Source organism: Kitasatospora sp. NPDC008050 (assembly GCF_042957465.1).
GTDB lineage: Bacteria > Actinomycetota > Actinomycetes > Streptomycetales > Streptomycetaceae > Kitasatospora.
This window is the reverse complement of the sequence record NZ_JBIBIJ010000010.1, coordinates 1-57,671: the sequence shown is the minus strand read 5'-3', so window position 1 is coordinate 57,671 and position 57,671 is coordinate 1. Positions and strand designations below refer to the sequence as shown.

The 57,671-nt window shown below is 71.5% G+C and carries 41 protein-coding genes, 1 tRNA gene, 1 pseudogene and 1 riboswitch; of the genes and pseudogenes, 33 read left to right on the top strand and 10 right to left on the bottom strand.

Features of this window, described 5'->3' with window-relative positions; translation table 11 throughout:
- Window positions 1-243 precede the first annotated feature (243 nt).
- Window positions 244-1,179, bottom strand: a complete 936-nt coding sequence (locus ACFZB9_RS20750; protein ID WP_391449522.1) for an HAD family hydrolase — start codon at window positions 1,177-1,179, stop codon at window positions 244-246.
- A 774-nt stretch (window positions 1,180-1,953) separates the two neighbouring features.
- On the opposite strand from ACFZB9_RS20750, the gene ssd reads away from it, so the two are divergent.
- The 7 genes and pseudogenes from ssd to ACFZB9_RS20715 all read left to right on the top strand — a co-directional run.
- Entirely contained in the window at window positions 1,954-3,075 is a 1,122-nt protein-coding gene (gene ssd, locus ACFZB9_RS20745) for a septum site-determining protein Ssd (protein WP_391449127.1), read from the top strand.
- A gap of 83 nt (window positions 3,076-3,158) precedes the next feature.
- Window positions 3,159-4,406, top strand: coding sequence for a TadA family conjugal transfer-associated ATPase (locus tag ACFZB9_RS20740; protein WP_391449125.1), 1,248 nt, complete (start codon window positions 3,159-3,161; stop codon window positions 4,404-4,406).
- Window positions 4,403-5,635: a type II secretion system F family protein gene (locus ACFZB9_RS20735; protein ID WP_391449123.1), complete on the top strand. Its 1,233-nt coding sequence runs from the start codon at window positions 4,403-4,405 to the stop codon at window positions 5,633-5,635. Before ACFZB9_RS20740 ends, ACFZB9_RS20735 begins: the two co-directional genes overlap by 4 nt.
- Window positions 5,636-5,919: 284 nt before the next feature.
- Window positions 5,920-6,513: a type II secretion system F family protein gene (locus ACFZB9_RS20730; protein ID WP_391449121.1), complete on the top strand. Its 594-nt coding sequence runs from the start codon at window positions 5,920-5,922 to the stop codon at window positions 6,511-6,513.
- 83 nt (window positions 6,514-6,596) lie between these two features.
- Window positions 6,597-7,103, top strand: coding sequence for a DUF4244 domain-containing protein (locus ACFZB9_RS20725; protein WP_391449119.1), 507 nt, complete (start codon window positions 6,597-6,599; stop codon window positions 7,101-7,103).
- Window positions 7,104-7,206: 103 nt separating this feature from the next.
- Window positions 7,207-7,545, top strand: coding sequence for a TadE family type IV pilus minor pilin (locus tag ACFZB9_RS20720; protein WP_391449117.1), 339 nt, complete (start codon window positions 7,207-7,209; stop codon window positions 7,543-7,545).
- A pseudogene (locus ACFZB9_RS20715) lies at window positions 7,545-7,952 on the top strand (Rv3654c family TadE-like protein); the annotation flags it as partial. The gene ACFZB9_RS20720 and the pseudogene ACFZB9_RS20715, both read left to right, overlap by 1 nt.
- A gap of 174 nt (window positions 7,953-8,126) precedes the next feature.
- Here ACFZB9_RS20715 and ACFZB9_RS20710 read toward each other — a convergent pair.
- Window positions 8,127-10,559 carry a DEAD/DEAH box helicase gene (locus ACFZB9_RS20710; RefSeq protein WP_391449115.1) on the bottom strand — a complete coding sequence of 811 codons (2,433 nt, stop codon included), beginning with the start codon at window positions 10,557-10,559 and terminating at the stop codon, window positions 8,127-8,129.
- A gap of 273 nt (window positions 10,560-10,832) precedes the next feature.
- On the opposite strand from ACFZB9_RS20710, the gene bldG reads away from it, so the two are divergent.
- From bldG to ACFZB9_RS20685, 5 genes are all read left to right on the top strand, one after another.
- The gene (gene bldG, locus ACFZB9_RS20705) at window positions 10,833-11,174 is read left to right on the top strand and encodes an anti-sigma factor antagonist BldG (RefSeq protein WP_266296198.1); all 342 of its coding nucleotides are present in this window, start codon (window positions 10,833-10,835) and stop codon (window positions 11,172-11,174) included.
- A gap of 265 nt (window positions 11,175-11,439) precedes the next feature.
- Window positions 11,440-11,850, top strand: a complete 411-nt coding sequence (locus ACFZB9_RS20700; RefSeq protein WP_391449113.1) for an ATP-binding protein — start codon at window positions 11,440-11,442, stop codon at window positions 11,848-11,850.
- Between the two features lie 449 nt (window positions 11,851-12,299).
- Window positions 12,300-14,687 carry a sodium-translocating pyrophosphatase gene (locus tag ACFZB9_RS20695; protein ID WP_391449111.1) on the top strand — a complete coding sequence of 796 codons (2,388 nt, stop codon included), beginning with the start codon at window positions 12,300-12,302 and terminating at the stop codon, window positions 14,685-14,687.
- A gap of 179 nt (window positions 14,688-14,866) precedes the next feature.
- The gene (locus ACFZB9_RS20690; protein WP_391449109.1) at window positions 14,867-15,766 is read left to right on the top strand and encodes a hypothetical protein; all 900 of its coding nucleotides are present in this window, start codon (window positions 14,867-14,869) and stop codon (window positions 15,764-15,766) included.
- 232 nt (window positions 15,767-15,998) lie between these two features.
- Entirely contained in the window at window positions 15,999-17,549 is a 1,551-nt protein-coding gene (locus tag ACFZB9_RS20685; protein WP_391449107.1) for a methyltransferase, read from the top strand.
- Window positions 17,550-17,580: 31 nt separating this feature from the next.
- On the opposite strand, the gene ACFZB9_RS20680 is transcribed toward ACFZB9_RS20685, so the two are convergent.
- Window positions 17,581-18,216: a hypothetical protein gene (locus ACFZB9_RS20680; protein ID WP_391449105.1), complete on the bottom strand. Its 636-nt coding sequence runs from the start codon at window positions 18,214-18,216 to the stop codon at window positions 17,581-17,583.
- A 270-nt stretch (window positions 18,217-18,486) separates the two neighbouring features.
- Here ACFZB9_RS20680 and ACFZB9_RS20675 point away from each other — a divergent pair, with 270 nt between their 5' ends.
- The 6 genes from ACFZB9_RS20675 to ACFZB9_RS20650 all read left to right on the top strand — a co-directional run bounded on the left by ACFZB9_RS20675 (window position 18,487) and on the right by ACFZB9_RS20650 (window position 30,189).
- Window positions 18,487-18,954, top strand: coding sequence for a hypothetical protein (locus tag ACFZB9_RS20675; protein WP_391449104.1), 468 nt, complete (start codon window positions 18,487-18,489; stop codon window positions 18,952-18,954).
- Between the two features lie 375 nt (window positions 18,955-19,329).
- Entirely contained in the window at window positions 19,330-22,221 is a 2,892-nt protein-coding gene (gene topA, locus ACFZB9_RS20670) for a type I DNA topoisomerase (protein WP_391449103.1), read from the top strand.
- Between the two features lie 170 nt (window positions 22,222-22,391).
- Window positions 22,392-25,682, top strand: a complete 3,291-nt coding sequence (gene tmk, locus ACFZB9_RS20665) for a dTMP kinase (protein ID WP_391449101.1) — start codon at window positions 22,392-22,394, stop codon at window positions 25,680-25,682.
- Between the two features lie 146 nt (window positions 25,683-25,828).
- On the top strand, window positions 25,829-27,052 hold the full coding sequence (locus ACFZB9_RS20660; protein WP_391449098.1) for a DNA polymerase III subunit delta': 1,224 nt from the start codon (window positions 25,829-25,831) through the stop codon (window positions 27,050-27,052).
- Between the two features lie 212 nt (window positions 27,053-27,264).
- On the top strand, window positions 27,265-28,440 hold the full coding sequence (locus ACFZB9_RS20655) for a hypothetical protein (RefSeq protein ID WP_391449094.1): 1,176 nt from the start codon (window positions 27,265-27,267) through the stop codon (window positions 28,438-28,440).
- Window positions 28,441-28,587: 147 nt separating this feature from the next.
- Window positions 28,588-30,189 carry an alpha/beta hydrolase gene (locus ACFZB9_RS20650; RefSeq protein WP_391449092.1) on the top strand — a complete coding sequence of 534 codons (1,602 nt, stop codon included), beginning with the start codon at window positions 28,588-28,590 and terminating at the stop codon, window positions 30,187-30,189.
- Here the strand turns inward: ACFZB9_RS20650 and ACFZB9_RS20645 are convergent.
- Window positions 30,131-30,787, bottom strand: a complete 657-nt coding sequence (locus tag ACFZB9_RS20645; protein WP_391449090.1) for a TetR/AcrR family transcriptional regulator — start codon at window positions 30,785-30,787, stop codon at window positions 30,131-30,133. The two genes, ACFZB9_RS20650 and ACFZB9_RS20645, sit on opposite strands and share 59 nt — an antisense overlap.
- Before the next feature lie 77 nt (window positions 30,788-30,864).
- Between ACFZB9_RS20645 and ACFZB9_RS20640 the strand changes: the two genes are divergently transcribed.
- Window positions 30,865-31,434: a GNAT family N-acetyltransferase gene (locus ACFZB9_RS20640; RefSeq protein ID WP_391449088.1), complete on the top strand. Its 570-nt coding sequence runs from the start codon at window positions 30,865-30,867 to the stop codon at window positions 31,432-31,434.
- Window positions 31,435-31,559: 125 nt separating this feature from the next.
- Window positions 31,560-31,633, top strand: a tRNA-Thr gene (locus tag ACFZB9_RS20635).
- Between the two features lie 622 nt (window positions 31,634-32,255).
- Here ACFZB9_RS20635 and ACFZB9_RS20630 read toward each other — a convergent pair.
- Window positions 32,256-34,733: a WD40 repeat domain-containing protein gene (locus tag ACFZB9_RS20630; RefSeq protein WP_391449086.1), complete on the bottom strand. Its 2,478-nt coding sequence runs from the start codon at window positions 34,731-34,733 to the stop codon at window positions 32,256-32,258.
- Between the two features lie 264 nt (window positions 34,734-34,997).
- On the opposite strand from ACFZB9_RS20630, the gene ACFZB9_RS20625 reads away from it, so the two are divergent.
- The 6 genes from ACFZB9_RS20625 (at window position 34,998) to ACFZB9_RS20600 (ending at window position 42,704) form a co-directional block, all read left to right on the top strand.
- A complete protein-coding gene (locus ACFZB9_RS20625) occupies window positions 34,998-35,168 on the top strand; it encodes a hypothetical protein (RefSeq protein WP_391449084.1) in 171 nt (56 codons plus the stop codon).
- 338 nt (window positions 35,169-35,506) lie between these two features.
- On the top strand, window positions 35,507-36,811 hold the full coding sequence (locus ACFZB9_RS20620; protein WP_391449082.1) for a DNA cytosine methyltransferase: 1,305 nt from the start codon (window positions 35,507-35,509) through the stop codon (window positions 36,809-36,811).
- A gap of 269 nt (window positions 36,812-37,080) precedes the next feature.
- Window positions 37,081-37,599 carry a very short patch repair endonuclease gene (locus ACFZB9_RS20615; protein WP_391449081.1) on the top strand — a complete coding sequence of 173 codons (519 nt, stop codon included), beginning with the start codon at window positions 37,081-37,083 and terminating at the stop codon, window positions 37,597-37,599.
- Window positions 37,600-38,024: 425 nt separating this feature from the next.
- Window positions 38,025-40,361 carry an ATP-binding protein gene (locus tag ACFZB9_RS20610; protein WP_391449079.1) on the top strand — a complete coding sequence of 779 codons (2,337 nt, stop codon included), beginning with the start codon at window positions 38,025-38,027 and terminating at the stop codon, window positions 40,359-40,361.
- 10 nt (window positions 40,362-40,371) lie between these two features.
- A complete protein-coding gene (locus tag ACFZB9_RS20605) occupies window positions 40,372-42,030 on the top strand; it encodes a DEAD/DEAH box helicase family protein (protein ID WP_391449077.1) in 1,659 nt (552 codons plus the stop codon).
- Window positions 42,031-42,035: 5 nt separating this feature from the next.
- Window positions 42,036-42,704 (top strand): hypothetical protein, encoded by a 669-nt coding sequence (locus ACFZB9_RS20600; RefSeq protein ID WP_391449075.1) that lies wholly within the window; start codon window positions 42,036-42,038, stop codon window positions 42,702-42,704.
- A 319-nt stretch (window positions 42,705-43,023) separates the two neighbouring features.
- Here ACFZB9_RS20600 and ACFZB9_RS20595 read toward each other — a convergent pair whose 3' ends face one another.
- Window positions 43,024-45,252, bottom strand: a complete 2,229-nt coding sequence (locus tag ACFZB9_RS20595) for an MMPL family transporter (RefSeq protein WP_391449073.1) — start codon at window positions 45,250-45,252, stop codon at window positions 43,024-43,026.
- Window positions 45,253-45,768: 516 nt separating this feature from the next.
- Window positions 45,769-45,944: riboswitch (M-box (ykoK) riboswitch) on the top strand.
- Window positions 45,945-46,238: 294 nt separating this feature from the next.
- Here ACFZB9_RS20595 and ACFZB9_RS20590 point away from each other — a divergent pair.
- From ACFZB9_RS20590 to ACFZB9_RS20565, 6 genes are all read left to right on the top strand, one after another.
- Window positions 46,239-47,885 (top strand): NRAMP family divalent metal transporter, encoded by a 1,647-nt coding sequence (locus ACFZB9_RS20590; protein WP_391449072.1) that lies wholly within the window; start codon window positions 46,239-46,241, stop codon window positions 47,883-47,885.
- 296 nt (window positions 47,886-48,181) lie between these two features.
- Window positions 48,182-48,592 carry a winged helix-turn-helix domain-containing protein gene (locus ACFZB9_RS20585; RefSeq protein WP_391449070.1) on the top strand — a complete coding sequence of 137 codons (411 nt, stop codon included), beginning with the start codon at window positions 48,182-48,184 and terminating at the stop codon, window positions 48,590-48,592.
- A gap of 95 nt (window positions 48,593-48,687) precedes the next feature.
- Entirely contained in the window at window positions 48,688-49,413 is a 726-nt protein-coding gene (locus ACFZB9_RS20580) for an MgtC/SapB family protein (RefSeq protein WP_391449069.1), read from the top strand.
- Between the two features lie 40 nt (window positions 49,414-49,453).
- Window positions 49,454-49,900, top strand: coding sequence for a hypothetical protein (locus ACFZB9_RS20575; protein WP_391449067.1), 447 nt, complete (start codon window positions 49,454-49,456; stop codon window positions 49,898-49,900).
- Window positions 49,901-49,975: 75 nt separating this feature from the next.
- Window positions 49,976-51,028 carry an ATP-binding cassette domain-containing protein gene (locus ACFZB9_RS20570; RefSeq protein ID WP_391449065.1) on the top strand — a complete coding sequence of 351 codons (1,053 nt, stop codon included), beginning with the start codon at window positions 49,976-49,978 and terminating at the stop codon, window positions 51,026-51,028.
- Entirely contained in the window at window positions 51,025-51,810 is a 786-nt protein-coding gene (locus ACFZB9_RS20565; protein ID WP_391449063.1) for an ABC transporter permease, read from the top strand. The genes ACFZB9_RS20570 and ACFZB9_RS20565 overlap by 4 nt, the downstream gene beginning before the upstream one ends.
- On the opposite strand, the gene ACFZB9_RS20560 is transcribed toward ACFZB9_RS20565, so the two are convergent.
- The 4 genes from ACFZB9_RS20560 to ACFZB9_RS20545 all read right to left on the bottom strand — a co-directional run bounded on the left by ACFZB9_RS20560 (window position 51,791) and on the right by ACFZB9_RS20545 (window position 57,014).
- Window positions 51,791-54,937 (bottom strand): ATP-binding protein, encoded by a 3,147-nt coding sequence (locus ACFZB9_RS20560; protein WP_391449061.1) that lies wholly within the window; start codon window positions 54,935-54,937, stop codon window positions 51,791-51,793. The two genes, ACFZB9_RS20565 and ACFZB9_RS20560, sit on opposite strands and share 20 nt — an antisense overlap.
- A gap of 26 nt (window positions 54,938-54,963) precedes the next feature.
- The gene (locus ACFZB9_RS20555; RefSeq protein ID WP_391449059.1) at window positions 54,964-55,770 is read right to left on the bottom strand and encodes a hypothetical protein; all 807 of its coding nucleotides are present in this window, start codon (window positions 55,768-55,770) and stop codon (window positions 54,964-54,966) included.
- Between the two features lie 243 nt (window positions 55,771-56,013).
- A complete protein-coding gene (locus ACFZB9_RS20550) occupies window positions 56,014-56,205 on the bottom strand; it encodes a DUF397 domain-containing protein (RefSeq protein ID WP_391449057.1) in 192 nt (63 codons plus the stop codon).
- Window positions 56,202-57,014: a Scr1 family TA system antitoxin-like transcriptional regulator gene (locus ACFZB9_RS20545; protein ID WP_391449055.1), complete on the bottom strand. Its 813-nt coding sequence runs from the start codon at window positions 57,012-57,014 to the stop codon at window positions 56,202-56,204. The genes ACFZB9_RS20550 and ACFZB9_RS20545 overlap by 4 nt, the downstream gene beginning before the upstream one ends.
- 167 nt (window positions 57,015-57,181) lie before the next feature.
- Here ACFZB9_RS20545 and ACFZB9_RS20540 point away from each other — a divergent pair.
- A partial coding sequence (locus ACFZB9_RS20540) for an ATP-binding protein (RefSeq protein WP_391449053.1) occupies window positions 57,182-57,671 on the top strand: 490 nt, incomplete at its 3' end.

Genomic DNA, 57,671 nt, shown 5'->3' with positions numbered 1-57,671 from the left:
GCCCGATCGCGGGTCGGCTGCACGTGGGTGCTCGAAGGCTGTACGCGGTCCGTGGGCCTGAACTGCGGTGTCGGTCTGACCTCTTCGGGTCCTTCCGGGTCTCGCGGGCCGTGAGTCCTTTGTATCTCGGAATCAGGGCAAAGGGAACTCGAAGGGCGAATTCTTTACCTTTGGCCCGATTTGGCATGCGCTGACCGCTTGGTGCACCAGCCCCCGGTCGGCGGCGGTCGGACACCCCGCCGCTCAGACACCGGGGCGCTGCCGCTTGGCGAGTTGCCAGACCAGGCCGGCACTCAGGCAGGCGGCGCCGACCGCGGCGGCGGCCAGTACGCCGCGGCTGGGTGCCTTGAACTCGGGCAGCCGGCGGTGCAGTTCGATGGGGCGGTCGAAGACCAGGATCGGCCACTCGCGGGCCACGGCCTCCTTGCGCAGGCCTCGGTCCGGGTTGACGGCGGAGGGGCGGCCGACGGCTTCGAGCAGCGGCAGGTCGGTGATGGAGTCGCTGTACGCGTAGCTGTCGGCCAGGTTGTAGCCCTTGCACTCGGCCAACTCGCGGATCGCGGCGGCCTTGTTCTCGGCATACGCGTAGTACTCGATCTCGCCGGTGTAGCAGCCGTCCTCGATCGCCAGCCGGGTGGCGATCACGTGATCGGCGCCGAGCAGGGTGCCGATCGGCTCGACCACCTCGGCCCCGGAGCTGCTGACGATCACCACATCCCGTCCCGCGGCGTGGTGTTGCTCGATCAGAGCCGCCGCCTCCTCGTAGATGAGCGGGTCGATCATGCCGTGCAGGGTCTCCGCGACGATCTCGCGGACCTGCTGGACGTTCCACCCACGGGTCAGCGCGGAGAGATATTGCCGCATCTTCTCCATCTGGTCGTGGTCCGCCCCGCCGACCAGGAAGACGAACTGGGCGTAGGCGCTCTTGAGGACGGCCCGACGGTTGATCAGGCCGCCTTGGTAGAAGGGCCTGCTGAACGCCAGCGCGCTCGATTTGGCGATGATCGTCTTGTCGAGGTCGAAGAAGGCGGCGGTGCGGACAGGGCCGAGGGGCCGCTCTCCGGCGTTGCTCCGGGACGCGCCGGCGGGCTCGGGGTCGGCGGCGTCGGCCTGATCGACGGCGCTTGCCGAGGTGCCCGGGGCGGCCTCGGCGGGCTGCCCGGGTGTGTGCGGGACAATCGGGCTACCGCTCGGTGCGCGATTCGGCGCGACCTCCGGTCCGGAGTTCTCGGCACCGTTGGCGATGTCGGCGTTCTCGGTGGTGTCCACAAGAACCGAGGATAGATGGCGGTCCCAGGAGCGCCGCCATTCGGTGGACCCAAGGGCGTGCTGGTTTGTGTTTCTGGCCGGTCGGGTACACCATGGAAGTCACGGATCGTTCGCGACCGTGCTAACCCGGTCCGGCTCCTCCCCCCCGAGTCGGGCTGTGGATAGACGACCCCCGCTCTCCCCCCCGGCGGGGGTCGTCGCATGTCCAGGGCCATTTTTCAGGCTTCTGTCGGGGGTCGGTGGCGTGCAGGAGAGGTGAGCGTTCCCTCTCGTGGCCTAGTCGGCTTGCGCATGTCAGGCCATTCTTCGTCACTCTATGTAGTTATCCGAGTGATACCCGCTTACTTGTTCAGAAGAGCGTCAATTTCACCGTCGAGGACTCCTCTCAAGGGTGAGGTGGGGCCAATCGGGCGAGTCCAGATATCCACATGGCCCGGGTTATCCACAGCGAATGGATGAGTGGCTGACGCAATTGGAACGAGGCGGCACGGTTGGGGCCAAGCCGAAGCCAGGGGCTCGGACCGATGAGGCGCAGACCGCCGATCGGGACGGCAGCACATGGCCGAGGTCCCATCGTCCTCGCCTGCCTCGTCCTTCCCGGACCCGCCGTCCGACGTCTCGCGCGTCGGGCTGAGGGGTCGAGTCGACGGAGCGTCAGCGAGCGTCCCACGCGGGGAGGCAGCCATGCCGGCACTCACCATCGACCAGTACGGATCAGCGTCCGACGATCCCGGCGCCGCCGGGCCCCTCATCCTCACCGAGGACGAGGGGCTCGTGGAGCAGCTGCTCCGGCTCTGCGCGGCCGCTGGTGCTCAACCTCGGCTTCTGGCCGGGACACCACCGCGCCAGCTCTGGGAGACCGCCCCGCTGGTCCTGGTCGGCGACGATCAGTACGAGCGGTGCTCCGGGCTTCCCCGGCGGCCCGCGGTGGTGCTCCTCGGCCTTGATCTCGACGACTGCGAGGTCTGGGTCCGGGGTGTCCAGCTCGGCGCCGAGCAGGTGGTCTTCCTGCCCGACGCGCAGGCCTGGCTGCTGGACCGGATCGCCGACGCGGTGGAGGGCTCCGCCAGTCCGGCGCTGACCGTGGCCGTGCTCGGTGGCCGGGGCGGTTCCGGCGCGTCCACTCTCGCCTGTGCGCTGGCCGTCACAGCAGCCCGAGCGGGCCATCACACGATGCTCATCGACGGCGACCCGCTGGGCGGAGGGCTCGATGTCCTGCTCGGCGGGGAGTGCGCCGACGGGCTGCGCTGGCCCGACCTGGCCAGCGCGCGAGGCCGGGTCAGCGGTGCCGAACTCGTAGCGGCACTGCCGAGGTTGCACCAGATCAGCGCGCTCTCCTGGGACCGGGGCAGCCCGCTGCAGATCTCGCCGATCGCGATGCACAGCGTGCTCGCCGCGGCGCGGCGACGCGGTGGGCTGGTGGTTCTCGATCTGCCACGACATCTCGATCCGGCTGTCGCCCACGCGCTGGAGCAGGCCGACACCGGCCTGTTGGTAGTGCCCGCCGAACTGCGGGCGATGGCCGCCGCGGGCCGGGTCGCGGCCGCGGTCGGCATGCGCCTGGCCGATCTTCGGGCCGTGGTCCGGTGGCCAGGGCCAGTGGGCCTGCGGGGATCAGAGATCGCCCGTGGCCTCGGCCTGCCGCTGGCCGGCGAAATCACCCACGAAGCAGGGCTGACGGTCGACGCGGAGCGCGGCAGACCGCCGGGGGTGAGGTCTCGTGGCCCGCTCGCCCGGTTCTGTTCCGCCTACCTGACCGCGGTTCTGCCGAGCACTCCCATCACCGAAGGAGGAATGGCGTCATGAGCATGCGCACCACGTACATCGGGAACGCCCCGGACCAGCGCGCCGCTCGGGGCCCGCGGCCGGTCCGGCCGCTAACTGCCCCCATGGCGGTCCGGCGGCGCTCCACCAGCACCTCCGCCGGAGCACCGGCCGGTACGACGGCGGCGGGGCGCGCTACGGCCCTGCTCGATGCCGTGCGGCTGCGGCTCGCGGAGGCGGGGGCGGTACCCACCGCCACGGAGGTCACCGCCGCGTTGCGCTCCGAGCGGCCGCCGCTGGGCGGTGACGACCTGCTCGACACCGTCAGCACGCTCCGCTCGGAGCTGGTCGGTGCGGGCCCGTTGGACACCTTGCTGAGCGCTCCGGACGTGACGGATGTGCTGGTCAACGGCCCGAACGAGGTCTGGGTGGATCGCGGCGGCGGGCTGTCCCGGGAGAGCTCCGTCGGCTTTCCCGACGCCGAGGCGGTGCGCCACCTCGCGTACCGGCTGGCCACCGCGGCCGGCCGCCGGCTCGACGACGCCCGGCCCTGGGTCGACGCCCGCCTGCCGGACGGCACCAGGCTGCACGCCGTGCTCCCGCCGATCGTCAGCGACTGCACGCATCTCTCCTTGCGGGTCAGTCGCCAGCAGCCCTTCACCCTCGGTGAGTTGGTGAAGTCCGGGGCGATGCCGCCGGCCGGTGCCGAACTGCTCGGCGGCATCGTCCGGGCCCGCCTCTCGCTGATGATCAGCGGTGGTACCGGCACCGGCAAGACAACCCTCCTCGCGGCGTTGCTGGGCCTGGTCGGGCGGCAGGAGCGGATCGTCATCGCGGAGGATTCCGCGGAGTTGCGGCCCGCCCATCCGCACGTGGTCCGGCTGCAGGGGCGGCCGCCGAACCAGGAGGGGCTCGGTGAACTGACCTTGCGCGACCTGGTGCGGCAGGCGCTGCGGATGCGACCCGACCGCTTGGTGGTCGGGGAGGTGCGTGGCGCGGAGGTGACCGAGCTGCTGGCTGCTCTCAACACCGGCCATGAGGGCGGTTGCAGCACGGTGCACGCGAACACGGCGGCCGATGTGCCGGTTCGCCTCGAGGCGCTGGGGTCGATGGCGGGGCTGGACCGGTTCGCCCTGCACAGCCAGCTCCGTGCCGCGCTGGACGTGGTGATCCATCTCGTCCGCGACCAGCGGACCGGTCGGCGCCGGGTCGCCGAGCTGCACACACTCGTCGGGGACCACGTCGGTCTCGCCGGCACAGTTCCCGCCGTGACCTTCGGCCCGGACGGATCGGTTACCGAGGGGCCCGGCTGGGAGCGACTGGCCCAGCGTTGCGCCGAGCGCGGCGTCGTCCTGGAGCGGGGGCGGCGATGACCGGGCGCCAGGTTGATGTCGGGCCGGCCCTACTGCTCTGCGCGGTCGCGACCGTCGCGTGGGGCCGGCTGAATCGGCGATTGCGGCTGCGGCGGCGCTCCGAGGTGGTGCTGCCGCAGCAGCCGAGCGGTCCCGCGGTACTGATCAGGATCGGTCGGCAACGGCTGCGTTGGCAGCTCGGCTGCGGCTGGCCCCGGCCGCGCTGGATGGTGCCCGAACTCTGGCTGCTGCCAGTGGGGTTGATCGCCGGCTACGGCCTGCGTTCGCCAATCCCCACGGTGGCCGCGGTGCTGCTGGTCTTCCCCAGCTGCCGATGGCGGGAGCAGCGCGGGGCGATCCGGGAGGAGCGGTTGCGGGCGACCGCCGTCGTCGAACTCTGCGCCGCGCTGGCGGGCGAACTGCGCAGTGGCGCCACGCCCGAGCAGGCGCTGGAGACGGTGACCGCTGCGGGCAGGGCGGTGGGGAGCGTCCTCGGACGGCTGGGTGACGAGGCGCTGGCACGCCTGATGGCCGCTCGCTACGGCGCGGACGTGCCGGCGGCACTGCGCTGGCTGGGGACCTTGCCCGGGGGCGCCGGAGCCTGCGCGATCGCGGCCTGCTGGCAGGTGACCGCGGACAGCGGGGCAGGGCTTGCCGCGGCTCTCGACCAGGTGGCCGAGGCCCTGCGGGCCGATCGTGCGCTGCACGAGGAGGTCCGAAGCGAGTTGACCGGGCCGCGGACCACTGCCGGTCTGCTCGCGGCCCTCCCGGCTTTCGGGCTTCTGCTGGGTGCCGCCCTCGGGGCCAGGCCACTGTCGGTCCTGCTGCACACGCCTCTGGGGTGGGGGTGCCTGCTGACAGGCCTGCTCCTGGAGGTCGCCGGGTTGCTGTGGACCGGGCGGATCGTGCGCGGGGCACTGGCCGAGGTGGGCGCTCCGGCCGGGGCCGTGGCACGACCGCCAGGGCGATGGGCGCAGCCGGATCGGCTGGGAACGGCCCGGCAGCGGCAGACGGGGAGGCACGACGGCCATGGCGGTCGGGGCCTGTGGGGGACGGCTGCTGCGCCGCACCGGTCCTGCCGGGCGGGGAGCAGCGGCCCTGGGAATCCCCACCTGTGGCGGCGGCATCGGGCGGGTCCGTCGGCCCGGTGGCGGCCGAACACGACGGTGCGGCGGCGGGGCTGTACGGGGCGGCCGGCGCATCGGGGGTTGCCCCGGGCCGGTGAGGGCGCGCTGGGGGTGTCGTGGTGAACGCGGAGTCGAGTCTGGGCGAGGCGCTGCCGGTGCCGGTGCCGTTGGTGATCCTGGCCGTGGCGTTCACCCCGGCGCTCGTCCTGGTGACAGCTGTCGGCCGGTTGCTACGGCGCCGGGCTCAGCGGCGGCGGGCGGCTCGGGCGGGGCTCCTCGGGGAACGCGGAGGAGATCGGCCGGCCCCGGCCGCCGGCGACCCCGGCACCGGGCGCGGTCAGCCAGGTAGCCGCTGGAGGCTCAGGGCCGGGGCCGGGGCCGGGGCCGGGGCGAGGGCGAGGGCCGGGGTGCCGCTGCTCGTCGGCGCGGTGGTCGCGCTGCTGGTGCCCGGTGCGATGGGTGCGGTGGGGGGAGCGCTGGCGGCGGTGCTGTTGTGGCGAGGGCCGCCGGTGCTGCGCTCGACCCGCCCTGGCCGGGTGTCCGACGAGTCGGGCCTGTTGATGGCCCAACTCCCCTTGACGGCCGATCTGCTGGCCGCCTGCCTCGGGTCATCCGCTTCCCCGGCGCAGGCCGCCGAAGCCGTCGCGCGGACGATCGGCGACCCGATGCGGGCACGGTTGGCCGCCGTGTCGGCGGAGCTGGCCCTGGGAGCGCCACCGGCGGCTTGTTGGGAACGGCTGAGTGAGGACTGCCCGGCGCTGGCTCCGCTGGCCCGGTGCCTGGTGCGCACCACCGTCAGCGGCGCGCCGCCGGCCGCCGCGCTCGCCGGGCTGGCCGTCTCACAACGGGCGGCGGCGGCTCGCGCCGCACACGCCCGGGTGCGTCGCGCGGGAGTGCTGGCGACCGCGCCGCTGGGGCTCTGCTTCCTGCCGGCGTTCGTGCTGATCGGCATCGTGCCGGTGGTCACGGGTCTGGCGGCGGCGTTCGGCCGGCGCCTGTGATCGGCAACCGGCTCGGCGGCCGGCACGCATGACGTGACGTCAACTACCTGATCAAGAACTCTTCACGGAAGGCAGTGAGAACGATGAGTGGAACGAATTCAGCACGCGGAGGGCGCAGGGCGGGCGCGAGGGGCCGGGACGCCGGCCGGGGCAGGCTGGTGGTGACCTTCATCGCTTCCCCGGCGCACGGGCAGGCAGAAGATGGCCGGCCGGAGTCCGGCGCACTGGCGGCCGTCAGGCGCCTTCCCGTGGTGCCGGTGGCCGACTCGACGGCCGACTTCCCGGATCCGCTTCGAGTCGCCAGGCGGCCGGGGCTGGCCGGGAGGGCGTCGCCGCCCACGCACCGTCGGCCGCGGCACCAGGTGCGGCGTCCGGTCCGCGAGGCCGTTCGCTGCGCCTGGCACCGTCTCCTCCGTCGGGCCCGGCAAAGGTTCGCAGGCGCCGGAGACCAGGGGATGTCGACTGCCGAGTACGCGATCGGAACGGTGGCAGCGTGCGGGTTCGCGGCCTTGCTGTACAAGGTCGTGACGGGCGGGGCGGTGACCACCGCGCTGACCGATCTGCTGGATCGGGCACTCCATGCGGTGTGACGGGCCGGGGCCGCCGGTCGGGCGCCGGCGGCCCCTCGCCCGGTGGGGTCGCGTACTCCTCCGTCTCGTCCGCGCCGGCGGTGCCGGCCGGGAGGCGGGGTACGTGACCGCGGAAACCGCGGTGGTCGTGCCGTCGCTGGTGCTGCTGCTCGCGATGTTCCTCTGGGGTGTCCTGGCCGGGGCCGCGCAGCTGCGATGCATCGACGCCGCGCGGGTGGCGGCCCGGACGGCGGCACGGGGTGACACCGACGCCGTTGCCAAGGCAGCCGCTGTCGCGCCGCCAGGGGCGACGATCCAGGTTCTCGGGAGCGGCGACACGGTCTCGGTCCTGGTGGAAGCGAAGTGTCTTGGGGCCGGACGGCTGGCGTCCGCGCTCTCGGTGACGGTCTCGGCAACGGCGGTCGCCGCACGGGAGGACCGGATCGGAAGGGAGGTGGAGTGATGTTGTCCGGCGAACCGAGGGCGCCTGGGTCGGACGGGTCGGACAGGTCGCCCGGGTCGGGCGGTCAGCGTGGGGAGCGGGATCGGGATCGGGGTTCGGCGACCATCTGGCTGGCCGGGCTGCTGTTCCTCGGGTGCGCGCTCTTCGGGCTCGCTCTCGCGCTCGGGTCGGTGCTCGCCGCCAGGCATCGCGCCGAGTCCGCCGCCGATCTGGCGGCGCTGGCCGCGGCGGACCACCTGCTGTTGGACCCCGACGGCGGGTGCGCCCGGGCGGCGGCGCTGGCGGCGGACCACCGGGCCCAGCTGGTCTCCTGCGTGGTCGACCTCGGCACGGACAGCGTCGAAGTGGCCGTCCAGGTGCCGGTGCGGGGTGTCCGGGTGCCGGTCGGCCCGGCGATCGCACGGGCACGGGCCGGGCCGGTCTGGGCCCCGGGCGGGGTGGACGAGGCGGCTACGCCCCCGGACACGCCGGCCAGGAGCGCGTCGTGGCCGGGGGCCAGGCCCACCCCGTGGATCGCGGGTGCGGCGACCCGCAGGGGCGTGCCCCTTGGAGTGCCTGTCGGTGCTGTCCGGCGTCGGGCGCTACTCCGGGTCGGCCTGGGCGGCCGGGGCCCCCTCGCCCCCGCCCTTGGGACCGCCCCCGCCCTTGGGACCGCCCCCGTCCTTGGGACGGCCCCCGCCCTCGGGATCTCCTGCGGCAGCGGGGGCGCCGGCGAGGAGTGCGTCGAGCAGGCGGACGGCCCCGGCCTTGTCCAGCGGGTCGTTGCCGTTCCCGCACTTGGGCGACTGGACGCAGGAGGGGCAGCCGCGCTCGCACTCGCAGGAGGAGATGGCCTCCCTGGTCGCGGTGAGCCACTGCACCGCTCGTCGGAAGCCGTGCTCGGCGAAGCCGGCCCCGCCGGGGTGGCCGTCGTAGACGAAGACGGTCGGCAGCTGGGTGTCCGGGTGCAGCGGCACCGAGACGCCGCCGATGTCCCACCGGTCGCAGGTCGCGAAGAGCGGCAGCAGGCCGATCGAGGCGTGCTCGGCCGCGTGGGCGGCGCCGGGAAGCTGGTCGTAGGGGATCAGCGCGTCCACCAGTTGCTGCTCGGTGACGGTCCACCAGACCGCCCTGGTCCGCAGCGTCCTGGGCGGCAGGTCGAGCTTGGTCTCGCCGAGGATCTCGCCGGTGGAGATCCGCTTGCGCAGGAACCCGACCACCTGGTTGACGACCTCGGCGGAGCCGAAGTTGAGGCTGCCCTCGCCCCAGGCCACGGTGCGGTCGGTGGCGAGGATCGAGATCGCCGTGGTGTCGCGGGCCGATGTCGTGTACGAGGGGTTGGCGAGCTCGACGAGCGCCGCCGAGGCCTCCAGGTCGAGGTTCCGGACCAGGTACGTGCGCCCCTGGTGGAGGTGGACGGCGCCGGTGTGCACCGTGGTGTGCGCGGCGGCCGCGTCGACGGTGCCGAGCAGCCGCCCGGTGGACGCCTCGACGATCTGGACCGGGTTGCCGCCGCTGCCGCGCAGGTCGACGGCGTCGACCGCCCGTTCACGGCGGGTCCAGTACCAGGAGCCGTCGGTTCGGCGGCGCAGCAGCCCCCGCTGCTCCAGCACCGGCAGCAGCTGGGCGGTCGAGGGGCCGAACAGCTCCAGGTCGTCCGGCCCGAGCGGAAGTTCGGCGGCGGCGGCGCACAGGTGCGGGGCGAGCACGTGCGGGTTGTCGGGATCGAGCACGGTCGCCTCCACCGGGCGGGCGAAGAGCGCCTCGGGGTGGTGCACCAGGTAGGTGTCCAACGGGTCGTCGCGGGCGATCAGTACGGCCAGCGCCCCCTGGGCCTCCCGTCCCGCCCGTCCGGCCTGCTGCCACAGGGAGGCGCGGGTGCCGGGGTAGCCCGCCATCAGCACGGCGTCCAGGCCGGAGACGTCGACGCCCAGCTCCAGGGCCGAGGTGGAGGCCAGACCGAGCAGCCGGCCGGAGTGCAGGTCGCGCTCCAGGGCGCGGCGCTCCTCCGGCAGGTAGCCGCCGCGGTAGGCGGCGATCCGGTTGGCGAGCGGTGCGTCGAGGTTGTCCTGGGCCTGCAGCGCGACCAGTTCGGCGGCGCGCCGCGACCGCACGAACGCCACGGTCCGGGTGCCGGCCGCCACCAGGTCGGTGAGCAGGTAGGCGGCCTCGGTGGTGGCGGTCCGCCGGACCGGCGCGCCGTGCTCGCCGACGTGTTCGGTGAGCGGCGGTTCCCAGAGGGCGAAGACCAGGGGGCCGCGCGGTGAGGCGTCCTCGGTCACCGCGACCGCGGGCAGCCCGGTGAGCCGCTCGGCCGCCGCGGCCGGGTCGGCGGTGGTCGCGGAGGCGAGCAGGAAGACCGGGTCGGCGCCGTACCGGCGGCAGAGCCGGCGCAGTCGGCGCAGCACCTGGGCGACGTGGGAGCCGAACACGCCGCGATAGCTGTGGCACTCGTCCACCACCACATAGCGCAGTGCTTTCAGGAAGGAGGACCAGCGGGCGTGCGCGGGCAGGATGTTCCGGTGCAGCATGTCGGGATTGGTGAGCACGTAGCCCGCGTACTGGCGGACCCACTCGCGTTCCTGCGGCGGGGTGTCACCGTCGTAGAGCGCGGCGCGTACCCGGTCGGGGGCGAGTTCGGCGGCCCGGCGGCGCTGGTCGGCGGCGAGGGCCTTGGTCGGGGCGAGGTAGAGCGCGGTCGCGCCACGGCCGTTCGGGGCCTCGGTGCCGTCCAGTAGGTCGCTCAGTACCGGTGCCAGATAGCCGAGCGACTTGCCCGAGGCGGTCCCTGTGGCGATCACCACAGTTTGGCCCTCTTTTGCCAGATTCATGGCCTCGGCCTGGTGGGCCCAGGGCCGGGGGACACCGAGTTTCGCGGCGGCGGCGCGGATCTCGGGGCGAATCGGGTCGGGCCAAGGGGCGTAGCGCGCCTCGCGCGCGGGGAGATGCTCCGTATGGGTGAGCCGGTCCGAGCGGCCCCGGCTGGCGACCAGGGTGTCGAGCAGGGCCTCGGGCAGGCGATGGCTGGGCGGCATGGAGACCCAGTGTGTCACTGGAGTGACGGACAATCGCGGCAAGCCATCGTGCGGGCATGCTGCCAGGTGGTTGAATGATGCGGTGGCGGCCAGCTGGCCGGACCGGCGGCACCTGGGCCGGTTGCTCGGCCATGCGGTGGAGACCGGTTCAGGCGGCGCAGGCCGACTGACACGGTGGAGATCGCTGGTCGGGAGCGGTGGCCGAACGGCCGATGCCGCCCGACTCGCCGTAGAACGCAATATGACGTAGCAAGGCAAGGTGCTGGAGGTTCCGTGGACCTGTCCCTGTCGACCCGTACAGTCGGCGACCGCACGGTCGTCGAGGTTGGCGGCGAGATCGATGTGTACACCGCTCCTAAGCTTCGCGAGCAGCTGGTCGAGCTCGTCAACGACGGCAGCTACCACCTGGTCGTCGATATGGAGGGCGTCGACTTCCTGGACTCGACCGGTCTGGGCGTGCTGGTGGGCGGCCTGAAGCGGGTTCGCGCTCACGAGGGTTCGCTGCGCCTCGTCTGCACCCAGGAGCGCATCCTGAAGATCTTCCGGATCACCGGTCTGACCAAGGTCTTCCCGATCCACTCCTCGGTTGACGAGGCCGTCGCCTCGACCGACTGATCCGGCGGGCTCCGGGGCCTCCCGTTCTTCGGGGTGCCCCGGCGCCCGGCCGCACGATCTGTCATGGCTGCACAGGTTTCTGTGCCGGCCTCATACGTCCGGTGCGTCCGGTGCGGTGCGTCGGCCGGTGACCGGCGCCCCGTCAGGGTGGTCGGGCCGCAAGAGTGGTGGCGCCGCGTCAGGGTGCCAGAGCGGCGGCCGTTCGCGAGTGCCGAGCCGCGGCCTGGAGCAGTGTGTCCCCTGGAGACGACCCCGAGAGGGAGAGATGGCAACCGTCGAACTGCGATTCAGCCCCCTTCCCGAGCACGTGCGGACGGCACGGCTGGTGGCGGCTGCGGTGGCCAGACGCGCGGGCGTGGACGAGTCGGTGCTGGACGAGCTCCGGCTGGCCGTCGGCGAGGCTTGCTCCCGCGCCGTGGGCCTGCATCAGCGTGGCGGCCTCGGCGGCGCTGTCCGGGTCGCTCTGACCGACCAGGAGAAGCGTTTCGTCATCGAGGTCGGTGACGGGGCCGGCGCGCTGAGCGAGTTGGCCGCGCCCACCGACGACGAGTCGGGGGACGGCTCGGACGACACCCTCGGTCTCGCGGTGATCACCGGACTGGTGGAGGACGTCGAGGTCGGCCGGGACGAGGCCGGCGGGCTGATCCGGATGGGCTGGCCGGTTCACCCGGCATAGCCCGGTCCACCCGGCACAGCGGTGGCTCGGGAGGCCCAGCGCGGTCCCTGATGCTCCCCGAGTGTGAAGTGACACGAAAAAGAATCATGGGCGGCCCCGAAAACCAAGGTTTTTCGGGGCCGCCCATGATTCTTTCTGTTCTCTGCTGCACGCGGTCTATATCAATCCCGCGTTGATTCCTACACTCGCTCCTGGATATCCGGTCGGACCGAGTAATCCGGTCCGGTCGCCTGTGCCACCAGAGCCACGTGCGCGCCGTCCGGACAGTTCGGCGTGCCGGTTTTCGGGGAGGACGCATGGCGGGAATCACGATCATCGCGACTGCTTCAGGCGCTTTCGGCGCACTCACCTCCGCTCCAGCCACTCCAGTTCCAGCTATCTCCGCTCCAGCCTCGCACGCGCTTTCAGCCTCGTCCGCGCCGCTGGCCACGCTTTCCGCAGGGACACCGGTGCGACCACGAATCTTGGACGTTCTGGCCGACGGGTCCACGGGTAACGCGGTACTCACCGGTGGCAATCGGCTGGTGGTGGTGATCATCGGCCTGATCGCCCTGGCCGCCCTCGGTGTCGCCGTCCTGCTGATCCGCCAGGTGCTCGCGGCGGACGCCGGGACGCCGGTCATGCGGCGGATCGCGGGAGCCGTCCAGGAGGGCGCGAACGCCTACCTGGCCCGGCAGTTCCGCACCCTGGCGGTGTTCGCGGCAGGCGCCTTCTTCCTGCTGATGCTGCTGCCCGCGGACAACTGGTCGCAGCGGCTGGGCCGTTCGGTCTTCTTCCTGGTCGGTGCCGTCTTCTCGGCGGCCACCGGCTATCTGGGCATGTGGCTGGCCGTGCGGGCCAACGTCCGAGTGGCCGCGGTGGCCAGGGGCGTGACGGCCGGTCAGGAGCGCCCGGCACAGCACCGGGCGATGCGCATCGCGTTCCGCACCGGCGGCGTGGTCGGCATGTGCACGGTGGGGCTCGGCCTGTTCGGCGCGGCCCTGGTCGTGCTGCTCTACCAGGCCAACGCGGCCCGGGTGCTGGAGGGCTTCGGCTTCGGCGCCGCGCTGCTCGCGATGTTCATGCGGGTCGGTGGCGGGATCTTCACCAAGGCGGCGGATGTCGGCGCGGACCTGGTCGGCAAGGTCGAGCAGGGCATCCCCGAGGACGACCCGCGCAACGCCGCCACCATCGCGGACAACGTCGGCGACAACGTGGGCGACTGCGCGGGCATGGCGGCGGACCTCTTCGAGTCCTACGCGGTGACCCTGGTGGCCGCGCTGATCCTGGGCCGGGCGGTCTTCGGCGACGTCGGCCTGGTGCTGCCGCTGATCGTGCCGGCGATCGGCGTGCTCACCGCGGTGCTCGGCATCGTGGCGGTCGCACCGCGCGAGCGCGACCGCAGCGGGATGTCCGCGATCAACCGGGGTTTCTTCCTCTCCGCGGCGGTCTCGCTGCTGCTGGTGCTGGGCGCGGCCTACCTGGTGCTGCCGTCCAGCTTCGCGGCCCTGCACCACGTGCCGGACGCGATCCGTGGCCACCACGGCGATCCGCGCCTGTTCGCGCTGGCCGCGGTGGTGATCGGGATCGTGCTGGCCGTGCTGATCCAACAGCTGACCGGCTACTTCACCGAGACCAGCCGCCGGCCGGTGCGCGACGTCGGCCGCAGCTCGCTGACCGGTGCGGCCACCGTGGTGCTCTCCGGCGTCTCGCTCGGCCTGGAGTCGGCGGTGTACTCGGCGGTACTGATCGGTGCCGCGGTCTACGGCGCCTACCTGCTGGCGGGCGGCTCGATCGTGCTGGCGCTCTTCGCGGTCGCGCTGGCCGGCACCGGCCTGCTGACCACGGTCGGCGTGATCGTGGCGATGGACACCTTCGGTCCGGTTTCCGACAACGCGCAGGGCATCGCCGAGATGTCCGGCGAGGTCGAGGGCCCGGGCGCCCGGGTGCTGACCGAGCTGGACGCGGTCGGCAACACCACCAAGGCGATCACCAAGGGCATCGCGATCGCCACCGCGGTGCTCGCCGCGACCGCCCTCTTCGGCTCCTTCACCGACGCGATCAACGAGGCCGTCGCCAAGGCCGGCGGCAGCGCGGTGATCGGCAGCCCGGCGGGGCTCAGCCTGGACATCTCGCAGCCCAACAACCTGGTCGGCCTGCTGCTGGGCGCGGCGGTGGTCTTCCTCTTCTCCGGACTGGCCGTCAACGCGGTCTCCCGGTCGGCCGGTTCGGTGGTCTTCGAGGTCCGTCGCCAGTTCCGCGAGCACCCCGGGATCATGGACGGCAGCGAGATCCCGGAGTACGGCAAGGTGGTCGACATCTGCACCAGGGACGCGCTGCGCGAACTGGCCACCCCCGGCCTGCTGGCCGTGCTGGCGCCGATCGCGGTGGGCTTCGGCCTGGGCGTGGGGGCGCTCGGCTCCTACCTGGCGGGTGCGATCGGGTCGGGCACCCTGATGGCGGTCTTCCTGGCCAACTCGGGCGGAGCCTGGGACAACGCCAAGAAGCTGGTGGAGGACGGCGCCCACGGCGGCAAGGGCAGCGAGGCGCACGCGGCGACGGTGATCGGCGACACCGTCGGCGACCCGTTCAAGGACACCGCGGGACCGGCGATCAACCCGCTGCTCAAGGTGATGAACCTGGTGTCGCTGCTGATCGCGCCGGCCGTCGTGCGGTTCAGCTACGGGGCGCACGCCAGCGCGGGCGTTCGCGGGCTGGTCGCGGCGTTCGCGGTGCTGGTGGTGGTCGCCGCGGTGTACGCCTCCAAGCGCCGCACGGTGGACGTGGCGGGCGGCACGGACGCACCGCAGGCGGTCGGGGACGGGGTGGTGGCCCCGGTGGCCCCGGCCGGCGGCTGAGCGGCCCGGCCGGCAGCGAGCGAACCCCGCGTCATTCGGGGCCGGTCCGATCCTTCCAGGCCTTCGGGCGGGAGCGCCCCGAGCGGGGACGGAACCGGGACAGCCGTCCCGACCGTCCCCGCTCGGGTGTCGGGTAGGTTCACCCGGGACGGATCGGGACTTGACTGAAGGGCTCCCAGGTGGACGAGCGAGTGCTGGCGGACGGGCGTGCCCCGGCGGTGGGACGGGGCGGCGGCACGCGGCCGCGCAGGGGCGGACCGGCCCGGCGCCTGCTCGGCCTGCCGCTGCTCGGGGTACTGCTCGCCACCGGCGCGGCGGCCTGCTCCAGCGACAACAGCGGGCAGCTGAACGGCTGGGCGAAGCAGGTCTGCGACGGCATGCGGGACCCGGTGACCCAGTCGCAGACCGCGCTGAAGGACACCGGACAGGTCAAGCAGGGTGAGGCACCGGCCGATCTGCAGAAGCGGCTGGCGGCCGACCTGGGCAACCTGGGCACGGCCAACCAGCAGATCGCCGACGCGATCGACAAGGCCGGCGCTCCCAAGATCGACAACGGTGCCGGCCTGCAGAAGGACGCCGTGAGCGAGCTGCGGCAGGCGGCGCAGGGGTACCAGGACGTCCAGAAGAAGCTGACGGGGCTGTCGACGGACGATCAGGGGAAGTTCGCCGACGGGCTGAAGAGCGTGGGCGACCAGGCGCAGCAGCTGTCCAAGCTCTCCACCGTGGCGCTGGCGAAGGTGCAGACCGGCGACCTGGGGAAGGCCATCGCCAAGCAGCCCGGCTGCAAGAGTCAGGGGGCCTCGACGGCGGGTGCCGACGGGGGTGCGAACCCGAGCGCGGGTGCTTCGGGCAACCCGGGTGCGTCCGGTAGCCCGGCGGCCTCGGGCAGTCCGGCGTCCTCCGGCAGTCCGAACGGGTCGCCGAGCCCGGGCGGGGCGTCGAGCCCCAGCGGTTCGGGCAGCCCGAGTGGCTCGCCCAGCCCGGGTGGGTCGGGGTCGCCGGCCGCGTCGGGCAGCCCGTCCGGGTCCGGGAGCCCGGCGTCCTCGGGCAGCCCGTCCGGCAGCGCCTCGCCGAGCTGAGCCGGGATTCAGCCGAGCGGAGCTGAGCCGGACTGAGCCGGACTGAGCCGAGCTGGCCCGCCGCTGGGCCGCCGCTGGGCCGCCGCTGACCCGCCGCTGGGCCGCCCGCTGGGCCGCCACCGAGCCGCGCCGAACCGTCCTGGGCCGGCCGTGGCGGCTCCGGTCCTGCCCTGACGGTCGGTCAGGGCGCGCCCGGCTCGGCTGCCCGGCCCACGGGCGGGACAATGGCGGGGTGACCAAGCTCCCCAATCCCGACCCCGCTCATCTCGCCCGACTGCGTGAGGCGCTGCTCGCTGCCTCGTACACCGCCGACGGCTGCCTCGACCTGCTCGGCCCCACGGGCTATGCCGCGCTGGCGCGCAGTGAGGCGGTGCCGGCGCTGCGCGCGACCAGGGGCGGCACGCCGCTGGAGACGCTGGTCCGGCTCTTCCTGCTCCAGCAGCCCGTCCCGCACGCCGCCGCGGCCGCCGCACTGCCGGTCCAGGAGTGCCTGGCGGACGGCTGGCTGGAGCGCTGTCCCGACGACGCCGAGCAGGTGCGGGCCACCGTCGACGTCCGTCCGTACGCAAACGAGGTGGCCGGGCTGGAGAGCGCGGACTCCTGGGTGGTCTCCGACCTGGGCTGCGCGGTCGGCGGCGCGGGCGGGATCGGCTCGGGCGGCAGCGCCGCCGGGGTGGCCCGGCGCGAGCTGGTGCTCGGGGTCGGCGGTGCCTCCACGACGCTGGCCGGTCTCGCGGTGCGCCGGCCGGTGCGTGCCGCGCTCGATCTCGGCGCGGGCTCGGGGGTGCAGGCGCTGCACGCGGCCCGGCACGCCCAGCGGGTGACCGCCACCGACCTCAACCCCCGGGCGCTGGCCTTCTCCCGGCTCACCCTGGCGCTGTCCGGCTTCGAGAGCACCGACACCGCCGAGGGCAGCCTCTTCGAGCCGGTCGGCGATCGGCGCTTCGACCTGATCGTCTCCAACCCGCCGTTCGTGATCTCGCCCGGCAGCCGGTTCGTCTACCGGGACGGCGGGATGGCCGGCGACCAGCTCTGCCGCTCCCTGGTCCGCGGCGCCGCCGCGCACCTGGAGCCCGGCGGCTACTGCCAGCTGCTGGCCAACTGGCAGCACGTCAAGGGCGAGGACTGGCACGACCGGCTGGCCGGCTGGGTGGCCGGCACCGGGCTGGACGCCTGGGTGGTGCAGCGCGAGGTGCAGGACGTGGCGCAGTACGCGGAACTGTGGCTGCGGGACGGCGGCGACCATCTGGCGCCCCGGTCGGCCTACGAGGCCCGTTACAACGAGTGGCTGGACGCCTTCGAGGCGGCGAAGGTCGAGGGCATCGGCTTCGGCTGGATCACCCTGCGGGCCTCGGGCGCCGACCGGCCCGCGGTGCGGATCGAGGAGTGGCCGCACCCGGTGGAGCAGCCGCTGGGCCCGCACATCGAGCAGTGGTTCGCCCGGCAGGACTTCCTGCGGGCGCACGACGATGCCGGGCTGCTCGACGCCCGTTACCTGCTGGCCGACGACGTGGTGCAGGAGCAGGTCGGCCCGCCCGGTGCCGAGGACCCCGAGCACGTGGTCCTGCGGCACAACCGGGGCATGCGGCGTGCCACCAAGGTGGACACGGTGGGTGCTGGTTTCGCCGGCGTCTGCGACGGAACGCTGACCGCCGGGGAGATCCTGGACGCGATCGCGCGGCTGCTCGGCGAGGATCCGGTGGTGCTGCGTCAGCGGGCCCCGGAGTCGCTGCGGCTGCTGCTGGAGCAGGGCTTCGTCGAGCCGGCCACGATGTCACAGTGATGATCTGACGATCAGTCAGTCATGCTGGCTGCTACGGGTGGTACTGCTGGCCGATGCTGGTGATCACGTTCTGGCTGTTCGCCGTGATGCTGTACTGGTTCCCGTAGCAGGAGTCCGGTGCCTGCACGGCCGAAGGGTTGTGCAGGCAGTTGTCCACGAGCTTCATGAAGGTGTCCAGATCAACCGTCTTGGGCTTCATGTCGGCCAGGACGGTGGTCTTCACATCGTTACTGAAGGTGAACACCGTGGGGTTGCCGTAGCTCTCGAAGTAGCCGTCGTCGGGGACGTCGGGGCCGCAGACGAACTTGGTCGCCTTGGCACGCATCCAGACGTGGGTGAGGTAGCCGTCGTCGGTGGCCTCGACCACCCGGTCGCCGGCGGCGTTCGCGGTGCAGTTGGCCGTCGGCGAGGCGCCGCCCGTGCCGCCGGCCGGCTTGGTGCTGCTCGCCCGGGCCGGGCTGCTCGGCTTGGCGGACGAGCCGGACGAGCCGGACGAGGCCTTGGGGCTTGGCGTCACCGCGGCGGTCGGGGTGGCGGCCACGGAGGCGCCGCCGGCGGCGCTGGTGGCGGGCGTGGTCGACGCGGTCGTCTCGTCCGGTCCACAGGCCGTCAGGGTGAGCGCGGCGGCGGCCAGCAGGACGGCGGCACAGGCGCGGTGGGTCTTCATGGTGTTTCCCCCGATGGGATCAGTTCGTCGGTGACGGGCGGTGAGACCCGATGTCAGTGGACACGGGAGCACCGCCGCGGCGGTTTCCGCTGTTTCGGTCCTGTGACAGCCGTTCACCGATCCGTGACCCGGCCTTTCCCCGGAGGACAGCGGCCGTCGGCCCGGGGTTGTCCCCCCGCTGCCACGTTCACGGGGGCGGGGAAGACCGCGGGACGACAGCGCGTGCGCCGGGCGGGGTGGCCCGCCGGCCGGGAGGACCAGGGGGCAGGGGTGGAGACGCCGACGGTGGTGGTGGCGGGGGGCGTACTCGTGCTTTTCGGAGGCGCACTGTTGTTCTGGTGCGCGGCCGAGCTGCGCCTTCGCCACCGCCTGCGCCGGCACGGTGTGCCGGTGACCGCTCTGGTGCTCCCGGACCCCACCGCCGTCCAGGCGCTGGACCCGGCCCCGCTGCTCGCCTACGCCACCCTCCCCGCCGTGGGCCTTGCGGTGGAGGCGGGCCGGGCCGACCCGGTCCCGGTGCTCGCCCGCCCACGCGGCAGCACGCCGCTGCGCCGCCCCGCCCAGCCGGCCCCGGGCAGCTCCGTCCGGGTCTCCTACGATCCGCGCCGGCCGGCCCGGGTGGTGCTCACGGGACGGAGCATCGCCGCCTCGCTGCCACGTGACGTGTTCTGGATTCTTCTCGGCACGAGCAGTCTGGCCGGTGGACTGAGCCTGCTGGCCGCCGCCCTGTTGCGCTGACCGGCCCAGCCAGGGCCCGCCGTCCGACCGGTTTCCGAACCCGCGCACCGGGCCTGGCCAGGCCCGGTGCGGCAAGGCCGCGACACCCCGCCTGGGATAACAGCGGGGCGGGAACGTCCATCATCGGGTTACCGTTCGAGTGGCGTCGGTCGGCCTCGCCGGTGAAAAAGCGGGATCCGTCCGTTTGACAAGGGTGACCAGGGTACGGTCACACTCCGCTGGTGGGGTCGTCGCGAGGCGGCAACCCCAGGCGGTGGTGTGTCGGGCGGCCAAGAGCCCGCGCTGCCCTCGGTGGCCGGTCCCGTGACCGGTCGCAGGACCGGGGGCCAGCCGTCGGCCAGCACACCAGGAAACGACCGGGAGAGAAGAGCGAAGGTGTCCCCGAGCAGCGAGACCGCGCGCAACGGCAAGCGACTCGTCATTGTCGAGTCGCCGGCCAAGGCGAAGACGATCAAGGGCTACCTCGGCCCCGGCTACATCGTCGAGGCGAGCGTCGGGCACATCCGCGACCTGCCGGGGACGGCCGCCGAGGTGCCGGACCAGTACACCGGCGAGGTGCGTCGGCTCGGTGTCGACGTCGACCACGACTTCGCCCCCATCTATGTGGTGAACGCGGACAAGAAGTCGCAGGTCTCCAAGCTCAAGGCACTGCTCAAGGAGTCCGACGAACTCTTCCTCGCCACCGATGAGGACCGCGAGGGCGAGGCGATCGCCTGGCACCTGCAGGAGGTGCTCAAGCCCAAGGTCCCGGTCAAGCGGATGGTCTTCCACGAGATCACCAAGGACGCCATCCAGCAGGCCGTGGCCAACCCGCGCGAGCTGAACCAGCGGCTGGTGGACGCCCAGGAGACCCGCCGCATCCTCGACCGCCTCTACGGCTACGAGGTCTCGCCGGTGCTCTGGAAGAAGGTCATGCCGAAGCTCTCGGCCGGCCGCGTCCAGTCGGTGGCGACCCGCCTGGTGGTCGAGCGCGAGCGGGAGCGGATCGCCTTCACCTGCGCCTCGTACTGGGACCTGGTCGGCACCTTCGGCACCGGCCGCACCACGGCGGACGCCGCCAACCCGGAGAGCTTCGGCGCCCGGCTGGCCACCGTGGACGGCAAGCGGATCGCCAGCGGCCGCGACTTCGGTCCGGACGGCCGGCTCAAGGGCGCGGGCACGATGCACCTGGACGAGCAGGCCGCCCGCGCGCTGGCCGCCGCCCTGGAGCAGACCTCCTTCAGCGTGCGCAGCGTCGAGTCCAAGCCCTACCGCCGCTCGCCCTACGCGCCGTTCCGCACCACCACGCTGCAGCAGGAGGCCAGCCGCAAGCTGGGCTTCGGCGCCAAGCGGACCATGCAGGTGGCCCAGAAGCTGTACGAGAACGGCTTCATCACCTACATGCGTACCGACTCCACCACCCTCTCGGAGACCGCCGTGGCGGCCGCCCGGGCCCAGGTCACCCAGCTCTACGGGGCCGACTACCTGCCGGACGCGCCGCGTGCCTACGCCAGCAAGGTCAAGAACGCCCAGGAGGCGCACGAGGCGATCCGCCCCTCCGGCGACCGCTTCCGCACCCCGGCCGAGACGGCGCTGGGCGGGGACGAGTTCCGCCTCTACGAGCTGATCTGGATGCGCACCGTCGCCTCCCAGATGAAGGACGCCGTCGGGCAGTCCGTGACGGTCAAGGTCGGCGGCCTGTCGGCCGACCGCCGGGACGTCGAGTTCTCCGCCTCCGGCAAGATCATCACCTTCCACGGCTTCCTCAAGGCCTACGTCGAGGGCGCCGACGACCCGAACGCCGAGCTGGACGACCGCGAGCGCCGGCTGCCGCAGGTGACCGAGGGCGACCCGCTGGCCGCCGAGCGGATCAGCTCCGAGGGCCACAGCACCAAGCCGCCGGCCCGCTTCACCGAGGCCTCGCTGGTCAAGGAGCTGGAGGACCGGGAGATCGGCCGGCCCTCGACCTACGCCTCGATCATCGACACGATCATCAACCGCAAGTACGTCTTCAAGAAGGGGACGGCGCTGGTGCCGTCCTTCCTCTCCTTCGCCGTGGTCAACCTGCTGGAGAAGCACTTCGGCCGGCTGGTCGACTACGACTTCACCGCGCGGATGGAGGACGACCTCGACCGGATCGCCAACGGTGAGGCGCAGTCCGTGCCGTGGCTCAAGCGCTTCTACTTCGGCGAGGGCGAGGGCCACGCGGTCGGCGGCGCGGCGGAGGCCGGCAACGGCGACGGCGACCACCTGGGCGGACTGAAGGAGCTGGTCACCGACCTCGGCGCGATCGACGCCCGGGAGATCAGCTCGTTCCCGCTCAGCGAGGACATCACGCTGCGGGTCGGCCGGTACGGGCCGTACGTCGAGAAGGCCTCGAAGGAGGCCGACCAGCCCGGGCAGCGGGCCGACATCCCGGACGAGCTGCCGCCGGACGAGCTGACCGTCGAGCTGGCCGAGGAGCTGCTGGCCAAGCCGAGCGGTGACTTCGAGCTGGGCACCGACCCGGTCAGCGGCAACCCGCTGATCGCCAAGGACGGCCGGTACGGCCCGTACGTGACCGAGGTGCTGCCCGAGGGCACGCCCAAGACCGGCAAGAACGCGGTCAAGCCGCGCACCGCCTCGCTCTTCAAGACCATGTCGCTGGAGACGGTCACCCTGGAGGACGCGCTGCGGCTGCTGTCGCTGCCGCGGGTGGTCGGCGCCGACGCCGAGGGCGTGGAGATCACCGCGCAGAACGGCCGGTACGGCCCCTACCTCAAGAAGGGGACCGACTCGCGTTCGCTGACCAGCGAGGACCAGCTCTTCACGGTCACCCTGGAGGAGGCGCTGGCGATCTACGCCCAGCCCAAGCAGCGTGGCCGGGCCGCGGCCGCGCCGCCGCTCAAGGAGCTGGGTACCGACCCGGTCAGCGAGCGCCCGGTGGTGGTCAAGGACGGCCGGTTCGGGCCGTACGTGACCGATGGTGAGACCAACGCGACGCTCCGCAAGGACGACGAGGTGGAGACCATCACGCCCGAGCGCGGTTACGAGCTGCTCGCCGAGAAGCGGGCCCGCGGGCCGGTGAAGAAGGTGGCGAAGAAGGCTCCGGCCAAGAAGACCGCTGCGAAGAAGGCGACCGCGACCAAGACCACGGCCACCAAGACCGCGGCGAAGAAGACGGCCGCCAAGAAGACGACGACCACCAAGACGGCTGCGACCGCCGCCAAGAAGACCGCTGCCAAGAAGACCACCGCGAAGAAGGCGGTGGCCGAGGAGACCGTGGTCGGCGCCGCTGACGAGGGCTGACCTCCCCTCGGGTGCCCCGGGCGGCCCCGGACCGATCGCGTCACGCGGTCGGCCCGGGGCCGCGCCCGTTGCCGGAGCGGGTGGGTGGAGTGCGTCACAACCTCGTCATGGCCCTGGCCCGGAACGCGATGGGCCCTTTTCGGTCAGGCCCCGCCCGCTACGCTGACCGTATGACGAGCCAGGAGCAGCCCACCCCCACCGCCGAGGCAGGCGCCGGATCCCCCGACCTGCCCGAGGTGGCACCGGCCGGTACTCCAGGCGAGCGGGCCAGAGCGCTGCTGCGGCTGCGCCCCTACCGGCGGCTCTGGGTCACCCAGCTGCTCGGCGGCACCGCCGACCGGCTGGCCTTCCTGGTACTGCTCGCGCTGACCGTCGCCGTGGCGAGCCAGGCCGGGCAGTTCGGCGGCGGCTACCGGGGCGTCGCGTTCGCGCTGACCCTGGTCTTCGCGGTCCGGCTGGCGGCCGCCGCGCTGGCCGGCGTACTACTGCTCACCCCGCTGCACCGGCTGCTGACCGGTCGGCTCGACCGCCGCTGGACGCTGCTCGGCGCCGACGGGCTGCGTGCGGTGCTGATCGCCGTCGCGCCCTGGTGGCCCGTCTGGGTGCACGGCGGCGGCGCGGGCTACGCGCTGCTCGGCACCGTCTTCGTGGCCGGTGTGGCCGAGCGGGTCTGGTCGGTGGCCAAGGGCGCCACCGTGCCCACCCTGCTCCCGCCGGCCAACCCCAACGCGCCGTCGGCCGAGCAGCGCCCGTCGGCCGGCAACCTGGCCACGCTGCGCACCCTGGACATGCGCACCGGCTGGGCCACCGTGCCGCTGGCGGCGCTCGCCCTGATCGGCCTGACGCTGCTCAACAACCTGTTCGCGGCGCTCGGCTCGCACTGGCTGCGGGACCACCAGGTGACGGTGGCCGCGCTGGGCGCGGCCGCGCTCTTCGCCGCCTCGGCCGTCCTGCTGTACCTCCAGGACCTGCCGGCCACCCCGTCGGGCTTCCCGCCCAGCTCGCCGCTGCGCGGGCTGCGGGCGCCGACCGACGCGACGCCGGGGCCGGCGCTCGGCAAGGGCCGCACCGGCTCCGCCCCGTACTTCACCTTCGCCGTCGCCGCCGCCTACGCCTCGATGGCCGGCACCGCCGCGCTCGCGCTGCTCACCGCCGCCGAGCACGGGGCCGGGCCGGTCGGCTACGGCCTGCTGGTGCTCGCCGCCACCGGGCTGCCCTGGCTGGGCCTGCGGCTCACCCGGGTCACGCTGCCCGCGCTCTCCCGGCGCCGACTGCTCGCGGTGGCGCTGCTGACGCTCGGTGCGGCGCTGATCCTGGCCGGGCTGGTCTTCGACTTCGTGCTGATCCTGCTGCTGACCGTGGTGGCGGGCACCGCCGCCGGGATCGTGGTGGGCGTCGGCCGGGCGCTGCTGGCCCAGGAGGTCGAGGAGGCCCGGCTGCCCCGGGTCACCGAGCACCTCTACGCGGTGCTGCGCACCGTGGTCGGCGGCGCGCTGATCGCGCTGCCGCTGCTGGCCGCCGGTTACGGCGAGATCGACTACGGCGACCGGGGGCCCGGCGACTTCACCTTTATCCACGGCGGTGCCGCGCTCGCGGTGGCCACCGCCGGGGTGCTGACCCTGGCGCTGGCCGGCGTGGTGCTGCTCAAGACGGACGACCAGCGCGGCACCGTGCCGTTCGGGCGCGAGCTGCTGGAGGCGCTGGGCCGGGGCCGTGAGGTCCCCGAACACCGGGCGAGCGGTACCGGGTTCTTCATCGCCCTGGAGGGCGGGGACGGAGCCGGCAAGTCCACCCAGGCGCAGGCGCTGGCCGAGTGGATCCGCAGCAAGGGCCACGAGGTGGTGCTCACCCGCGAGCCCGGCGGCAGCCCGGTGGGGCAGCGGCTGCGCGGCCTGGTGCTGGACGTCGGCAACACCGGCCTGTCGCACCGCGCGGAGGCGCTGATCTACGCGGCCGACCGTGCCGAGCACGTGGAGAACGTGATCCGGCCGGCGCTGGCCCGGGGCGCGGTGGTGATCACCGACCGCTACATGGACTCCTCGATCGCCTACCAGGGCGCCGGCCGCGACCTGGCCGCCACCGAGGTCGCGCGGATCTCGCGCTGGGCCACCGGCGGCCTGGTGCCCGACCTGACCGTGGTGCTGGACGTCGACCCGACCAAGGCCCGGGAGCGGTTCACCGAGGCGCTGGACCGGCTGGAGTCCGAGCCGACCGAGTTCCACGCCCGGGTGCGGGCCGGGTTCCTCGCGCTGGCGGCGGCCGACCCGGTGCGTTACCTGGTGGTCGACGGCAGTTCCGCGCCCGCCCTGGTCACCACCGCGATCCGGCACCGGCTCGACCGCGAGCTGCCGCTCTCCGAGCAGGAGAAGGCGGCCCGGACCGAGCAGGAGCGGCTGGCCAAGGAGGAGGCCGAACGGCGGGCGGCCGAGGAGGCGCGCAAGAAGGCCGAGGCCGAGGCCGCCGAGCGCAAGCGCCTCGAGCTGCTGGAGCAGCTGCGCGCCGAGCAGGCGGAGAAGGAGCGCCTGGCCAAGGAGGAGGCGGAGCGCAAGGCCGCCGAAGAGGCGCGCAAGCGGGCCGAGGAGGCCAGGCTCCGGGCGGAGAAGGAGGCCGAGCGCCGGGCGGCCGAGGAGGCCGAGCGCAAGGCCGCCGAGCAGGCGCGGCTGGCCGAGGAGGCCGCCGAGCGGGCCCGTCAGGAGGCGGAGGCCGCCCAGCAGGCCGAGCTGCAGCGCCAGCGCGAGGTGCAGCGGGCCGAGCAGCGCCGGCGCGCCGAGGAGGCGCTGCAGCGGGCCGAGGCGGTCCGGGTCGCGGAGGAGGCGGCCGCTGCGGCGGCTGCGGCGAACGACGCCGCGGCGGTGACGGCGGAGCTGCCGCGGGTGGCCGGTGCGGACGACCTGACCGAGGAGATCTCCGAGCAGGACCGGCAGGCGGCGGTGGCGGCGGCCGAGGCGGCTGCGGCTGCCGCGGCTCGGCGGGCCGGGCAGGCACCGGCCGGGCAGGCACCGGCGGGCGGCAAGGGCGCCGGGCAGGCGCCGGAGCAGGTGGTGGAGAAGACCGCGGTGCTGCCCCGGGTCACCCCGGGCGGTCCGGCGCCGGTGCGTCCGGCCGATGCGAGGCGCCCGGTCGATCCGGTGCGCCCGGTCGAGGAGCGGGTGCCGCCGGGCCTGTGGCGGTCGGAGCCGCAGGCGGTCGAGCCCACCCGCGAGCTGCCGAAGGTGGCGCCGGGTGAGGCACCCCAGGCACCCCAGGCGCACCAAGCACCCCAGGCACCCCAGGCACACCAAGCGCCGCGGCCGCCGCGGCCGTCCTGGGCCGAGGAGACGCCGATGGACGACCTGCCCTCGCTCACCGACTCGCTGCTCGGTTCGCGCGAGGAGTGGGCCCGCTGGGAGCAGGCCGACCCGGAGGACGGCGGGCCGCAGGGCGAGGACGACGGCGGCAAGGGGCGCAAGCGGCGCAAGTAGGGGCGGGCCCCGGCCCGCACCGCTGCTCGGGTACCCGGGGTACCCGAGCTCGTGCCGGTCGGGGTGTCGGTGGCGCGCCGTATGCTCGGGGGCGGAACGTCGGGTAGTGGACCGGGCGTCCGGTCGTGGAGCGGGTGGGAGCAGCGGTGGCCGTCTGGGACGACCTGGTGGGCCAGGAACGGGTGGTCGAGCAGCTCACCGCCGCCGCCCGGGCCGCCCGGGCCACGGTGCTCGCGGGGCGTTCGGGGGCCGCTACGGGAGAGCCGGCGGTCAACGCGTCGCTGATGACGCACGCCTGGCTCTTCACCGGCCCGCCCGGTGCGGGCCAGAGCACCGCCGCCCGTGCCTTCGCGGCGGCCCTGCAGTGCACCAGTCCCGATCTCGGCATGGGCGGCACACCCGGCTGCGGGTTCTGCGACGGCTGCCACACCGTGATGTCCGAGAGCCACGCGGACGTGAAGTTCGTCCGCAGCGACGGCCTGTCCATCGGCGTCGGCGACATGCGTGACCTGGTGCTGCGGGCCTCCAGCTACCCGACCGGCGGCCGCTGGTCGGTGATCCTGATCGACGCCGCCCACCGGCTCACCGAGGCCGCCGCGAACGCGCTGCTCAAGGGCGTCGAGGAGCCCTCGCCGCGGACGGTGTGGCTGCTCTGCGCGCCGTCCGTGCAGGACACCCTGCCGACCATCCGCTCGCGCTGCCGCCACCTGGTGCTGGGCACGCCGTCCGCCGGTGCGGTGGCCGACCTGCTGGTGCGCCGCGACGGGGTGGAGCCCTCGGTGGCGCTGCTGGCGGCCCAGGTCGGGCAGGGGGACGTCGAACGGTCGCGGCGGCTCGCGGTGGACGAGCAGGCCCGCAGCCGCCGGCTGGACGTGCTGCGGATCCCGCTGGAGGTGGCCGACATCGGGGGCTGCCTGGCCGCTGCCCAGCGGCTGGTGGACACCGCCAAGGCGGACGCCGAGGCGCTGGCCGAGACCCGGGACGTCAAGGAGACCGACGACCTCAAGGCCGTGTACGGCGCGTCCGAAGGGCTCGGCGGCAAGGCCCCGCGCGGGATGGCCGGGGCGGTCAAGGAGCTGGAGAAGCGGCAGAAGAGCCGGGCCACCAGGACCCGCCGGGAGACCCTCGGGGTGGCGCTGCTCGACCTGCTGGGCTTCTACCGCGACGTCCTGGCGCTGCAGCTGGGCTCCACCGGGGCACTGTCGAACGAGGACCAGCGGCCGGCCCTGGACAAGGTGGCCACGGCCGGTCCGCCCGAGGGCACCCTGCGGCGGATCGAGGCGATCCTGGGCTGCCGGCGGGCGCTGGACCGCAACGTCGATCCGCTGCTCGCGGTGGAGGCGATGACGGTGGCGCTGCGCGCGGGGTGAGCCCTCGACGGGTGGCGCTGCGCGGCGGGTTGACGCCGCGGGGGAGCGGGGCCGCTCCGGGCGGCCGACGATCCGTCGGATGAGGGTGTTCCGGCAGGCAGTTGCTCGCTCGTTCGAGTGAACGTGCGCATTCGCCCGGGACGCTCCACGGGATCGGCGGTGCTCTCTTGCACGCTGGGGAGCGCATCCTGCTCCTCTCCGAGGTGGTGCCCGTGACCCGTCCGCTGCCCCTGCTGCTCGCGCTCGTCCCCGTTCTGCTGCTCGCCTGCTGGCTGGCCCACGGCGCCTGGCGCCGCTGGCGCGGTGAGCAGCTGGGCCGCACCTACGAGCTGACCGCCGACCCGCGTCCGGCCGTGCTGCGGCTGATCGCGGCGGTCTGCTGCGGGCTGTGCGCCGCCGGGCTGGCCGTGGCGGTGGTGCTGAGTGCCCAGGCCGGCCGGGGCGGTGGGGCGCGGCCGTCCAGGGCCGAGGCCGGGGCGGCGGCCGATGCCGTCCGGGCGGCTCCGGCCGCCGCACGGCCGGCTCCGGTGCCCAGCGCCTCCACGGGTTCGCCCTCGGCCGGCACCCCGTCGGCGGCCACGCCCTCGGCCACGGCCGGCTCCAGCTCCTCGAGTCCGTCGGCGACGCGCTTCGTGACCGTCGGCCACCCCGCCGAGGGCGAGCTGCTGCAGGCCGACCTGCCCGGGGCCAACGGCCGGCTGCGCGCCGTCCGGGTCTGGCTGCCGCCGCACTACGCCGACGATCCGTCAGCCCGCTACCCGGTCATCGTGCTGCACGCGGCCACCCCGGGGCGGACGGCCGACGCCGAGCTGCCGGACATCTACGAGGGCGTCGCCTCCGCGATCAAGCTCGGCCGGGCGCACCCGTTCATCACCGTCGCACCGGCCGCGCCCACCGGTACCGCGCACCCCTGTGACCTGGTCGCCGCCGCCCCGCAGGCGCTGGGCGACGACGCGGGGGTGCGGGCCGCCGTCGCGGCCGCCTTCCGCACCCTGCCGGCCGGTCCGCAGGGCTGGGGCGCCCTCGGGGTGGGGGACGGCGCGCCCTGTGCGGCCGCGGCCGGCCTGACCCGTCCGGACCTGTACGGGGCCGCAGCCGCCGTCTCGGGCCGCTTCGACGCCGTCGCGCTGGCCCAGGCGGCCGCCGACGCGCCCGCGGGGCCCGGGCCGCGGCAGTTGTTCCTGGCCGCCGCCAAGGCGGACGGCGAGGGGCAGACCTCGGCGCACAAGCTCTCCGACGCGCTGCACGCGGGCAAGGGGGCGGCGGCGCGGGCGGTGGTGACGATCTCCAACGTGGTTCAGGACTTCACGCCGGAGCGGGAACGGCTGCGGCTGGTGCGGCTGGCGGCGCAGTACCTGAGCGACACGCTGGTCCGTACGGCGGGCTGATGCTCCGGCGCCGCTCTGCCCTGATCCGGTTACGCTCGGCATCGTCCGCTGACCAGTGAGTGACCGGCCGCTGCCCGGTCGGTGCCCGGCCGTCGCCAGGTCACTGCCCGGCCGCCGCCTGGCCGGTGCCCGAGAGGAGAACTCCGCATGCGTTCTGCCCAGCCCGCTGCTTCGCTGCAACGGCTCCTCGCGCTGGCGGTCGCCGGTCTGCTGCTCACGGGCTGCTCGGGGGGCGGCCGGCCGAACGGTGTGCCGGCCGGCACACCGCCCTCCCCGGGCGGCTCCGCCTCCGCCACGTCCGGCTCCGCGGGACCGCTGCAGCCGCTGCCCGAGGCCCTCCCCGCCGCGTTGGACTCCTACTACCACCAGCAGCTCTCCTGGCAGTCCTGTGACCAGGGCTTCGAGTGCGCCACCTTCAAGGTGCCGCTCGACTACGGCCGCCCGACCGACGGCGACCTGACGCTGGGCGCCGTCCGCCGCCCGGCCGACGGTGCCGGGGGTGCCAAGCGGCTGGGCTCCCTGCTGCTCAACCCCGGCGGCCCCGGCGGCTCGGCGGTGCAGTACGTCGAGGCGGTGGCCGGCAGCTACCAGGCGCCGGTCCGGGCCGCGTACGACCTGGTCGGGCTGGATCCGCGCGGGGTCGGCCGGAGCAGTCCGATCACCTGCTTGAGCGGTGATCGGATGGACGCGTACACCGCCGTCGACTCCGGCCCCGAGGACCAGGCCGGGATCGACCGGCTGGTCGCCGCCGACCAGGAGTTCGCCGCCGGCTGCCGGGAGCACGCCGGTGCGCTGCTCGGCCACGTCAGCACCGTCGAGGCGGCCCGCGACATGGACGTGCTGCGGGCGCTGCTCGGCGAGGCGAAGCTCGACTACGTCGGCAAGTCCTACGGCACCCTGCTGGGCGCGACCTACGCCGGGCTCTTCCCGTCCCGGGTGGGCCGGCTGGTGCTGGACGGCGCGATGGACCCCTCGCTCACCGCGCTGAGCGGCAACCGCGCCCAGGCCGGCGGCTTCGAAACGGCCTGGACCTCCTTCGTGCGGGACTGCGTCACCCACGAGGACTGCCCCGTGGGCCGGGACGAGCAGCAGGCCGGGCAGCAGCTCGACGCGCTCCTGGGCTCACTGCGGTCCCAGCCGCTGCCGGGCGGCGCGGGCCGGCAGCTGACCGAGGCGCAGGCGGTGACCGGCGTCATCGAGGCGATGTACGCGGAGTTCCTCTGGCCGCAGCTGCGCACCGCGCTGGCCGCGGCCAAGTCCGGCGACGGTGCCCCGCTGCTGCGGCTCTCGGACTCCTACTACGAGCGCGGCGCCGATGGCGGGTACCCCAGCCTGATGTTCGCCAACATGGCGGTCAACTGCCTCGACCTGCCGCCCGCGTTCGGCTCCCCGGCGGACGTCAGCCGTGCGGTGCCGGACTTCCGGCAGGCCTCCCCGCACTTCGGGCAGGACATGGCCTGGATGGCTCTGACCTGCGCCTACTGGCCGGTCAAGGCGACCGGCGTGCCGCACACCGTGCGGGCGGCCGGGGCCGATCCGATCGTGGTGGTCGGCACCACCAGGGACCCGGCCACGCCGTACGCCTGGGCCCAGGCACTGGCCGGGCAGCTGGAGTCCGGGCGGCTGGTGACCTACGACGGCGACGGGCACACCGCCTACGGGCGGCACAACGACTGCGTGGACTCGGCGGTCAATCACTACCTGTTGGAGGGGCAGCCGCCGGCCGAGGGGCTGCGCTGCGCGAAGTGACCGGCGCGTCGGGGGAGGCAGTCGCCGCCAACCAGTCGTCCACCAGCTTGATCTGACGCTCCGGCGGGAACTCGGCCGGGGCGAAGAGCGCCTGCACCACCAGGCCGAGGGTGAAGGCCTGGGCGGCGGCGGCCAGGTCCTCGGCGGGCGTGGCGGTGGGCAGTTCGCCGAGGGCCTGGGCGGCCTCGACGTGCCCGGTGAGCCTGACGCGCGCGCGGCGGTAGCGCTCGGCGTGCTCGGTGGCGAGTTCGGGGTCGGCGAGGGCGACGTCCCAGGAGCTGACCCAGATCCGGTTGGCGTCGGCGGCCTCGGTGGTGAGCGGCAGGACGTCGAGCAGGTGAGCCCGGAGCGAGGCCAGCCCCGCCGCGGCCGCGCGGCGCGGCCGCTCCTGGTTGCGCTGGTCGAGCACCTCCAGCGCGGTGCGCAGCAGCGCCTGCTTGTTGGGGAAGTAGTGGGTGAGCAACCCGGTCGAGGCACCCATCTCGGCGGCCACCGCCCGCAGGGTCAGCGCGCCGAAGCCGCGGTCGGCCAGCACCCGCCAGACCGCGGTGGAGACATCACGGCGGCGGGCTTCATGGTCTCCACGGGCGGGCGTCATGCGGTTATGGTACCTACCAAACGTTTGTTATGTACGTTTGTCGTGATGTCCCGCCGCCCGTCCCGGAGGTAGTCAGCATGTTCGCCATCCCGCTCTCCGACACCCTCCCCGCCGAGCTCCGCCCGCTGGAGCCCTGGCACGCCGAGGAGTTCCTGGCCCACATCGACCGCGCCCGGGAGAACCTCGACCAGTTCATCGCCTTCGCCTCACTGACCACCGACCTGGACTCCGCCCGCGCCACCCTGCGCCGCTACGCCGACATGACCGCCGCCGACACCGGCGCGATCTACGGGATCTGGCTGGACGGCACGCTGGTGGGCGGGGTGATGTTCCCGAACTTCGACGTCAAGCACCGCAACTGCGAGATCGGGGTCTGGGCCGAGCCGGCGGGCGAGGGGCTCGGCCTGATCTCGGCCGGCGTCCGGCAGCTGATCGAGCACGCCGTGGTGGAGCGCGGCATGCAGCGCATCGAGTGGCACAGCAGCACCGCCAACACCCGCAGCCGCGCGGTCGCCCAGCGGGTCGGCATGCGCCTGGACGGCGTGCTCCGCTCGTACTACCTGCACAACGGGGTCCGGCACGACAACGAGGTCTGGTCGCTGCTGGCCGCCGAGTGGCTCGCCTGCGACCAGCGCCCCACCCGCTGACCCCGCCACCCGCCCGGCCCGACCGCCCTGCCGGAACCCGGTAGGGATCACCCCTCGGACCTGTGTAGACTGGCCCGCGTTGCCGATGCGAAACCGCCCCTGGCGGGGAGCTCTCCGGCAGCGGTGCCGCCTTAGCTCAGCTGGCCAGAGCAACGCACTCGTAATGCGTAGGTCATGGGTTCGAATCCCATAGGCGGCTCAAGCTAAACCCCCAGGTCAGGCGTCTGACCTGGGGGTTTTCGCGTTCTCTTGATCATGGAAAACGGCTCAACTGGGCCCACGAGGCCAAGCATGAAGTGCGTAGGTCACGACTTCTCGACTCTCAGTGACCTCGGGGTCGAGCCCCGTCTGACCTGGCCTTTCGTGACTGGCGTTGTCTTGTCTGACGTGCCGTTCGGCGGAATGTGCGGCCGAAGTGCGGCCAACAGTCCAGGGCGGCTGCCGGGAGGATCTCCACAGGGGTACTCCCTTGGATCGTTGCGGGCCCGAGAGTTGTGCAGGTCCGACAACGGCCGGTCTGTGTTCATGCCCCTGCGTTCCGCTGATCTCTGCGTCCCGGTTCGGGCGGACTTCAGTTGCTCCTGGACGGCCCGACGCTGGGCGTTCTGCTCCTGGATCTCGATGTTGGCCTGGGGGCTGGTCGCTCCCATCCAATCTGGATCGGCTCCTGGTGCACCTGGTAGTCGACGACCGCAGGGCGAGACCAGCCCAGGGCCTATCGGTGCGGTACGTCGTTGGTGCCGAACCGCCCGGTGCAGCGGTCGTCTCCCTGGGCTGTGTGACGTCGATGAAGTCAGCGCCCAAAGGGGCAGCTCCCTCTCTCAGCCCTGAAGTCGGGCGAAGCTACTGACCGCAGGGGGCACCCACAACCGAACGGTGCGATCGGTACTGGCGGTGGCGAGCACGGAGCTATCGGGAGAGAAGGCGACGGCCGTCACGCTTTCGCGGTGGCCGATGAGAGGTTCTCCAACGGGCTGGTGGGTGGCCGGGTCCCACAGGCGTACGGTGTGATCGTTGCTGGCCGTGGCGATGAGTGCGCTGTCGGGAGAGAAAGTTACGGCTGTAACGGCATCGTCGTGGCCTGTCACGGGTTTTCCGACTGGCTGGTGGGTGGTTGAGTCCCACAGCTGCATCGAACGATCGTCGCCGGCGGTCGCGATCAGGCTGCCATCCGGGGAGAAGACCACGGAGCTGACGGAGCCGCTGTGGCCATCCCGGAGTTCGCCGGTCGGTTTGTGGGTGGTGGAGTCCCACAACGCTACTGTGCCGGCGTCGGTGGCGGTCGCGATTAGCGTGCCATCCGGAGAGAAGGCAACTGCGGTAATAAGTCCGAAGCGGCTGGTCAGAGGATCACCGTCAGCTTGTTGCGTGGCCGGCGCCCATAGGTGCGCCTCGCCACCATCCGTAACGATGGCGAGCATGACTCCGGTCGGAGAGAACACCACTGATGTGATGGGGCCGAGGTTGTCCGCCAAGGGCCTTCCCACCGATCCCCGGGTAGCCGCATCCCACAGGCGCACCACCCCTCCACGGTCCGCAGTCGCGAGCAGGGTGCCGTTGGGGGCGAACGCGACCGACCGAACGGAGTCGCGGTGACTGGTCAGTGGCTTTCCGACGGGTCGCCGCTCGGCCGGATCCCAGAACCGCACGGTATCGTCGGCGCTCCCCGTAGCCAGCATGGTTCCGTCGGGAGAGAACACCGCTGACCAGACCGCGTCACGGTGTCCGATAAGGGGCGCCAGATAGATGCCTTCGCCGTTCTTGAGCGCGGTTAGGACGCTTCGACTGGCGAGGCCGCGGGTGGTCAGAACACTTAGCCGGGAGCGCAGTTCGGCGTTCTCGCTGAACAGGTTGTCCTGCGGGTCGTCCCCGTCCTGGGTCCGCTGTGCCGGAACAAGTGCTGGAAGGGTCTCCTCGACCTCCCATACCCGTACGACGCGATCGTAGCCAGCGGTGGCGAGCAGCTTGCCGTCGGGGGAGAACGCCACGGACTTGACGGGAGCGGTGTGGCCGGCCAGGGGTGCTCCGATCGCTTCGTGGGTGGCTGGGTCCCAGAGCCGCACCATGCCATCGTCACTGGCGGTGGCGAGCAGGCCGCCGTCGGGGGAGAATACCGCGGCAGTAGCGGAACCGGTGTGGCCGGCCAGGGGCGCTCCGACCGCTTCGTGGGTGGCCGGGTCCCAGAGCCGCACCATGCCATCGTCGCTCGCGCTGGCGAGCAGTTTACCGTCGAGGGAGAACGCCACCGACCTGACAGGCGCAGTGTGGCCGAGTAGTGGTTTGCCGATCGCTTGGCGGGTGGTCGGGTCCCAGAGGCGCACCATTCCATCGAAGCTAGCGGTGGCCAGTACGTCGCCATCGGGCGAGAAGGCGGCCGCCGTGACGGGGCGGGTGTGGCCGGTGAGCGGCTTGCCGACCGCTTCGCACGTATACGGGTCCCAGAGTCGTACCGTGTGGTCGAGGCTGGCGGTGGCCAGTACGGTGCCATCTGGGGAGAACGTGACTGTTGTGACGGCGTCTCGCTCTGTGGGTGGGAGAGCTCCGGATGGTTGATGTGTCATCACGTCCCATAGGCGCACCCCTTTATCCTCACCGGCGGCGGCCAGCAACCGTCTGTCCGGGGAGAACGCCACTGACCTGATGGTGCTGTCGTGGCCGGTCTCGGGGTTGCCGACAGCGTGGTGGGTGGCTGGATCCCACAGCGCCACCATCCCAGCGGCGCTGCCAGTCGCGAGGAGGTCGCCATCGGGGGAGAACGCCACGGACCAGACGAAGCCGGGGTGAGGCAGTGGAGGCGTGGGGCGAAATCTAAAGCGCCGGCTATTCGCCAGCGGCCCAGGCGAGTTCGTCGGCAGGGTCGGCGCGTCGCTTACTGGCTCCGCCGGCTCGGATGGCGTCAGGTCGCTCTCGGCGGCCGTGACCTTCTGCGTCGAATCGGATGCTGCGGGTGCGTGACGGGCCTCGGACTGTAGGTGTGCTAGCCGGGCCCAGTCCGTGCGCCAGGGTTCGACCCTCGGGTCGTTGCGGCCTACAGGGGACTTGCTGTCGTTCGCGAGACCGAGCAGTGTCCGGACAAGGGCGATGAGGAAGTCGAGTCTGGGCAGACGCTTACCCTTGAGGGCCTCGCTGATCGCGGAGTGTGACAGTTTCCGTCCGACGGGTGCGGCGGTACTGCTGATCGTGCGCAGGGGAGGGTTGCCGCATTCGATCTTCAGACTCCGAAGTTTGGCGGCGAAGTCGGCGAGTTCTCGCTGAAACGCGGCTTCGGGTGTCGTCCCCGAAGAATCCCCATGCGCCACGCACGTCCCCCTGATGGTCTGTGGGACTCAGCGTAGGACGCTGGCTGCCGGACAGGACCGAATTTCGCCGAACACCACCATACAGAGTGGGGTGTTCGCTCGGCGTGCCGTCCTGTACGGCGTCGGCCTGCGGTGGACGGGCATGTCTGGGTCTGTTCGTGCCATAGGAGTCGTGGCGGGTGCGCCTGGTGAGCTGGTCGCATGGATGAAATCGGAGAGTCCACGTCGACCCCTGTTCCTCGCACTGGCTCTACGTCAAGGTCGGTGTCAGAGGCGCCGATCCGCGACCGGGTGCTTGATCTGGTCGCACTGTTGCTTCTGATCACGCTGGCGGCGGCCGTCTTCCTGATCGCCGGGTCTGCGGCGTTCACGGCGGTCACCAGCGTTGGCCTGGGCTTGTTCGCGACCTGGCGTGGCAGGCCCCCTCGTCCGTGAACGGCCTCAGCGACGGATGCCTGGTTCTGTCGCCCACGTCCAGATCGGCTGCCGGGCAGATGGGCCGGCCGCCGGTTCTGGCATCCGACTCGTGGGTGATCGCCGCGCGGAGACTTCCCCGACAGGCTGCCGGTGACCTGATCACCGGACACGGCGGCTTCGCTCACGTGGTCGTACCCCATGCCGGGCAGGACTCGGTCGCGGCCCCTGCGGTGCCGCGCCCGCTCGCGGCCGCAGTTCGAATCGCCAACCGAACCATCCTCGGTCGCTCGTGAAGATGTAGTGAGTTTTCTTGACACCGGTTCCGCATGACGCTATTTCCGCGGTATGCTTTCGCAATGTCTGAACTGCAAGAAGAGCCGAAAGATGATCGCACCGCTGTCGAGCTGTTCGCGGGCGCTGGCGGCCTTGCGATGGCCGTCCACGGGGCGGGCTTCCGGCCATTGCTGTTCAATGAGTTCGCCCCACGGGCCTGTCAGACCCTGGAGGCGAATGGGGCCAAGCCCCGCGGGGACGAAGAGCGGATCCCGGAGCCGGGGGAGCCGTGGCCGCTCGTGGCGGGGGACGTTCAGGGCCTCGACATGAGCTACCTGCTCGGTCGTGTCGACGTGCTCGCCGGCGGTCCGCCCTGTCAGCCGTTCAGTCTGGGCGGGATCGCGAAGGGGGACGAGGACAGGCGGAACATGTTCCCGCAGATGTTCAAGGCGATGCGCCAGATTCGACCCAAGGCCGTCATCTGCGAGAACGTCGTCGGACTACTCAGGCCATCATTCAAGCCGTACCTCGAGTACATCTTGCGCGAGATCGAGATGCCCTTCGAGCTGCGTGATCCGGAGATCGGCTGGCAGAAGCACGACAAGGCCCTCATCGAGGCTAAGGGCGGGGCTGCCGGTGACCCGGCGGAGCGCTACAAGGTGGTGATGACGCGTGTGAACGCCGCTGATTACGGGGTCCCCCAGGTCAGGAACCGCATCTTCATCGTCGCGTTCCGGGAGGACCTGGGGGTCGACATCGATCAATTCAAGAAGGACGTGCGCCCCCAGTACTCGGAGGAGGCGCTGTTCCGGTCCATGCTCGACGGCTCGTATTGGAAGCGGCATCCATTGGTCCTCGCGGATGTCCGCGCCCGGGTCATGGCCAGGATCCCCAGGGACGTTTCGCTTATCCCAGACGGATCGAAGCCTTGGCGTACGTTCCGAGATGCCATCGCTGGCATCGATGAGAACGAGGGCAAGCCACTACCGAAGATCCCCTGGGACAGGCTTGACCGCCAGGAGTATCGCGCCGGGGGGTTCACCGACCACATCGGATGGCCCGACGCTCGCATCTACAAGGGCCACACGCCCAACGAACTAGACCGTCCTGCCAAGACGGTGAAGGCCGGCGTGCACGGAGTCCCTGGCGGCGAGTCCGTGATGCTGACCGACGACCTGGAGACCCCTGGCGGAACCACCTATAGGCATCGCTACATGACGGTGCGTGAGACCGCCCGTGTCATGACCTTTCCCGATGATTGGAAGCTCGAAGGCCCTAGGGGGGAGAAGATGCGGCAACTCGGCAACGCGGTCCCGGTGAAGCTCGGTGCCGTATTCGCTGACGCGGTGGCCAAGGCGCTTGACGCGGCACCGGGATCGCAGCCGTGAGCGATGCGGCGAAGCCGTCCCAGAGCCGCTGGAACGACCGGCTGCCCCCCGATCATGCCTGGAAAGGGCGGGCGGGGAGGACACGGAAAGTTCTGTCCGCTGAACAGGACCGAGCAGCGGGTGGTCGCCATCGGCGGGTGGTTGACCTGGGCGACGGCCGCATCGCTCACGCCTCGGTCTCGTTGAGGGTCCTGCCTAAGACGCGGAGGATCCGAGCATCCCTGCGTTGGGGCGACGGACGGAAGTCTCCGGAGCACTACCTGGGCGAGGTGGAGCAGGACACCCGCGCGGCCAATCTGGCTGAGGGCTGGCGGCTGGCCTGGGCTATGGGCCTCTTGATGGAGGAGGCACTGCCCGAGGACTCGACAGCCTCGACTCCGGCGGTCCGTGCCTCGATGAGAGGTAATCGCGGAAAGGACACGAAGCCCGAGAAGGTCCTTCGGTCTCTGCTCTTCAAGGAAGGGCTTCGCTACCGGGTCAACGCGCGGCCGCTCCAGGGCCTCCGGCGTAGCGCGGATGTGCTGTTCCCAAAGGCACGAGTCGCGGTCTTCGTCGATGGTTGCTTCTGGCACGTCTGCCCTGAGCATCATCGACCAGCGATCAAGAACGTGGACTTCTGGAACGAGAAGTTCGCCGACAACCAGCGGCGGGACGCCGAGACCAACCGGATCCTGGAGGAGGCGGGCTGGACGGTCATCCGGGCTTGGGAGCATGAGGCACCGGAGGAGGTGACAAAGCGGGTCATCTCGGCGGTCCGCGGAGCGTCCGGCGAGACCGGCGAGGCGTAGCTACAGTTCCCCGTCGAGCGTCAGTCCATAGATGGCGTCGGTCAACCTGCGTAGGACGATACGGCCGTCACCGTCGCTGCACGCGAGGACTGAACTCCCAGTGTCCAGACCGGCCTCGGCGAGAATCCCCAACGGGATCTGCACTCGGCCGCTCGCATCGATGGTGACTTCCGCAGGTTCCCGGAGCATGGGCCGAGTCTGCCATGCGCGAAGCTCCGAGGCACTCCTGGTTGCAGGGTGGCATCAGCAGGGTTTCGAGGTCCTTGTCCCGCACCTACCAGTGCCGCCCGTTAGGGTTGGGGACATGCTGATGGATGCTCCTGGAGCGTGCCCGACCGGGGCCGACGGTGGACGCCAGACTGCTGGTGGTCGCGCGAGCACGTCCGCCTCCAAGCATGTGTTCACCACGAAGACGGGGGTCGGCTGTGACCGAGGACCAGTACATCAACGTCACACCGCACCCGCGCATCCTGGGCGTGCTCGGCGATATCGAGTTCTCACACTGGCAGTGCCTGGCTGAGTTGATCGACAACTCCTTCGACGAGTTCCAGGCGGCCGGCGGGGCGGTCGATCGGCCCGCGGTCGCGATCTCACTTCCCCCGGCGAACTCGCAGCGTCCGACTGCTGAGATCACGGTGCAGGACAACGGTCGTGGCATGAGCCTGGAGGCTGTCACCAACGCCATCAGCGCGGGCTGGACCAGTAACGGTCGACATGGCTCTCTCGGCCTGTTCGGGATGGGATTCAACATCAGCACAGCCCGACTCGGTCGGCGTACCACGGTGCGTACCAGTCGGGCGGGCGATCCGGACTGGATCGAGGTAACGCTGGACCTAGTGCAGATCGCCAACTCCGCCAAGTACCAGGCGCCCTACCGCGCGGTGCCTAAGGCCAATCGTGACGAGCATGGCACCACCGTTACCATCAGCGACCTCAAGCAGGAACAGTACGGCACGCTCTGCCGCCCGCAGACGCAGAACGTGATCAGGGAGAAGCTTGGGGAGGTCTACAGCTACCTGCTGGCGGACAAGGGCTTCCTGCTTACGCTCAACGGCAAGAAGGTCAAGCCGCGCCTGCCCTGCGTCTGGGACGAGAAGCGGACCGTCACCCGCCAGGGCGTGGAGATCCACGCCGTCCAGAAGATCAGCCACACGCTGAGCGCCAAGAACGCCTGCATGGCCTGCGGGTACTGGAGTTCAGCCGATGCCGAGCGCTGCGAGGAATGCGGGCAGGACAGCCTGGAACTGAGGGAACGCAAGATCTGGGGCTGGATCGGGGTCCAGCGCTACGTCCACCGCACCGACTACGGACTCGACTTCCTCCGCAACGGACGCAAGATCATGCTTAAGGACAAGCGGGTCTTTTACTGGGAAGACGAGGACAGCCTCACTGAGGCCGAGCTCGAATACCCTATCGACTCCGGAGCTGTGCAGATGGGCCGGATCGTCGGTGAGATCCACTGCGATCACGTCGCTCCGAACTACCAGAAGACCGCCTTCGAGTTCGAGACGGCCGAGTGGCGGCAAGTCCTGCGTGAGGTCCGCGGAACCAGCCCCTTGCGCCCAAAGATCGCGAAGAGCCTCGGACTGCCGGAGAATCGCAGCCCCCTCGCCCTGCTCTACGCGGGCTTCCGCCGACAGGACCCGGGGCTCAACTACCTGATCCCCGGAGACGGACGCAACGCCCTCCATGAGAAGGCCGCGCAGTGGGCCACATTTATGCGGGCAGGCCACTACGAGTACCAGACCGACGAGGCGTGGTACCGCGCCGCCTACCAGCACGACAAGCCGGTAACCGTGGAACCTCAACCGGGGAATGACGACATCCTCCCCGGATTCGGAGCCGGACTCCTTGACCCGGATGACCAGGCTGAGGGCGGTGTCGTGCCGGCCTCGACCATGGCTGGCCAAGAAACGCCCGAGGACGTTACCGCACCGGTGGAGACGCTGGACCAGCGGCTTCAGCGATACCGTGACAGCGCCGACCCCATCGTGGATCTGACAGGCCCGTACTACCTCGAAGAACTGGGTCGCGTCGATCTGATGGCCTGGGCGGTCCGCGGCCAGCACCTCGTCACCAAGGACGGGCAGGCCGCGCCTGTGATCGTCTCGATGGTCCGAGCCCCGCGCTTGGAGGTGTTCATCGACACCAGGCACTCGATCTTCCGCGAATTCGGGACGGACATGCGCGATTTGGCGCTCGTCGAGGTCGCGGAGTTCATGCGGGTACGGGCGAACAGTGTGTTGACGCCCTTGAGCGAGATCGTCGCGCAGCTCAAGGTCCACACCTCCAGTCCCCGACTGACGCCGGCGGCGATGGCAGAGGAATCCGAGCGGCTCCTCGAGCAGGTGCGCACGGCAATGGTGGCGCCCGTCTCGGCGAACCCGGCGGTGCACTGGCTGCTGCTCACGAAGGACGAACGAGCCGACGCCGAGCGCCGGTTCGCGGTCGAAGCCGGTGGAATGTCCCCCTGGAACAATGCGGTCACCAGCGGCGAATTCATTCGCTATGCCCCGGCCAGCGCCATCATCCGCATCATCCACGACTCCCCGGAAACCTTCCTGGACGGATCCGTCTTCAAGCGCGGGTACATCGCTCTCAGTGATCCCGGGGCTCGAGCACTCGTCGTGGAACGGCTCATCAACCCCCTCGGAGACCTCGCCCTTCTGGAGCAGCACCGTCCACGCCTCGACGTGGAGGAGCTGGCCCGGATCAGGATCAGCTGCCGTCTCATCGCGCGCGACCTCGCCGACAACACGTAGGGAGGGCAGGATGCACTTCCTCGACGCTGCCTCATTGCTGGACGCCGGACCGCTGCAGTTTCCCCGCCGCATCGAACGCCTCCTCTGGCATTTGGGCTTCTCTGACGTGTCCAATATCGACGGCTCCGGAGACGAGGGCGGCGACATCCTTGCCCGCCACAAAGGCGAGACCTGGGTAATCCAGTGCAAGTGGAAGCGACGCGGGGCCGTAGGAGCCGACGCGGTGGACGAGGTCGCTCGCGCACGGGATCACTACCGCGCCCACCGCGCCGTCGTCGTCACCAACACCCGCTTCAGCCCTGACGCTCGGCAACGTGTGGCAAATCTGGCACGCCTGGGCCCCGGAATCCTCCTCTGGGGAGGAACGGACCTAACAACGAGTTTCGATCGGGTACCCCGCCGCTTTGGGCAGGTAGCGCTCCGGCCCTACCAAGCCGAGGCACTGCAAGCGTTGACTGCAGACCTCGAAGCCTCGGGCCGCGCGTTGCTCGTCTTGGCTACCGGGCTGGGCAAGACCGTCGTCGGCGGTGAGGTGATCGCGGAGCATCTGCGACGCGGCCCCCAAGGCCAAGTCCTGGTCGTCGCGCACGCAAAGGACCTCGTCCAGCAACTGGAGCGGGCGCTCTGGCGCCACCTGCCTAAAGAGGTCCCAACGCGGCTCCTCACCGGGGACACGCGCCCTGATGACCTCTCAGGACTCACGTGCGCGACAGTCACTTCGGCGCTGTCCGCCGCGCGCTTCGGCTACCGCCCAGACCTCGTCGTGATCGACGAAGCCCACCACCTTGGCGAAGGAGGCCAGTACGGCGAGTTGCTGGAACACCTGAACTCGGCTCGCCAACTGGGCGTCACCGCGACCCCATGGCGCGGCGACAAGCACGACATCACCCATCAGCTCGGCGCCCCCAGCTTCAGGTTGGGGATCGAGGAGGGAATGCGGCGTGGCTACCTTGCTCAGGTCGACTACCGCCTGTTCGTCGACGACATCGACTGGGATATCGTTCGTGAGGCCAGCAGCCACTCGTATGGATTGGCCGAACTCAACGCGAAGCTCTTCCTGCCGCAGCGAGACGAAGCCGTCCGCGACGAGCTCGCCGCCACATGGGCCACCACGCTCAACCCCCGGGCTATCGTTTTCTGCCGCACTATCGAACATACTGAGCGGCTCGCCGACATGCTGCGGCGCACCCCCCTCTGGTCCGGCGCCCTCGCCATCCACGCCGGACTCGCTAAGAGGGAGCGGCAGAACCGCCTACTTGCCTTCCGCTCAGGCGAGGTACCTATTCTGACAGCGGTCGACATCCTCAACGAGGGCGTTGATGTGCCGGACGTGAACATCCTCTGCTTCGCACGAGTTACTCACTCCCGGCGGATCTTCGTTCAGCAGCTCGGGCGAGGGCTCCGCTTGCGCGAGGGAAAGAACCGGGTCACGGTGTTGGACTTCGTAAGCGACCTCCGCCGCATTGCTGCCGCGCTCAAGCTCAAGCGCGCCCTTGACGGCGATGGTGAAATCGAGACCCTGGCCAGGTTTACCCCGTCGAACATCGACTTCAGCGACCAGAAGGTGGCCACCCTCATGGACGAGTGGATCAAGGACGCTGCCAGCCTCGAGACCGCGTACGACGAGCACCGACTCCAGTTCCCTGCCGCCCTCGCCCCACAGGAGTAGCGACCGTGTCCTTGCAGCAGCTGCCTGCGCCTATCCGTGAACGCCTCCTCATTGAGATCTACCAGCAGGCCAATGACCTGGACTGGGAGTTCTTGAGTAACGCTGACAAGACCAACCAGTATCGGAAGTGGATCGAGGATCCCAAGGTCGGCGGCGTCCTGCTCTCCTACGGACCGGAGAAGGACGCCAGGGTCTGGATCAAGGACGTCCCCATGAAGGAGTACGCCCGAGCCCAGGAGGGAATTGGGAACTACGTCCGTTATGCGGTAAATCGATTCCAAGGGCCGGAGGAAATTGTTCGGGCGGCGTGTGGGAGTGGCTGGGCGATGAAGCCCGATTCGGTTGGAGAGAAGCCGAACCACTGCTACGCCGTCGCCGGTGACGCCGCGCGGTACGTCTGCTGGGGCCGTGCCGGAACCTTCCGTGACCTTGTCTGGGCCGCACTGAATGAAGCCGTCGACTCGGTGGAGCGACCCGCGATCGTCGTCACGACCCGCAATGGCGAGACCGTCTCGACAGCCGAGCGCGTGCGCCAGGAGCGACTCGCCCTGCGTTGTGGCGCGGACCTCCGGTACCTCCATCGCGAGATTGTCCCGAATCCTGACTATCTTCGAGTAACAGGCGGTGGCCAGAGTCAATCGCAGCCCACCCTCATCAACTTGCCTGAGCGGTAGACGTGACGCGCTTTGCGGAGCCTGCAAAGGCCCTGCTAGCCCGGCTGATGTGTCCAGTTGGGGCCATGTGCGGCCGGTGTGCGGCCGGACGCCTTTGGACGAGGTAACACAGGGTGGAACGGGTCAACGAGTTGCATGTGCTCTGATCAGGAAAAACGGTACGGTGCAGCATGAGGCGGTGCCGGCCGTCACGAATCCTCATGTTCTCGTAATGCGTAGGTCATGGGTTCGAATCCCATAGGCGGCTCAGTGAAAGCCCAGGTCATCTCGTTGATGGGCTGGGCCTTTGCATTCGCCAGGGGTCTTGAGCGGTGGGGGGTCACTCGCCCTCGACGTTGAGGTGGGGGAGGAGGCGGTCGAGCCAGTGGGGGAGCCACCAGGCGTGGCGGCCGAGGAGGGTGAGGACGGCGGGGACGAGGAGGAGGCGGACGACGGTGGCGTCGACGAGGACGCTGACGGCCAGGCCCAGGCCGAGCATCTTGACGACGATGTTGTCGCTGAGGATGAAGGCGGCGAAGACGCTGACCATGATGAGGGCGGCGCAGCTGATGACGCGGGCGGTGATCTCCAGGCCGTGGGCGACGCTGCCGCGGCTGTCGTCGGTGCGGAGCCAGGACTCGTGGACGCGGGAGAGCAGGAAGACCTCGTAGTCCATGCTCAGGCCGAAGACGATGGCGAACATCATCATCGGCACGTAGCTCTCGATCGGCACCTTGCCGGCCACGCCGAGGGCGGGGCCGCCCCAGCCCCACTGGAAGACCGCGACCACCACGCCGTAGGAGGCCGCGATGGAGAGCAGGTTGAGCACGGCGGCCTTGAGGGCGACCAGCAGGCCGCGGAAGACCGCGAGGATGATCAGGAAGGCGAGGCCGACCACCACCGCGATGATCAGCGGCAGGCGGGCGGAGACCAGTTCCAGGAAGTCGAGCTGGGCGGCGGTGGTGCCGGTCAGGTAGCTCTTGGCGGCGGTGCCGGTGGTGCCCTGGGGGAGGGCGGTGTCGCGCAGGTGGTTGAAGAGGTGGGTGGTGACGGCGTCCTGGGGGGCGCCGGTGGAGATGGCGGTGGCGATCAGGACGTCGTCGTCGGGGGTGGGTTGCAGGGGGGAGATGGTGGCCGCGCCGGGGACGCCGGTGAGCGCGTGCTGGAGGTTGCCGGCCAGGGCGGCGCGGTCGCCCGCGGGGACGACGCTCTGGTCGACCACGATGGTCAGCGGGCCGTTGACGCCGGGGCCGAAGCCCTGGGTGATCAGGTCGAAGGCGCGCCGGTCGGTGAAGCCGGTCGGGTCGGCGCCGTCGTCGATGTGGCCGAGCCGGATGGAGAAGAGCGGGATGGCCAGCACGCCGATCACCACCACCCCGCCGGCCAGGAACCACCAGGGGCGCCGCTCGACGCGCCGGGCGTAGTTGTGCCAGGCGCCGTGCGCCGACTGGCCGGTCCCGTCGGTGGCGGTGCTGCCCTCGGCGACGGGGGTGCGCACCCGCCAGCGGTCGATCCGGCGGCCGAGCAGGCCGAGCAGGGCCGGGACCAGGGTGATCGCGCCGAGGACGGCGGTGGCCACGGTGACCATCGCGGCCACCCCGAGCTTGCCGATGAAGCTGACCCGGGAGACGGAGAGTCCGGCCAGCGCGATCGCCACGGTGCAGCCCGAGACGATCACCGCCCGCCCGCTGGTGGCCACCGCCTTTCCGGTGGCCGTCACCGGGTCCGCCCCGTCCATCAGCAGCTGGCGGTGCCGGGTGATCAGGAAGAGCGCGTAGTCGATGCCGACGCCGAGCCCGATCATGGTGGCCAGGGTGGGCGAGACGGTGGCGAAGGTGAAGGCGATCGCCAGCAGGCTCAGGCAGCTCAGCCCGACGATCACCGCGATCAGCGCGGTGACCAGGGGCAGCCCGGCGGCGACCACGCTGCCGAAGCCGATCAGCAGCACCACCACGGCCACCGCGAAGCCGATCGCCTCGCTGGTCAGGTCCTTGGCGTGGGGGCGGGCCAACTCGCCGAGCGGGCCGCCGTACTCGACCTGCACGCCGGCCGCGCGCAGGGGCGCCACCGCGTCGTCCACGCCGTGCAGGTAGTCGGTGCCGAAGGTGGTGGGGTTGGTGTCGAAGCGGACGGTCAGGTAGCCGATGGTGCCGTCGGAGGAGAGCGCGCCGGTGGGCGGGGCGCCGGGGGCGGGCAGCGGGTTCTGCACCGAGAGCACGTGCGGCAGTTGCTGCAGGGCGGTGACGCTCTGGCCGAGCTGGCCCGAGACGCCGGTCAGCGGGCCGGCGGCGTCGCGCAGCACGATCTGCGCGCCGATCCCGCCGGCACCGGGGGCGTGCGCGGCGAGCAGCTGCTGGCCGGTGTGCGACTGGACGCCGGGCAGCGAGAAGTCGTCGGAGTAGGTGCCGCCGACGGTGTTCTGCAGTCCGTGCAGGACGCCGAGCAGGATGAGCCAGCCGATCAGCACCAGCACCCAGTGCCGGGCGCACCAGCGGCCGAGGCCGTGCAGCCCGCCGGGCTCGGCCGCCGTGGTCCGCGGGCTGCTGCGGTTCTCGTCCGGCGTGGCCATGGGGGTGCTCCTGGGCGCTGAGGGAGGGTGGAAGGATGCTTTTCTGACGGTATGTCGCCACTGTGGACGGCCATCCGTGCGACATACGCCCAACCGGGTCGTCGGGCGCAGGGCCGACCGGTGGGGCGCTCGGTGCGCGGGCTCGCGAGTTCAAAAACGGGTCCTGTCGTGGCCAGGGTCTGCCGACCGGCGCTCTCCTCCTGGTGTCATGCGCCCCACAACTGACCTTGAGTGCAAGGAGGTTGGCCTATGACCAGCCTGACGTCGACCACCGCTCGGACTCCCCGACTGCTGCGCGGCCTGCGCCGTGCGGCACATCGCCGAGCACGCCCGGCGCAGTGGCCCGCAGGGGCCCGGCTCGCTGCCGCCGGGCGCTTGAGGGCGGTGTGCGCCGGGCGCCTGAGCGTGGTGTGGGCCGTGTGAGCTGTGTGGGCGGTGTCACGGTCGGCTAGGTCAAGGTTTAGTAAATACGGCAAGCGTAAGGTCCGACTGGGTCTAAGCTAGTCAAGGTTTAGCAAGGCACCTCGTTCGGTGAGGCGTCTTCACGGACACAGGCCACTGATCCCAACCGTCGAGAGACGCTCCGGATCAGGACAGATCTTCCCGACCTAAGGGTTGATCCCAAGTGGCTTCCGGCTCGCGAGCTGGATCACGCCGTGAAGTGCCAAAGCTCTGACGAGTTGGGGTGAGCCGGTCTTACCAGGATCGGCGAGCTCCTTGCCGTGTCGTTTTGTGCAGCGGTCCACGCGCACACCGGCCGGAAGGAGGCGAGAGACATGGATTGCAGTAGTCCGGGCCATAGTTGCCCCTACCCCCGCTTGTCCTCGTACTTCTTCGGCTCGCGGTAACCACCTTCGCTACGCGCTCTTTGCGCTGATCTTCGACGCCTCCCGGCTTTGCCATGCCCGGAACCTGTTCGTAGCGAGGACGGCTGCTGCGTGCCACCGAACTCCCCCATGAATGCAGGGGGTTGAGGGAGGTTCATCATGACCACCACGATCGACGACACCAAGGTCCCGACGCCGCGCACGGCGGTGCTGGACGAGGCCCATCTGGGCGACATCAAGGGCGCGTTGGGCACGATCAAGCTGGACGACACGGCGCCGCGCACGGGGCTGTCGGCGAAGCTGAAGACGCTGCTGGCGATCGTCGGACCGGGCCTGATCGTCATGGTCGGCGACAACGACGCCGGCGCGTTCTCGACCTACGGCAACGCGGGGCAGAACTACGGCACGAGCCTGCTGTGGACGCTGCTGCTGCTGGTTCCGGTGCTGTACGTGAACCAGGAGATGGTGCTGCGGCTGGGCGCGGTGACGGGGGTTGGTCACGCGCGGCTGATCCTGGAGCGCTTCGGGAAGTTCTGGGGCGCGTTCAGTGTGATCGACCTGTTCCTGCTGAACGCGTTGACGCTGGTCACCGAGTTCATCGGAATCACCTTGGCGGCAGGGTACTTGGGGCTGCCGAAGGCGGGTTCGGTGGTGCTGGCGGCGGCGATCATCATCGCCTCGGCGTTCACCGGCTCGTTCCAGCGCTTCGAGCGGATCGCGGTGGCGCTGTGCGCGGGTTCGCTGCTGCTGATCCCGATCTACTTCCTGGTGCACCCGAAGACCTCGCAGATGGCGCACGACTTCGTGGTGCCCAACATGCCTGGCGGTACGGGGCAGTTGGCCACGGTGATGCTGCTGATCATCTCGATCGTGGGCACGACGGTGGCGCCGTGGCAGCTGTTCTTCCAGCAGTCGTACGTGATCGACAAGCGGATCACGCCGCGGTTCATGAAGTACGAGAAGGTCGACCTGTGGATCGGCATCGTCATCGTGATCGTGGGCGCGGCGGCGATGATGGGCTTCACGGCGGCGGCGTTCGCGGGCACCGACGGGTTCGGCAACTTCAGCGACGCGGGTGCGGTGGCCAAGGGGCTGGCGGACCACAGCGGCAAGCTGGTCGGCGTGCTGTTCGCGATCGCCCTGCTGGACGCCTCGATCATCGGCGCGTTCGCGGTCTCGCTCTCCACGGCGTACGCGATCGGTGACGTGTTCGGGATGAAGCACTCGCTGCACCGCGGTGTGGGTGGCGCGAAGGGCTTCTACGCGATCTACGCGGGGATCGTGGCGGCCGCCGCGGCGATCGTGCTGGTGGCCGACGACCACACGCTGGGTCTGCTGACGCAGGGTGTGCAGGTGCTGGCCGGGGTGCTGCTGCCGTCCGCCTCCGTCTTCCTGCTGCTGCTGTGCAACGACAAGCAGGTGCTGGGGCCGTGGTCGAACGGGCCCAAGACCAACGCCTTCACCTCCGCGGTGGTCGGTGTGCTGGTGACGCTGTCGATCATCCTGACCGCCTCGGTGCTCTTCCCGGACATCTCCTCGCAGGCGATCCTGGACATCATGGCCGGCTGCGGCGTGGTGGGCGTGCTCGCCGCGGGCTTCGCCTTCACCCGCCGCCGTACCGCCACGGCCGAGGACCCGATCGACCGCACCGGCCGCGACGACTGGCGGATGCCGCCGCTGGAGACCCTCACCCGCCCGGTGATGTCCACCGGCCGCAAGATCGGCATGGGCGCCCTGCGCACCTACCTGCTGATCGCGATGATCCTGGTCGTCATCAAGCTCGTCCAGACCGCCCTCGGCCACTGACGCCGAAGCCCCTTCGGGGGTGGGAGGGGCCGCGCAACGGCTGCCCCTCCCGGTGCCTGCCGCCTCGGCACCGAACTCGCGTCAGCGGACGCACAGACGCACAGACGCGCAGACGCACAGACACACAGACGCGCAGACACACAAGACGCACCAGACGCATGCACCGAGCGCGAGCCGCCGGCGCGAGCCGTCGGCTTCGCCATGCCCGCGTGTGCTCGACAGCCCCGTGCCGCGAACCGAGCGGTCGGAGCGGCTGGACCCGCCAAACCCGCCACGCCCGAGAGGGAGGGAAACTCATGCCTCTGCGCTACCCCCGACTCCAGCTGGTCTTCTCCGACAAACCCACTGCCCTGCCCGCGCCCGCGGCCAGTGCGGTCGCGGTGATCGAGGCGCCCACCCGCCGCCTCACGGCGGTGGGCGTGGTGGTCGACATCGACCAGCGCACCGCCACCGTCGACGGTCGCGAACTCGACCTCACCTTCCTGGAGTTCGAGCTGCTCGCGCACCTGATGGCGCAGCCGAGGCGGGTGATGTCCCGCAGCCAGCTGATGGAGGCCGTCTGGGGCCGCCCGAACCTGGGCGACACCCGTACGGTGAGCACGCACGTGGCCCGGATCCGCCGCAAGCTCGGCCCGGCCCACCGCGCCACCATCAGCACCGTCCGGCAGATCGGCTACAAGTTCGACCCGACGCTCGGGCCGTGCTGAATTCCTTGCGGCTCCGCCGTTCCCTGCGGCACTGCCATCCCTTGCGGCACCGCCGTTCCTTGCGGCACCGCCGCTGACACCCGAGGAGGTGCTCCATGCACGCCCTGTCCACCTTCGACTTCCTGCTCCGGCTGGCCACCGGCGTCTGCTGCGGGGCGCTGATCGGGGTCGAGCGCCAGTGGCGGGCCCGGATGGCGGGCCTGCGCACCAACGCGCTGGTCGCCACCGGGGCCACCCTGTTCGTGCTGTACAGCGAGGCGGTGGGTGACACCGGATCGCCCACCCGGGTGGCCTCCTACGTGGTCTCCGGCATCGGGTTCCTCGGCGGCGGGGTCATCCTGCGTGACGGCGCCAGCGTGCGCGGCCTCAACACGGCCGCCACCCTGTGGTGTTCGGCGGCCACCGGAGTGCTCGCGGCCTCCGGCAAACTCGCCTTCGCGGTGCTCGGCGCGCTGACCGTGCTCGCCGTCCACTTCGTGGGCCGTCCCGCCGGGCGGCTGCTCGACCAGGCCCCGGCGGCGGGCACCGACCCGGACGCGGTGGTGGAGGCCAACGTGCACCTGCGCTGTGACCGGAGCGCGGAGACCCACATCCGGGCCCTGCTGCTGCAGTCGCTGACCGCCTCCGGCCTGGCCCCGACCGGCCTGCGGGCCCGGCGCGAGACGCCGGAGACCACCAGCCTGCGGGCTTCGCTGTCGGTCAGTGGCGATGTGGCGTCCGCGCTGGAGCAGGTGATCTCGCGGCTCTCGCTGGAGCCCGGGGTGCGTGACCTGCACTGGCACTTGGACGAGGAGGAGGACGTTCACCAGGCGATGGCCTGAGCGGGCCCCAACACCGGAGTGCTGAAAGGAGGGTGGTCACATGCGGAGCCTTCCCCGTCCGCGCACCCGGGAGGGCGCGGCCGTGTCGGCGGTGCTCGCGCTGGCCGTGCTGGAGGCGGTCGGCCTGGCGGCGGCCTCGGACGGCGAGCGGGCGGTCGTCGGGATCGGAGTGGTCGGTGCCGGTCTCGCCGTCCTGCTGATGACCGGCGTGCTGCTGGCCACCCGGCGGCGGCCGGATGCCGGTCGTCGCGTGGACCCGCTGCCGGTGGTGACCGAGGTGGAGGACTGGTACCCCGCCGACACGCTGGCCGGCTTTCCGCTGGAGGCGGTGCGGCCGTACCTGGCCGCGTACCCGCTGGGGCGGCTGCACACGGGGTGGGTGCTGGCTGTGCACGGGCACGAAGCGGGCTGGATCGCCCAGCACCTGGACGTGTCGCGGGCGGTGGCGGCGGTGCTGGTGGCGGCCGCGGCGGAGGTGCGGGGCTGACGGATCCGCCTGGTTCCAGGGCGCTGAAACCGTCGTGAAACCGCGGTGAATGCGCCCTGCCGCAAGCTCTGCGGCATGACGACAACGACTCCGCACTCACCCGCCATCGCGGCCAAGGGGCTGCGCAAGGCCTACGGGGACAAGACGGTCCTCGACGGCATCGACCTGGTGGTGCCCGCCGGCACGGTCTTCGCGCTGCTCGGCCCGAACGGCGCCGGCAAGACCACCGCCGTCAAGATCCTCTCCACCCTCGTCACGGCCGACGCCGGCGAGCTGCACGTCGGCGGCCACGACCTGGCCGCCGACCCGCAGGCCGTGCGAGCCGCGATCGGCGTCACCGGGCAGTTCTCCGCCGTCGACGGTCTGGTCACCGGCGAGGAGAACATGCTCCTGATGGCGGACCTGCACCACCTCCCGCGCCGCGAGGGCCGCCGCATCGCCGCCGAGCTGCTGGAGCGCTTCGACCTGGTGGAGGCCGCGAAGAAGCCCGTCTCCACCTACTCCGGCGGCATGAAGCGCCGCCTCGACATCGCCATGACGCTGGTCGGCGACCCGCGGATCATCTTCCTCGACGAGCCGACCACCGGCCTCGACCCGCGCAGCCGCCACACCATGTGGGGCATCATCCGCGAGCTGGTCTCCGGCGGCGTCACCGTCTTCCTCACCACCCAGTACCTGGAGGAGGCCGACGAACTCGCCGACCGCATCGCGGTCCTGAGCGACGGCAGGATCGCTGCCGAGGGAACGGCCGGCGAGCTCAAGCGGCTCGTCCCGGGCGGGCACGTGCGGCTGCGCTTCACCGACCCCTCCGCGTACCGGTCGGCCGCAGCCGCGCTGCGCGAGGCCGCTCGCGACGACGAGGCGCTCTCGTTGCAGATCCCCAGCGACGGCAGCCAGCGCGAGCTGCGCTCCGTCCTCGACTGGCTGGACGCGGCCGGCATCGAGGCGGACGAGCTGACGGTGCACACCCCCGACCTCGACGACGTGTTCTTCGCCCTGACCGGCGGCGCCGACCTGACCGAGCGGGCCGAGCGGGCCGGGCTGGCCGACCTGACCGAGCGGACCGACCAGCCCGCCCTGACCGACCAGCCCGAGCGGGCCGACCAGACCAAGGAGAACGTCCGATGAGCACCCTCGCCCTCGCCGTCCGCGACTCGAACACCATGCTGCGCCGCAACCTGCTGCACGCCCGGCGCTACCCGTCCATGACGCTGAACCTGCTGCTCACGCCGGTCATGCTGCTGCTGCTCTTCGTCTACGTCTTCGGCGGAGCGATGAGCGCGGGCCTGGGCGCCGGCGCCGATCGCGCCACGTACATCGCCTACATCGTCCCGGGCATCCTGATGATGACGGTCGGCAGTACCGTGATCGGGGCCGCGATCTCCGTCTCGATGGACATGACCGAGGGCCTGATCGCCCGTTTCCGCACGATGGCGATCTACCGGGGCTCGCTGCTCGTCGGGCACGTTGTCGGCAGCGTGCTGCAGTCGGTCGCCAGCGCGGTCCTCGTCGGTGGCGTCGCCGTCGCCATCGGGTTCCGCTCGCACGCCACGGTCCTGGAATGGGCCGCGGCGCTCGGACTGGTCACGCTGTTCGCCCTGGCGCTCACCTGGATCGCGGTCGGGATGGGCATGGCCAGCCCGAACCCCGAGGCGGCCAGCAACATGGCGATGCCGCTGATCCTCCTCCCGCTCATCTCCACCGCGTTCATCCCCGCCCACACGATGCCGGGCTGGTTCCAGCCGATCGCCGAGTACCAGCCGTTCACGCCGGCCATCGAGACGCTGCGCGGCCTGCTGCTCGGCACCGCGATCGGCGACAACTGGTGGATCGCGGTCCTCTGGTGCGTGGGCCTGAGCGCGCTCGGCTACCGCTGGTCGACGGCGCTGTTCAGCCGCGACCCGCGATGAGCGTGCGGGCTGCCTCCCGCAGCTCGTCCCGCTCCAGGGCGGCGAACTCCGACACCGCGTCGGCGTACGCCGCCCGGTCGGCGTCCCGGGCCGCCCGCCGGGCGCGCTCCGCCGACATCGTCGGCTGGAACTCCCTCAGCACCCGCAGCCGTTCGGCCAGCGCGATCATCCGCACCGCGGAGGCATCGCCGGACGCGAGCCCCACCGTGCCGAGGGCGTGCAGCACCGTCCCGATCACCGGGAGCTCCGTGGGCGAGCCGGACGGGGAGGCGAGCAGGGCCCCGAGCTTCAGCCGGAGCCGTTCGACCAGCCCCGGGACGAGCGCGAGACGGTCGGCGTGCGCGTGCGCCGTCACCGCCGCCGACTGGATCTCCAGCGCCCACGGGTCGAGCCAGGGGTCGCCGGTGTACAGCGAGTGGTCCGCGAGCATGCCCTCCACGGCGCTGCGCCACAGGCCGAGTCCGAGCTCCGTCAGTCCGCGGGCGAGCGCGATCTCGGCCCGGCCGCCGGGATCGGAGCTGTAGTAGTAGAAGGCCTCCCGTTGCGGGGTGCTGTCGAGCGAGGTCTGCCGCAGCCAGTACTCGGCCTCGTCGGGGTTCCCCCGTTGCAGGCAGGCGAGGACGAGAGCCGAGTGGACGCCGATGTAGTCCTTCCCGTCGCCGAGCCGAGGCAGCGCGGCGAGCGCGGCCGTGAGGTGCTCGTACGCCAACTCGCCCTGTTCCGCCCGCAAGCACAGCTCGCCCATCCGGGAGTGGCGCATGAGCAGCACGGAGGGGTTGTCGACCGGAGCCAGCGCGGCGTTCATCCGGTGGGCCGAGGCGAGCGCGCGCTCGATGTCGTGCTCGTACTCCCAGACGTAGCTGGCGACGCACTCGGCGATCCCGGCGACCAGCGGCTGCTCGCGGTGGCTGTCGGCGTCGCAGAGCCGTTGCAGCACGTCGTAGTCGGGCGGCCGCATCTCGGGGATCGCGCACAGCACCACCGCGGTGGCGCGCAGCAGCGTGTCCGGCGGGGCCGGGGGCAGCCGCCGCAGCGTGACGAGCTGGCGGATGGCGCGCGGGCCGTAGCCCATGAGCAGGCCCGTCGCGCACACCGCCGCGGCGGCGCGGGCGACTTCGAGGTACTCGGGGTCGGGGTGGTAGTGCGACAGCGGCGGGCCGGTCTCCGCGGCGAGGGCGACCAGGCGGGGGAAGTTGGAGTCGGTGGACCACAGCGCGGCGAGGACGGCGGTGACGGCCGCGATGGCGGGCCCGTCGGTGCGGGCCAGGGCGTGCCGCAGGGCCAGCGCGAGGTTCTCCTGCTCGGGCCTGATCCGCTCCCAGGCCGGCCGCGGTTCGGGCAGGAAGACGAAATCGTGGTGCGCGACCCCGAAGTCCCGCGCCCAGGCGAGGAACCGGTCGACGGCCGCCTCCTCCTCGCCCGCCTCGGTGCGCCGGGCAGCGCTGAACTCCCGTACCGTCTCCAGCATCCGGAACCGCAGCCCGGCCGGTGTGTCGGCGACGGTGAGCAGCGACTGGTCGGCCAGCTGCTCCAGCAGCAGGAGCGCGTCCTCGCCGAGCACCTGCTCCGCCGCTTCGCCGGCGATGCCGCTGGGGAAGACGGAGAGCGTGCGCAGCGCCGCCCTGGCGTCCTCGGCGAGCAGGTTCCAGCTCCAGTCGACGACCGCGTGCAGCGTGCGGTGACGCTCCGGCAGGTCCCGCGCCCCGCCGCGCAGCAGCGTGAACCGGTCGCCGAGGCGGCGGGCGATCTCCGGCACCGACAGCACCCGCACCCGCGCCGCGGCCAGCTCCACGGCGAGCGGCAGTCCGTCGAGGTGGCGGCACAGCTCGGTCACCGCGTCCGACGGCAGCTCCACGGCGGGGCGGGCGGCCCGGGCCCGCTGGGTGAACAGCTCGGCCGAGACGTCGAGACCGAGCTCCGGCAGCGCGTACACCGCCTCCGAGGTCAGGCCGAGGGGCGCCCGGCTGGTGGCGAGCACCCGCAGGTCCTTCGAGGCGGAGACCAGGGCCCGGACGAGGTCGGCGGCACCCCGGACGACCTGCTCGCAGTTGTCCAGCACCAGCAGGGCCGGGCCGGAGCCGAGCACACCGAGGATGCCGGTGATCGGGTCGGCCGAGGCCGGGTCGCCCACGGCGCCCGGCCGCCCCTCGCCCGCGCCGAGCGCGGAGGCCACCTGCGCGGCCACGTCCTCGTCCTCCGTGACGCCGGTGAGCGGCACGAAGTACACCACGCGCTGCTCGGCCCGGCGACTGACGGCGTGCGCGAGCCGGGTCTTGCCGAGGCCGCCGGGGCCGACCACGGTGACGGCGCGGGAGGTGCGCAGCAGCCGCTCCACCGCCGCGAGGTCCTCGTCCCGGCCGAGCAGCGGGTTCGGCTCGTGCGGGACGCCGTGCCGGACCGTGGGCGCCTCGCCGCGCAGCAGTTCGTGCTGGACGGCCTTGAGCGCGGCGCCCGGATCCGTGCCGAGCTGGTCGCGCAGCTCGCGGCGGTACGCCTCGTACCGGGTCAGCGCGGCGGACGGGCCCGCCGTCGCCGCCTCGGCGCGCAGCAGCTCGGCGAGCAGCTCCTCGTCGCGCGGGTGCTGGGCTGCTGCTGCGGCGAGCGGCCCGGCGGCCTCCGCGTGCCGCCCCAGCCGGGCGAGTGCGAGGGCCTGGGCGCGGACGAGGGTGGCGCGGACGGGGGCGCGCTCGGTGCGCAGCGCGGCCACGGGGTCGTCGGGGTCGGTGCTCGCGGTCGGGGCGTCCTGCCACAGCGCGAGCCCGGCCTCGGCGGCGGCGAGCGATCCCGCGTGGTCCCCGGCCCTGGCCCGGTCGGCACTCGCGGCGGCGTGCAGCAGCAGGGCGGAGCTGTCGACCTGGTCCTCGGCGAGGGTGAGGCGGTATCCGGTCGGTGTGCTGGTGATGACCTCGGCGCCCAGCTGAGACCGGGCCCGGGAGACGAGGACCTGCAGCGCCTTGCCCGGCCGCTCCGGCAGTTCGTCCGGCCACAGCCCTGCCACCAGCCGCTCGGTGCTGCAACCCGTGCGCAAGTCGCTTGCGAGCAGCGCGAGGAGGGCGCGGAGCCGGGGCGCGGTGACCTCGTGCCCGCGACAGGCGACACGCGGCAGCAGGGTCAGGTCGGTGGTCACGCATGCAGATTAGCCAATGAGCTGCTTCAGAGCGGTGGCCACGGAGCGGGCGACGCGGGCGACGCGGGTGATGCCGTCCGGGTTGGCGGTCTGTGCTCGACGATGAGGGCGCGCACTTCGGTGGCCCGGAGGTGGACGGTGGCTGCCGGGAGGGGCGCTTCGTCGTTGTGGGCGAGGGGAGTTCGCTGGGCCGGTGCGGGGACGGGGACCGGGACGGGTGGGAGGCGGTCGATCAGTCGCTTGCGGGCGAACGCACCCGGGCACTGGACGGTGGCGGGCAGGCCGTTGGTCATCGCGAACCGGAACTGCTCGGGCGTGACGTCGCGGGCGAACCACTCGGCGGCGAGGGATTCGAGCTGCTCGCACTCGTTGGCGGAGAGCATCATCCGCTTGTCGGCAGCGGCGAGCGAGGCGAGCGCTCGGTAGGCGATGGAGCGTGGAGGGGGCGCGGGGGCGGGGTCCGCACTACCGCCGGTGCGGCGGTCGGCGAGGAAGAGGCTCCACCAGGCGGTCGGGCGTGGGGTGCGGGAGAAGTAGGTGCGGAAGACCCAGCGGGTGAGGCCCTCGCCGACCTTCTCGCGGATGCGGAGCAGGTGGCCGAGGTCGGCGAGTTTGCGCAGGGCGGAGCGGACGGCCTGCTGGCCGTAGCGGGGCTGCTCGCGGGCGAGGGTCTTGGTGTCGATCGCCGCGCCGTCGGGGAGACGGTCGATGTAGGCGGCGAGGTACGCCTCGCGTTCGGGCAGGTGAACGAAGTCGTTCTGGGTGCTCGGGTCTTGGGACGGCGCGGAACGCTTGCCGTAGCCGGGCGCGGCGGTAGGGTGGCAGATAGCCACTGGATCGACCTGTCTTTCGATCGAGGCTGGTCAGACCCCCGTTCGGTGTTGGCGCACCGGCGGGGGTTGTTTCTTTGCGCGAACCGTACACCGCGATTGCGGGGTGTGGTCAACTCATGACGATAAGTCATATTCATTGCCGCGAAGTCACATTGGATGGGTGGGTGGGTGGGTGGGTGGGATGTAGCCACCCACCGTTCCTCAGAAGAGAGGGCTCGGATCCCGAAGCCCGAAGCTCGGGTGTTAACGGAGCTGTTGGGCGGTCGCGAACACGATGAAGCCAGACCAGGCGGCGGGGGTGAAGGCGAGCTGCGGGCCGGCCTTGTCCTTGGAGTCACGGACGTGGATGACCATGGCGGAAGGGGCGACCTCGATGCAGGCACCACCTTCCGTGCCGCTGTAGCTGGACTTGAACCACGCGAGTTCCATGGTCATAGCGCCTCCATAGTTTCCTGGATGAACCTGGCGGACTCCTCAACTCCGAGGGCCTGCATGCGGATGATGCCATGGCACTGTTCCAGCGCGCTTATTGTCTCGGGGGCCGTGTACAGTGCCCCGGTTTCCTGGCCCTCCACGTAGGCGTAGCGCTCGTGCTCGCTGGTCTCAAGGAGGACGAAGGGCCCGTTGAGCACAGCGTACGTGCTGTGGCTGGCCGGGAGGATCTGGATCGAGACGTTCCTCAACTCGGAGATGGCCAGCAGATTCTGCAGTTGGCCTCTCATGACCTCTCGCCCACCCACAGAAGTGCGTAGCACTGCTTCATACAAGATGAACCCGAAGAGTGCGGGCGGATTGCGGGTGAGCTTCTTCTGGCGCTCCAGTCGAGCCTGCACTCGCTCCTTGACGATGTCATCGCCGAGCGGTGGCGTGTGGTTCTCGATCAGCGCCCGAGCGTAGTCCTCAGTTTGCAGCAGGCCAGGAATCAGCAGGGTTTCCACCCAGTTGACGACGATCGCGTCGTCCTCGGCGGTCGTGAATCTCTTCAGGCGGTTCGGAAAGCGCTCCGGGCGCAGGAACACGGCCGCCGCCAGCAGCATCCCCCTCGCATCGCAGAGCCGCTCGGCGGCCTCAAGTACCCTCTGGGTCGGCCGCCGCCGCCCTTGCTCCATCGACTTCACGGTCTCGTAGTCGTAGTCGGCTTCTTCGGCCAGCTGCTCGCGCTTCACGCCTGAGCGCTCGCGCCACATCTTGAGCTGGTTGCCGCAGTACTGCCAGGCCAGCGGGGGCTCAGGTGTTCCAGTCATCCTTGCGCCCCCAAAATTCATTCGCGGGTACAGGGCGGGTACTCGGGCAGTTGGACCCGCGGTGTCACTTCCGAGGCTACGACCGCACCCGGCACCGTAGGAGTGCAATCCCCGGATTGCACCCAATCGAGTGCCAGTTCGCCCCGTCGCGTTTCGCAAGGACCCCCATGCCCCTGCCTCCCCTCGCCGCCGAGCACCACTTCCGCCGCACCGCCCGCAGCGTGTCGCTCTCCCGCAACCTCTTCCGGGAGCAAGCGACTTCGTGGTCCCTCTCCGAGGACGCCGCCGACACCGCCGCCCTGCTCCTCTCCGAGCTCATGACCAACGCCTGTCGCCACGCCCGCTTCCCGCGCGACCGCCACATCGCCGCCCGCTGGATCCTCGACCCCGCCACCGGCCTGCTCCGCATCGAGGTCTCCGACGCCGACCGCCGTCTCCCCGCTCCCCGTCACGCGAATCTTGACGAGGAGTCAGGCCGAGGCCTCGAACTCGTCGCCGTCCTAGCCACCGCCTGGGGCGCCGAACCGCGCCCGTGCGGGATCGGCAAGACGGTCTGGTTCGAGTGCGCCCTGAAAGCGCCTGGTTGTATTCCCGGTAGAACCGGGAGGAATTCGGAGGTTATTCCTGGGTCCAATGGCTTACCTGGCGTCGAAAGAC

Coding starts and splice junctions, on each gene's coding strand:
- ssd (WP_391449127.1), top strand. CDS start 1,954: ATGCCGGCACTCACCATCGACCAGTACGGATCAGCGTCCGACGATCCC.
- ACFZB9_RS20740 (WP_391449125.1), top strand. CDS start 3,159: ATGGCGGTCCGGCGGCGCTCCACCAGCACCTCCGCCGGAGCACCGGCC.
- ACFZB9_RS20735 (WP_391449123.1), top strand. CDS start 4,403: ATGACCGGGCGCCAGGTTGATGTCGGGCCGGCCCTACTGCTCTGCGCG.
- ACFZB9_RS20725 (WP_391449119.1), top strand. CDS start 6,597: ATGAGTGGAACGAATTCAGCACGCGGAGGGCGCAGGGCGGGCGCGAGG.
- ACFZB9_RS20710 (WP_391449115.1), bottom strand. CDS start 10,559: ATGCCGCCCAGCCATCGCCTGCCCGAGGCCCTGCTCGACACCCTGGTC.
- ACFZB9_RS20700 (WP_391449113.1), top strand. CDS start 11,440: ATGGCAACCGTCGAACTGCGATTCAGCCCCCTTCCCGAGCACGTGCGG.
- ACFZB9_RS20680 (WP_391449105.1), bottom strand. CDS start 18,216: ATGAAGACCCACCGCGCCTGTGCCGCCGTCCTGCTGGCCGCCGCCGCG.
- tmk (WP_391449101.1), top strand. CDS start 22,392: ATGACGAGCCAGGAGCAGCCCACCCCCACCGCCGAGGCAGGCGCCGGA.
- ACFZB9_RS20650 (WP_391449092.1), top strand. CDS start 28,588: ATGCGTTCTGCCCAGCCCGCTGCTTCGCTGCAACGGCTCCTCGCGCTG.
- ACFZB9_RS20645 (WP_391449090.1), bottom strand. CDS start 30,787: ATGACGCCCGCCCGTGGAGACCATGAAGCCCGCCGCCGTGATGTCTCC.
- ACFZB9_RS20640 (WP_391449088.1), top strand. CDS start 30,865: ATGTTCGCCATCCCGCTCTCCGACACCCTCCCCGCCGAGCTCCGCCCG.
- ACFZB9_RS20620 (WP_391449082.1), top strand. CDS start 35,507: ATGTCTGAACTGCAAGAAGAGCCGAAAGATGATCGCACCGCTGTCGAG.
- ACFZB9_RS20605 (WP_391449077.1), top strand. CDS start 40,372: ATGCACTTCCTCGACGCTGCCTCATTGCTGGACGCCGGACCGCTGCAG.
- ACFZB9_RS20595 (WP_391449073.1), bottom strand. CDS start 45,252: ATGGCCACGCCGGACGAGAACCGCAGCAGCCCGCGGACCACGGCGGCC.
- ACFZB9_RS20590 (WP_391449072.1), top strand. CDS start 46,239: ATGACCACCACGATCGACGACACCAAGGTCCCGACGCCGCGCACGGCG.
- ACFZB9_RS20585 (WP_391449070.1), top strand. CDS start 48,182: ATGCCTCTGCGCTACCCCCGACTCCAGCTGGTCTTCTCCGACAAACCC.
- ACFZB9_RS20580 (WP_391449069.1), top strand. CDS start 48,688: ATGCACGCCCTGTCCACCTTCGACTTCCTGCTCCGGCTGGCCACCGGC.
- ACFZB9_RS20575 (WP_391449067.1), top strand. CDS start 49,454: ATGCGGAGCCTTCCCCGTCCGCGCACCCGGGAGGGCGCGGCCGTGTCG.
- ACFZB9_RS20570 (WP_391449065.1), top strand. CDS start 49,976: ATGACGACAACGACTCCGCACTCACCCGCCATCGCGGCCAAGGGGCTG.
- ACFZB9_RS20565 (WP_391449063.1), top strand. CDS start 51,025: ATGAGCACCCTCGCCCTCGCCGTCCGCGACTCGAACACCATGCTGCGC.
- ACFZB9_RS20550 (WP_391449057.1), bottom strand. CDS start 56,205: ATGACCATGGAACTCGCGTGGTTCAAGTCCAGCTACAGCGGCACGGAA.
- ACFZB9_RS20545 (WP_391449055.1), bottom strand. CDS start 57,014: ATGACTGGAACACCTGAGCCCCCGCTGGCCTGGCAGTACTGCGGCAAC.